This window comes from Undibacterium sp. GW821-FHT11H02 (assembly GCF_058808015.1).
Map to the genome: position 1 here is coordinate 80,652 of NZ_JBXARG010000012.1, position 57,243 is coordinate 137,894.

Annotated in this window: 56 protein-coding genes and 2 tRNA genes (1 of these 58 cut by a window edge); 35 read left to right on the top strand and 23 right to left on the bottom strand. The window is 45.3% G+C overall.

What is annotated here, in order from left to right; translation table 11 throughout:
- Positions 1-77: 77 nt before the first annotated feature.
- A complete protein-coding gene (locus tag AC1RR2_RS13235) occupies positions 78-974 on the bottom strand; it encodes a pseudouridine synthase (protein WP_493222729.1) in 897 nt (298 codons plus the stop codon).
- A 227-nt stretch (positions 975-1,201) separates the two neighbouring features.
- On the opposite strand from AC1RR2_RS13235, the gene gltX reads away from it, so the two are divergent.
- The 3 genes from gltX (at position 1,202) to AC1RR2_RS13250 (ending at position 3,045) form a co-directional block, all read left to right on the top strand.
- Positions 1,202-2,620: a glutamate--tRNA ligase gene (gltX, locus tag AC1RR2_RS13240; protein WP_493222730.1), complete on the top strand. Its 1,419-nt coding sequence runs from the start codon at positions 1,202-1,204 to the stop codon at positions 2,618-2,620.
- 94 nt (positions 2,621-2,714) lie between these two features.
- A tRNA-Ala gene (locus tag AC1RR2_RS13245) sits at positions 2,715-2,790 on the top strand.
- Positions 2,791-2,969: 179 nt separating this feature from the next.
- Positions 2,970-3,045, top strand: a tRNA-Glu gene (locus AC1RR2_RS13250).
- A gap of 136 nt (positions 3,046-3,181) precedes the next feature.
- Here the strand turns inward: AC1RR2_RS13250 and AC1RR2_RS13255 are convergent.
- Positions 3,182-4,072, bottom strand: coding sequence for a LysR family transcriptional regulator (locus tag AC1RR2_RS13255; protein WP_493222731.1), 891 nt, complete (start codon positions 4,070-4,072; stop codon positions 3,182-3,184).
- A gap of 251 nt (positions 4,073-4,323) precedes the next feature.
- On the opposite strand from AC1RR2_RS13255, the gene AC1RR2_RS13260 reads away from it, so the two are divergent.
- The 4 genes from AC1RR2_RS13260 (at position 4,324) to AC1RR2_RS13275 (ending at position 9,341) form a co-directional block, all read left to right on the top strand.
- Positions 4,324-5,352: an aldo/keto reductase gene (locus tag AC1RR2_RS13260; RefSeq protein WP_493222811.1), complete on the top strand. Its 1,029-nt coding sequence runs from the start codon at positions 4,324-4,326 to the stop codon at positions 5,350-5,352.
- A 401-nt stretch (positions 5,353-5,753) separates the two neighbouring features.
- Positions 5,754-7,148, top strand: a complete 1,395-nt coding sequence (locus AC1RR2_RS13265) for a serine hydrolase domain-containing protein (RefSeq protein WP_493222732.1) — start codon at positions 5,754-5,756, stop codon at positions 7,146-7,148.
- Between the two features lie 77 nt (positions 7,149-7,225).
- Positions 7,226-8,161, top strand: a complete 936-nt coding sequence (locus AC1RR2_RS13270) for an MBL fold metallo-hydrolase (protein ID WP_493222733.1) — start codon at positions 7,226-7,228, stop codon at positions 8,159-8,161.
- 292 nt (positions 8,162-8,453) lie between these two features.
- The gene (locus AC1RR2_RS13275) at positions 8,454-9,341 is read left to right on the top strand and encodes a CPBP family intramembrane glutamic endopeptidase (protein WP_493222734.1); all 888 of its coding nucleotides are present in this window, start codon (positions 8,454-8,456) and stop codon (positions 9,339-9,341) included.
- 141 nt (positions 9,342-9,482) lie between these two features.
- Here AC1RR2_RS13275 and AC1RR2_RS13280 read toward each other — a convergent pair whose 3' ends face one another.
- A complete protein-coding gene (locus tag AC1RR2_RS13280; RefSeq protein ID WP_493222735.1) occupies positions 9,483-10,004 on the bottom strand; it encodes an isochorismatase family protein in 522 nt (173 codons plus the stop codon).
- Positions 10,005-10,052: 48 nt separating this feature from the next.
- Positions 10,053-10,376 (bottom strand): hypothetical protein, encoded by a 324-nt coding sequence (locus AC1RR2_RS13285; protein WP_493222736.1) that lies wholly within the window; start codon positions 10,374-10,376, stop codon positions 10,053-10,055.
- Between the two features lie 940 nt (positions 10,377-11,316).
- On the opposite strand from AC1RR2_RS13285, the gene AC1RR2_RS13290 reads away from it, so the two are divergent.
- The 5 genes from AC1RR2_RS13290 (at position 11,317) to sucD (ending at position 19,574) form a co-directional block, all read left to right on the top strand.
- Positions 11,317-14,709, top strand: coding sequence for a fused MFS/spermidine synthase (locus tag AC1RR2_RS13290; RefSeq protein ID WP_493222737.1), 3,393 nt, complete (start codon positions 11,317-11,319; stop codon positions 14,707-14,709).
- 287 nt (positions 14,710-14,996) lie between these two features.
- Entirely contained in the window at positions 14,997-16,034 is a 1,038-nt protein-coding gene (gene recA, locus AC1RR2_RS13295; RefSeq protein WP_493222738.1) for a recombinase RecA, read from the top strand.
- 375 nt (positions 16,035-16,409) lie between these two features.
- A complete protein-coding gene (gene recX, locus AC1RR2_RS13300; RefSeq protein ID WP_493222739.1) occupies positions 16,410-16,868 on the top strand; it encodes a recombination regulator RecX in 459 nt (152 codons plus the stop codon).
- A 621-nt stretch (positions 16,869-17,489) separates the two neighbouring features.
- Entirely contained in the window at positions 17,490-18,674 is a 1,185-nt protein-coding gene (gene sucC, locus AC1RR2_RS13305; protein ID WP_422994862.1) for an ADP-forming succinate--CoA ligase subunit beta, read from the top strand.
- Positions 18,675-18,692: 18 nt separating this feature from the next.
- The gene (gene sucD, locus AC1RR2_RS13310) at positions 18,693-19,574 is read left to right on the top strand and encodes a succinate--CoA ligase subunit alpha (RefSeq protein ID WP_186890657.1); all 882 of its coding nucleotides are present in this window, start codon (positions 18,693-18,695) and stop codon (positions 19,572-19,574) included.
- 99 nt (positions 19,575-19,673) lie between these two features.
- Here sucD and AC1RR2_RS13315 read toward each other — a convergent pair whose 3' ends face one another.
- The gene (locus tag AC1RR2_RS13315; RefSeq protein ID WP_493222740.1) at positions 19,674-19,802 is read right to left on the bottom strand and encodes a hypothetical protein; all 129 of its coding nucleotides are present in this window, start codon (positions 19,800-19,802) and stop codon (positions 19,674-19,676) included.
- A gap of 141 nt (positions 19,803-19,943) precedes the next feature.
- On the opposite strand from AC1RR2_RS13315, the gene AC1RR2_RS13320 reads away from it, so the two are divergent.
- The 5 genes from AC1RR2_RS13320 (at position 19,944) to AC1RR2_RS13340 (ending at position 24,882) form a co-directional block, all read left to right on the top strand.
- Positions 19,944-20,750: a Stp1/IreP family PP2C-type Ser/Thr phosphatase gene (locus tag AC1RR2_RS13320; protein ID WP_493222741.1), complete on the top strand. Its 807-nt coding sequence runs from the start codon at positions 19,944-19,946 to the stop codon at positions 20,748-20,750.
- A 135-nt stretch (positions 20,751-20,885) separates the two neighbouring features.
- Positions 20,886-21,467 (top strand): FHA domain-containing protein, encoded by a 582-nt coding sequence (locus AC1RR2_RS13325; protein ID WP_493222742.1) that lies wholly within the window; start codon positions 20,886-20,888, stop codon positions 21,465-21,467.
- Between the two features lie 311 nt (positions 21,468-21,778).
- Positions 21,779-22,231 (top strand): pilin, encoded by a 453-nt coding sequence (locus AC1RR2_RS13330; protein WP_493222743.1) that lies wholly within the window; start codon positions 21,779-21,781, stop codon positions 22,229-22,231.
- Positions 22,232-22,457: 226 nt separating this feature from the next.
- Positions 22,458-22,916 (top strand): pilin, encoded by a 459-nt coding sequence (locus tag AC1RR2_RS13335; protein ID WP_493222744.1) that lies wholly within the window; start codon positions 22,458-22,460, stop codon positions 22,914-22,916.
- 244 nt (positions 22,917-23,160) lie between these two features.
- Positions 23,161-24,882, top strand: a complete 1,722-nt coding sequence (locus AC1RR2_RS13340) for a PglL family O-oligosaccharyltransferase (RefSeq protein ID WP_493222745.1) — start codon at positions 23,161-23,163, stop codon at positions 24,880-24,882.
- A gap of 60 nt (positions 24,883-24,942) precedes the next feature.
- Here AC1RR2_RS13340 and moaC read toward each other — a convergent pair whose 3' ends face one another.
- Positions 24,943-25,467: a cyclic pyranopterin monophosphate synthase MoaC gene (moaC, locus tag AC1RR2_RS13345; protein ID WP_493222746.1), complete on the bottom strand. Its 525-nt coding sequence runs from the start codon at positions 25,465-25,467 to the stop codon at positions 24,943-24,945.
- A gap of 139 nt (positions 25,468-25,606) precedes the next feature.
- Here moaC and AC1RR2_RS13350 point away from each other — a divergent pair, with 139 nt between their 5' ends.
- Positions 25,607-27,163, top strand: a complete 1,557-nt coding sequence (locus tag AC1RR2_RS13350; RefSeq protein WP_493222747.1) for a M48 family metalloprotease — start codon at positions 25,607-25,609, stop codon at positions 27,161-27,163.
- Positions 27,164-27,177: 14 nt separating this feature from the next.
- On the opposite strand, the gene AC1RR2_RS13355 is transcribed toward AC1RR2_RS13350, so the two are convergent.
- The 4 genes from AC1RR2_RS13355 to AC1RR2_RS13370 are packed head-to-tail and all read right to left on the bottom strand — an operon-like array spanning position 27,178 to position 29,436.
- Complete coding sequence (locus AC1RR2_RS13355) at positions 27,178-27,786, bottom strand: DUF2946 family protein (protein WP_493222748.1); 609 nt, start codon at positions 27,784-27,786, stop codon at positions 27,178-27,180.
- Positions 27,787-27,803: 17 nt separating this feature from the next.
- Positions 27,804-28,757: a YheT family hydrolase gene (locus tag AC1RR2_RS13360; RefSeq protein ID WP_493222749.1), complete on the bottom strand. Its 954-nt coding sequence runs from the start codon at positions 28,755-28,757 to the stop codon at positions 27,804-27,806.
- A gap of 14 nt (positions 28,758-28,771) precedes the next feature.
- On the bottom strand, positions 28,772-29,203 hold the full coding sequence (locus AC1RR2_RS13365) for a YybH family protein (protein WP_493222750.1): 432 nt from the start codon (positions 29,201-29,203) through the stop codon (positions 28,772-28,774).
- Between the two features lie 35 nt (positions 29,204-29,238).
- Complete coding sequence (locus AC1RR2_RS13370; protein ID WP_493222751.1) at positions 29,239-29,436, bottom strand: zinc-finger domain-containing protein; 198 nt, start codon at positions 29,434-29,436, stop codon at positions 29,239-29,241.
- Positions 29,437-29,923: 487 nt separating this feature from the next.
- On the opposite strand from AC1RR2_RS13370, the gene AC1RR2_RS13375 reads away from it, so the two are divergent.
- The 3 genes from AC1RR2_RS13375 to AC1RR2_RS13385 all read left to right on the top strand — a co-directional run bounded on the left by AC1RR2_RS13375 (position 29,924) and on the right by AC1RR2_RS13385 (position 31,790).
- Positions 29,924-30,667: an AzlC family ABC transporter permease gene (locus AC1RR2_RS13375; protein ID WP_493222752.1), complete on the top strand. Its 744-nt coding sequence runs from the start codon at positions 29,924-29,926 to the stop codon at positions 30,665-30,667.
- Positions 30,660-30,983, top strand: coding sequence for an AzlD domain-containing protein (locus AC1RR2_RS13380; RefSeq protein WP_493222753.1), 324 nt, complete (start codon positions 30,660-30,662; stop codon positions 30,981-30,983). Before AC1RR2_RS13375 ends, AC1RR2_RS13380 begins: the two co-directional genes overlap by 8 nt.
- A 213-nt stretch (positions 30,984-31,196) precedes the next feature.
- Positions 31,197-31,790 (top strand): DUF805 domain-containing protein, encoded by a 594-nt coding sequence (locus AC1RR2_RS13385; RefSeq protein ID WP_493222754.1) that lies wholly within the window; start codon positions 31,197-31,199, stop codon positions 31,788-31,790.
- Positions 31,791-32,044: 254 nt separating this feature from the next.
- Here AC1RR2_RS13385 and AC1RR2_RS13390 read toward each other — a convergent pair whose 3' ends face one another.
- From AC1RR2_RS13390 to AC1RR2_RS13415, 6 genes are read right to left on the bottom strand one after another with little or no spacing between them, the layout of a single operon-like run.
- Positions 32,045-33,349, bottom strand: a complete 1,305-nt coding sequence (locus AC1RR2_RS13390; RefSeq protein WP_493222755.1) for a DUF58 domain-containing protein — start codon at positions 33,347-33,349, stop codon at positions 32,045-32,047.
- 35 nt (positions 33,350-33,384) lie between these two features.
- Positions 33,385-34,425: an AAA family ATPase gene (locus AC1RR2_RS13395; RefSeq protein WP_493222756.1), complete on the bottom strand. Its 1,041-nt coding sequence runs from the start codon at positions 34,423-34,425 to the stop codon at positions 33,385-33,387.
- Positions 34,415-35,779, bottom strand: a complete 1,365-nt coding sequence (locus tag AC1RR2_RS13400) for a DUF4350 domain-containing protein (protein WP_493222757.1) — start codon at positions 35,777-35,779, stop codon at positions 34,415-34,417. Before AC1RR2_RS13400 ends, AC1RR2_RS13395 begins: the two co-directional genes overlap by 11 nt.
- Entirely contained in the window at positions 35,776-37,404 is a 1,629-nt protein-coding gene (locus tag AC1RR2_RS13405; protein ID WP_493222758.1) for a hypothetical protein, read from the bottom strand. The genes AC1RR2_RS13400 and AC1RR2_RS13405 overlap by 4 nt, the downstream gene beginning before the upstream one ends.
- A 4-nt stretch (positions 37,405-37,408) precedes the next feature.
- Complete coding sequence (locus tag AC1RR2_RS13410) at positions 37,409-38,377, bottom strand: stage II sporulation protein M (protein ID WP_493222759.1); 969 nt, start codon at positions 38,375-38,377, stop codon at positions 37,409-37,411.
- Positions 38,374-39,060, bottom strand: a complete 687-nt coding sequence (locus tag AC1RR2_RS13415) for an RDD family protein (protein WP_493222760.1) — start codon at positions 39,058-39,060, stop codon at positions 38,374-38,376. The genes AC1RR2_RS13410 and AC1RR2_RS13415 overlap by 4 nt, the downstream gene beginning before the upstream one ends.
- A 507-nt stretch (positions 39,061-39,567) precedes the next feature.
- Here AC1RR2_RS13415 and AC1RR2_RS13420 point away from each other — a divergent pair.
- From AC1RR2_RS13420 to AC1RR2_RS13450, 7 genes are all read left to right on the top strand, one after another.
- Entirely contained in the window at positions 39,568-40,761 is a 1,194-nt protein-coding gene (locus tag AC1RR2_RS13420) for a phosphoglycerate kinase (protein ID WP_493222761.1), read from the top strand.
- 199 nt (positions 40,762-40,960) lie between these two features.
- A complete protein-coding gene (gene pyk / locus AC1RR2_RS13425; RefSeq protein ID WP_493222762.1) occupies positions 40,961-42,391 on the top strand; it encodes a pyruvate kinase in 1,431 nt (476 codons plus the stop codon).
- Between the two features lie 338 nt (positions 42,392-42,729).
- Positions 42,730-43,794, top strand: a complete 1,065-nt coding sequence (gene fba / locus AC1RR2_RS13430) for a class II fructose-bisphosphate aldolase (RefSeq protein ID WP_315482245.1) — start codon at positions 42,730-42,732, stop codon at positions 43,792-43,794.
- Between the two features lie 144 nt (positions 43,795-43,938).
- Positions 43,939-44,835, top strand: a complete 897-nt coding sequence (locus AC1RR2_RS13435) for a phosphoribosylaminoimidazolesuccinocarboxamide synthase (RefSeq protein WP_493222763.1) — start codon at positions 43,939-43,941, stop codon at positions 44,833-44,835.
- 1 nt (position 44,836) lies between these two features.
- On the top strand, positions 44,837-45,343 hold the full coding sequence (gene purE / locus AC1RR2_RS13440; RefSeq protein WP_493222764.1) for a 5-(carboxyamino)imidazole ribonucleotide mutase: 507 nt from the start codon (positions 44,837-44,839) through the stop codon (positions 45,341-45,343).
- Positions 45,344-45,609: 266 nt separating this feature from the next.
- Positions 45,610-46,803 carry a 5-(carboxyamino)imidazole ribonucleotide synthase gene (locus AC1RR2_RS13445; protein WP_493222765.1) on the top strand — a complete coding sequence of 398 codons (1,194 nt, stop codon included), beginning with the start codon at positions 45,610-45,612 and terminating at the stop codon, positions 46,801-46,803.
- A 12-nt stretch (positions 46,804-46,815) separates the two neighbouring features.
- Positions 46,816-47,847: an L-threonylcarbamoyladenylate synthase gene (locus AC1RR2_RS13450; protein WP_493222766.1), complete on the top strand. Its 1,032-nt coding sequence runs from the start codon at positions 46,816-46,818 to the stop codon at positions 47,845-47,847.
- A gap of 21 nt (positions 47,848-47,868) precedes the next feature.
- Here AC1RR2_RS13450 and AC1RR2_RS13455 read toward each other — a convergent pair whose 3' ends face one another.
- The 3 genes from AC1RR2_RS13455 to AC1RR2_RS13465 are packed head-to-tail and all read right to left on the bottom strand — an operon-like array spanning position 47,869 to position 49,313.
- Positions 47,869-48,531 carry an HAD family hydrolase gene (locus tag AC1RR2_RS13455; protein ID WP_493222767.1) on the bottom strand — a complete coding sequence of 221 codons (663 nt, stop codon included), beginning with the start codon at positions 48,529-48,531 and terminating at the stop codon, positions 47,869-47,871.
- Between the two features lie 9 nt (positions 48,532-48,540).
- Positions 48,541-48,795 (bottom strand): SemiSWEET family sugar transporter, encoded by a 255-nt coding sequence (locus AC1RR2_RS13460; protein ID WP_493222768.1) that lies wholly within the window; start codon positions 48,793-48,795, stop codon positions 48,541-48,543.
- Between the two features lie 8 nt (positions 48,796-48,803).
- Positions 48,804-49,313 (bottom strand): flavin reductase family protein, encoded by a 510-nt coding sequence (locus AC1RR2_RS13465; protein ID WP_493222769.1) that lies wholly within the window; start codon positions 49,311-49,313, stop codon positions 48,804-48,806.
- Positions 49,314-49,504: 191 nt separating this feature from the next.
- Here AC1RR2_RS13465 and AC1RR2_RS13470 point away from each other — a divergent pair, with 191 nt between their 5' ends.
- The 4 genes from AC1RR2_RS13470 to ybeY all read left to right on the top strand — a co-directional run bounded on the left by AC1RR2_RS13470 (position 49,505) and on the right by ybeY (position 53,107).
- Complete coding sequence (locus tag AC1RR2_RS13470) at positions 49,505-49,852, top strand: hypothetical protein (protein ID WP_493222770.1); 348 nt, start codon at positions 49,505-49,507, stop codon at positions 49,850-49,852.
- Positions 49,853-49,944: 92 nt separating this feature from the next.
- A complete protein-coding gene (miaB, locus tag AC1RR2_RS13475) occupies positions 49,945-51,270 on the top strand; it encodes a tRNA (N6-isopentenyl adenosine(37)-C2)-methylthiotransferase MiaB (protein WP_493222771.1) in 1,326 nt (441 codons plus the stop codon).
- Positions 51,271-51,464: 194 nt separating this feature from the next.
- Positions 51,465-52,631 carry a PhoH family protein gene (locus tag AC1RR2_RS13480; protein ID WP_493222772.1) on the top strand — a complete coding sequence of 389 codons (1,167 nt, stop codon included), beginning with the start codon at positions 51,465-51,467 and terminating at the stop codon, positions 52,629-52,631.
- An 11-nt stretch (positions 52,632-52,642) separates the two neighbouring features.
- The gene (gene ybeY / locus AC1RR2_RS13485; protein ID WP_493222773.1) at positions 52,643-53,107 is read left to right on the top strand and encodes an rRNA maturation RNase YbeY; all 465 of its coding nucleotides are present in this window, start codon (positions 52,643-52,645) and stop codon (positions 53,105-53,107) included.
- A gap of 34 nt (positions 53,108-53,141) precedes the next feature.
- On the opposite strand, the gene AC1RR2_RS13490 is transcribed toward ybeY, so the two are convergent.
- Genes AC1RR2_RS13490 through AC1RR2_RS13500 form a run of 3 tightly spaced genes read right to left on the bottom strand, consistent with a single transcriptional unit; the run spans position 53,142 to position 54,682 of the window.
- Positions 53,142-53,783, bottom strand: coding sequence for a hypothetical protein (locus AC1RR2_RS13490; protein ID WP_493222774.1), 642 nt, complete (start codon positions 53,781-53,783; stop codon positions 53,142-53,144).
- A 50-nt stretch (positions 53,784-53,833) separates the two neighbouring features.
- Positions 53,834-54,085 (bottom strand): helix-turn-helix domain-containing protein, encoded by a 252-nt coding sequence (locus AC1RR2_RS13495; RefSeq protein WP_493222775.1) that lies wholly within the window; start codon positions 54,083-54,085, stop codon positions 53,834-53,836.
- A gap of 9 nt (positions 54,086-54,094) precedes the next feature.
- Positions 54,095-54,682, bottom strand: a complete 588-nt coding sequence (locus AC1RR2_RS13500; protein WP_493222776.1) for a hypothetical protein — start codon at positions 54,680-54,682, stop codon at positions 54,095-54,097.
- A 197-nt stretch (positions 54,683-54,879) separates the two neighbouring features.
- Between AC1RR2_RS13500 and AC1RR2_RS13505 the strand changes: the two genes are divergently transcribed.
- Positions 54,880-55,362: a histidine phosphatase family protein gene (locus AC1RR2_RS13505; RefSeq protein ID WP_493222777.1), complete on the top strand. Its 483-nt coding sequence runs from the start codon at positions 54,880-54,882 to the stop codon at positions 55,360-55,362.
- A 271-nt stretch (positions 55,363-55,633) separates the two neighbouring features.
- Here AC1RR2_RS13505 and AC1RR2_RS13510 read toward each other — a convergent pair whose 3' ends face one another.
- Entirely contained in the window at positions 55,634-55,963 is a 330-nt protein-coding gene (locus tag AC1RR2_RS13510; protein WP_493222778.1) for a DUF1294 domain-containing protein, read from the bottom strand.
- A 241-nt stretch (positions 55,964-56,204) separates the two neighbouring features.
- Between AC1RR2_RS13510 and AC1RR2_RS13515 the strand changes: the two genes are divergently transcribed.
- Both AC1RR2_RS13515 and lnt read left to right on the top strand, forming a co-directional pair.
- Complete coding sequence (locus AC1RR2_RS13515; protein ID WP_493222779.1) at positions 56,205-57,086, top strand: CorC family transporter; 882 nt, start codon at positions 56,205-56,207, stop codon at positions 57,084-57,086.
- A gap of 6 nt (positions 57,087-57,092) precedes the next feature.
- Positions 57,093-57,243, top strand: partial view of an apolipoprotein N-acyltransferase gene (lnt, locus tag AC1RR2_RS13520; RefSeq protein ID WP_493222780.1) — the beginning only. It continues 1,424 nt past the right edge of the window; only the first 151 of its 1,575 coding nucleotides appear in the window; its start codon is at positions 57,093-57,095; its stop codon lies beyond the right edge, outside the window.

Sequence of the window (57,243 nt, forward strand, 5' to 3'; positions counted from 1 at the left end):
CGAGAAGCGAGATAATACGACCTGTGGCCAAACTTGTCAACCGCCTTGGTTTGACTTTAGTCGAGATACCTAATGATTTACAAATGTTGTTCGCTATGAAAGGCTCGCATTTCGCCGGTAATTGGATCGATGAACTCAATAGATTTTGCAAGTAATTGCAGTGGCTTATTAAAATCGTCGGATCCACTGGGCATGTTGTTGGGATAAAAGTTATCGTTGATAATTGCGGCACCGAGGCTGGCCATATGGACACGTAACTGGTGTTTTTTTCCTGTGACTGGGCGCAATTGATAGAGGTTGAGTTTATCCCGTCTCTCCAAAATCTCGATTTCCGTTTCTGCATTGATGGTGCCAGCTACTTCTTGCATTAGAAAAAAACGATCACTCTCCACCATGCGGCTGGCTTTATGTAGGGGAAACTTCAACTGCGGTAAATGTGCTGCGATAGCGTGATAAATTTTATTGATTTGGCGGTGTTGAAATAGTTGCTGATAGGCGGCGCGACTTTGGGGGCGTTGCGAAAATAAAATGACGCCTGCAGTTTCACGATCGAGTCTGTGCAAAGGACTTAGAGCTTCATTCCCAGTTTTTTGCTTGAGTCGCACTAATAAGGTTTCACGCAAATAGTCGCCTCCCGGTGTGACGGCTAAGAAATGCGGTTTGTCGGCGACTAGTAAATTTTCGTCTTGATATAGAATTTTTTCCTGGAAGGGAAGCGCTTTTTCATTGTCGATTTCACGATAGTAATAGATGCACATGCCGCGCTTTACTGAGCTATCCGGGCGCAATATAAATCCTTCCGCGGTGCGTATCTCTTGCTTTGCAAAACGTTGCAGCCAGCGTGCCTCATTAATATCTGGGAAGTGTTGACATAAAAAAGCCAAGGCGTTGTCCCAATTACCTTCGGGTAGCCAAATGTAGCTTGCGCTAATGCCGTGACGCGTTGGAAGTGGTGATTTATTTGGAACTTGCACGATGACATCTATGGATAATAGGAAGGCCGCCATACTAGCATTACGCAGACTTTTTTTATAAAGACGCTAAAATCTTTGAGTAGGTAAGATCGCCTATCAATGGGTATTGCCGCTATTGGAATTGGCTTAAGTATCATCAAACACGCTTAGGCGTTAAAATAGCATCTTTGACTTTTTGCGTTCATTTCCTGTGTTGATTTTAAATATATGGAAATTCGCCAGCATTGATGACAGCTTCTCACTTACCTACTCCAACAACAACTGTGCGTACCCGTTTTGCGCCTAGCCCTACTGGTTATTTGCACGTCGGCGGCGCACGTACGGCCTTATTTAGCTGGGCGTTCGCCCGTCATTTTGGTGGCACCTTTGTGTTGCGCATTGAAGATACCGATCTTGAACGCTCAACACCAGAAGCGGTGCAGGCGATTTTGGATGGCATGAATTGGTTGGGTTTGCAGCACGATGAAGGCCCGTTCTACCAAATGAAACGCATGGATAGGTATCGCGAAGTATTAACCAAGATGTTAGCTGAGGGTACCGCCTATCACTGCTACTGTTCGACGGATGAAGTTGAAGCCATGCGTGAACGCCAACGTGCTGCGGGTGAGAAGCCACGTTATGACGGTACCTGGCGTCCAGAGAGTGGCAAAACTTTGCCAGCGATTCCATCTGATCGTAAGCCAGTCATTCGCTTTAAGAATCCTTTGGATGGTGTGGTAAGTTGGAATGATGTGGTTAAGGGTCAAATTACAATTGCTAATCGCGAACTTGACGATTTAGTGATCGCACGACCTGATGGCACGCCGACATATAATTTTTGCGTCGCAGTCGATGATAGTGATATGCAGATCACTCACGTGATTCGCGGTGATGATCACGTCAATAATACACCGCGCCAAATTAATATTTTGAATGCACTCGGCGCGCCTTTGCCGTTTTATGGACATGTTCCTATGATTCTCGGAACTGACGGTCAAAAATTATCGAAGCGTCGCGATGCAGTTAGCGTGATGGATTATTTGGATAAAGGATTTTTGCCAGAAGCTTTATTGAATTATTTGGCGCGTCTTGGCTGGAGTCATGGCGACGACGAAGTATTTAGTATGGAACAAATGATCAACTGGTTTGATCTGACGCATTTGTCTAGCTCTGCGGCGCAATTTAACCCAGAGAAATTGGCGTGGTTAAACAACCATTATATTAAAGCTGCGGACAATCAACGATTAGCTGATTTGATTCGTGTTGATTTGGAAAAATTAGGCGCGCAATTTGAAGGGGCTCCCGAATTGCACGCAGTTATTGCTCTCTTGAAGGAACGTGCCAATACCACCGTAGAATTGGCACAGGCCGCGATGCTGTTTTATCGCCAGCCGCAAGCAGATCCAGCTTTGGTCGCTCAACATATTACGGATGCGATTCAACCCGCTTTGAAAGAATTTACGCAAGCCTGTGCAGAGCTTGAGTGGAATAAAGCCGCTATTTCAGCGATGATGAAAGACACTTTAGCTAAGCATGGTTTGAAAATGCCACAATTGGCGATGCCTTTACGTTTGCTATTAACGGGACAGTTACAAACACCTTCCATTGATGCTGTGATTGAATTGTTTGGTCGCGAAGTAGTGATGGCGCGCTTGGCGAAAATTTAATCGGGACAAAGTCTAAGTTGAACAAACATACTGCCCAGCATTAAGCTTTACAAGCAAACACTAAACTTGCTATACTCCCGTTTCTATTTTGTGCGGGGGTATAGCTCAGTTGGTAGAGCGCTTGCATGGCATGCAAGAGGTCAGCGGTTCGATTCCGCTTACCTCCACCACGATCAGTTTATAGATTCAAATCAGTAAAGTATTTTTTTAGATGTCTCAGAAAAATGCTTGCCAGAATGAAGAAGTTGAGTATATAATCTTGGTCTTACTTGATCGCAAACGTGAATAACGAAGCGAATAAATCAAGTAAAAAGCAGTAAAAAAGGTCAGTAACAAGGACAGATTTTATGTCCCCATCGTCTAGAGGCCTAGGACATCACCCTTTCACGGTGAGTACAGGGGTTCGAATCCCCTTGGGGACGCCAAGTTAAAGCCGCTAAGTTTAAATACTTAGCGGCTTTTTTTGTTTTTATTGAAAAACCAGCATGCTTTGTCTTTCGTTAGGGTCATCAACTTGGCATGTTGATTTGATTTTAAGTTTGCATGAATTGACTATCGGAATCAACTATCCACCATGTAATCAATAAAAGCTCTGATCTTTAATGCTAAATGTTTTCCTGGTTGATAAACGGCATAGACGGCGCCGGAATAGGGGTCACTCAATTCCCAATCCGGCAGTATCTGCAATGCGGAACCTGTTTTGATGGCCTCGGCCGCAGTGAACTCAGGCACTAATCCTATACCTGCATCTGCCAGTACGGTGGCTAAAATTGCGCTGCTGTTATTAATTCTTATACGGCTGCTGACATTCACTTTTTCGATTCGCCCATGCTCTTTATGTTGGAGCGTCCATTTCTCACGGAACTTGGCATAGCCGAGATAGATACATTGATGCCTGGTGAGCTCATCTGGATTTTTTGGGGTGCCATGTTGTTGAAGATAATCGGGCGATGCAACTAAGATGTAACGCATCGGGCATAGCGGACGAGCAGCTAGGCCGGGTGGCAATTCACCTGCGATACGTATGGCCAGATCAATCCCTTCATTGATGAGATCGACGTTTCTATCGACCAGCGTGAGTTCTATGTTTACCTCCGGATACTGTCTGAGAAAACCGGGAAGCTTTGGAGCGAGCCAAACCTGTCCAAACACAACAGGCGCGGTGATTCGAATGACACCATTAGGTCTGTTGCTATAGCTGCCAGCAAGGGCATGGATCTCGCGGGCAGTACTGAGCATGCGAACGCAGGCTTCATGGACTTGATGTCCTAACTCTGTTAGCGCAATGGATCGCGTAGTGCGTTGCAATAGCCTGCCACCCATGTGTTTTTCCAGGCGAGAGACGTGGCGACTAACGGCCGATGTCGTTAAGTCCAAATGTCGTGCCGCAGCAGAAAAGCCTCCGCTATCAACCACTTGCGCGAAGATCGCCATTTCTTTCAGCATTTCCATAAATGTCTTTCGATTTGATTATTATTGAACTCACGGCAATAATCTTTTGTCGATTTCACTAATTGTGTTTATTTTAGTCTTAATTGATACTTCGTTCTAGGTAAGTTAAGCCAGAATTTCGCTTAAGACTTGCAACAATAGTGGCAGTCCTTTGTGAAGGCGCCGTGACGCGAATACGTGCTGCCGAATGTATTTTTTTGACTTGGTACTTTAGAAAAAATTTTAGGATGTAGAAAATGAATGTAGAAAAAATGCAGCAAGCGTTTGAATCGCAGGCAACAGTAGTTAGACAAATCCAGGTACCGCAACGCCAACTTGGCACACAGGGGCTCAGTGTTTCAGCCTTGGGCTTGGGCTGTATGGGAATGAGTGATGATGCCTATGGCCATGCCGATGAAGGTGAAGCAATTGCAACCATACATAGAGCGATCGAGTTAGGCGTCAATTTTTTTGACACGGCAGAGCAATATGGGCCTTATGAAAATGAACGCCTGTTGGCGCGCGCATTGAAAAGCAAGCGAGACGAAGTCGTACTTGCAACTAAATTTGGATTTCGAATTGAGGACGGTATAACGACTGGCGTGAATAGTCACCCTAAGCACATACGTAGCGCGGTGGAAGGTTCATTGCGTCGATTGGAAACTGATTATATTGATCTCTTATATCAGCACAGGGTTGATCCCCTAGTACCAATAGAAGACGTGGTCGGTGTGATGGCTGAATTGGTGCAGGAGGGTAAAGTGCGCTTCTTAGGTTTGTCTGAGGCGGGCGTGACGAATATTCGCAAAGCACACGCGGTTCATCCTATCAGTGCCTTACAGAGCGAATACTCCTTATGGGAGCGCAATCTGGAGCCGGATGTACTGCCCGTATTGCGTGAACTGGGAATAGGATTAGTACCGTTTGGCCCCTTAGGTCGTGGTTTTCTAACTGGTACGGCGAAACGTGCTGAGGCGTATCCTGAGTCAGATTTTCGTCACCTCGATCCGCGTTTGCAAGGGACAAATTTTGATTTGAATATGCAGGCGGCCAGCCTGGTGAAACAGCTAGCAAAAGAGCGCAATTTGACACCGGGGCAAATTGCGCTCGCCTGGGTTCTACATCAAGGTGACGACATTGTGCCCATCCCGGGTACTAAGCGCCGCACCTATCTTGAGCAAAATATGTTGGCCTTGAATGTATCTCTCGATGCGAATGAAATTCAACAGCTTAGCCTGGCTTTGTCGCAAGTGGCAGGTAAGCGATATAGCGATCAAAGAATGGCGATGGTGGATCGCTAGTCGGATATGACCCCGTGACTTCAAATTCATGCAGAGAATATGGGAGTAAGCTTTGCCGAATTTCCTCATTTGCAGACTTTGATTGATTCCCATTGAACGATGGCTTTTAAAACATACAGGCGCAAAAAAAACAGTCGATCTTATCCACTAATTGCTTGGAAAATGTCCGCTGTTAGTGTCCGATAATTAGTTTGCGTGTCCAGGCGGACAATTATTCGTGATTGAAATCATTGCGCCAAGGGTAGATAGCATTTGAAAATAGGAAATTTGCTCATGGCATCAATGTTGCATAGCTTTCATGTGATCACCGAATAATATTTTTTATCAGGATTTTTATGAGAGCTCTATTAGTACTAACGCTGCTTTGCGCCTTATCTTTTCATGCCGAAAATTTGTCAGCCATGAGCCCACAGACAAATAAGAAAGCTGGCCTGTCGGTTAAGCAAAAGAACTACCATAGTGACCGGCAGCGCGACCATAAAGACATTGAAAATTTAATTCATCGGGAATTGCAGCAAGCTTTTTCATCCAACATGCCAGGTGCGTCGGTACTTGTGATGAAAGAGGGCAAAATTCTGTTTCAGCGAGCTTATGGTCTGGCTAATGTCGAACTCAAGCACGCGCTTACGACACAACATCGATTTCACACAGCATCAATAGGAAAGCAATTTACCGCTGCAGCCATATTGCGTTTATCCGAACAAGGACAATTAAAACTGGATGAGCCTGTCAAATCCTTTCTCGACTCTATTCCAGCCAGCTGGAGCAATATTACGATCAAGCACTGTCTGACACATACCTCGGGCATCTACAATTTATTTGAGGATGAGAAATTTCGAGCTAATGCATTTAACTTAAAAACACCCTCGCAGTTGCTCGAGTATGCCATTGCCAATCCATTGGGCGCAGTGCCTGGTGAACGCTTTTCCTATGCGACGGTCAATTACAGCTTGCTCGCGATGATCATAGAAAAGCTTAGCGGACGAAGTTTCGAGACATATATTCAACAAGAGTTCCTGCAAAAGCTTGGCATGAAAAATACTATCTATGATCAGCAAGCTGGTGTCATTGAGGGCGCTGTAACACCGTATGAGGCGGGGCCTAAATTGGCAGCGCGTTTTCATCCTAGTGTCGGTTTCGGTGGAGGCAACTTTTACTCGACTACGGAAGATCTGGCTAAGTGGACCACGGCGATGCAAAGTGGGCGTGTACTTAATGCAGAAAATACTCAAGCTATGCACAACCAATTTAAACTAAATAATGGTACCAGTGTCGCATATGGTTATGGCACACGACCACATAGATTAGGCGACGAAACCTATTTGCAAAGTAACGGCGATATTCCCGGCTATCATGGTGAGACCGTATATTTACCAAAGTCTAAAATTTATGTTGCGATCCTTAGCAATGGAGAACAGCTTCCTTATGGTTTGGCGCCAATCGCCAAACGCTTGGCCGTGATTGCGAGCGGAAAATCAATTGAAGCGGTAAAGCCGGTCAAATTAGCTAGTCCAGATTTAGAAAAGTTTGCGGGCATCTATCAACAAGGACAAGATCAATACGCCTTCCATGTTAAGGGGAATAAACTATATTTCGAAGCGCCATTGGGCGCACAGTGGAAAGCCCTTTCTGCAAAATCAGCCACAGAATTTTTCTATGATAGTAACACTGACTTCCGTATACGTTTTATAGAAAAAGACGGAGGCAAACACTTGGCACAGTGGTTTGAGGTATATCCCTTAGATGGCGAGTTTGATCCGGTCTTCGAACGGGTAGTTCTGAAGAGTCTGTTTTAGTACTAGTCTATCTTCTAACATAAGTCTCCTCATTTTTTGTCGCTAACTGGCCTGCCCAAATCAACCTCAAACTTTTCATGTTGAAACTCAAAATGCCAATTTTAAAGAAGTCCATAGTCGCTTTATTGTCGGTGGTTTTGTTAATGCCAGTCGTCGGTGTCGTCGCAAGTGATGAGGTCCCGATGCCGCGCGCTGCAGCGCGGACTACGCCAGTACAAAGCTGCAAATCCAATGATGAGTGGTCGGAACCTACTGTGGCTCGACATATATACGGTAATGCTTGGTATGTAGGGACTTGCGCCATTAGCGTTATCTTGATCGCCACCCCTAAGGGACATTTTCTGATTGATGGTGCAACTGAGAAGGCGGTACCGGCTATTGAATCTAATATCACGTCTTTAGGAGTCGATCTCCGCGATATTAAATACATACTCGTTTCTCATGAGCACATCGATCATGTCGGTGGTGTTTCGAAACTTCAGCGAGATACAGGCGCCCAAGTTATTGCTCGGAACAGTGCTCTGGATGCATTGAGGAATGGTAAGAATGAGCGCAGTGATCCGCAATTTCTAAATTTGACGCCGTTCACGCCTATCTCCAATGTGCAAGTAATTGCTGACGAAGGAAGCTTGGCTATTGCCGAAACCAAAGTTAACAATATTCCCATGAGCGGCCATGCGCCAGGAGGTTCCGGTTGGACGTGGCGTGAATGTGAAAGTAATGTATGCGTGAACATGGTTTTTTCCGATAGCGTCGGTTCAATTTCGGACAAAATTTATCGCTTCTCTGAGCCAGGTTCAATCTCAGGGCAACTATTGGCAAGCACAATCAGATTAGAAAATACCGCCTGCGATATCCTTTTAACAGGTCATGTAAAGCAAAGTAATTTGCTCCATCGTCTCGATGGAAAAGCCCCTTTAATTGATACCTCCGCTTGTAAGGCCATGGCAAAGTCAGGTCAAGAGGCCCTAAAAAAACGACTGGAAGATGAGAAAACGGGCAGCTCAAATTAGGCTGATTTTAGATCAAGAGCTATCAAGCTGCCTCGATCAAAGGCAGCTAAAGTTCATCCACGATGTGCAGCTAAATCTTAAACTGAGACAAGAAAACAATTAATGCGACAACTTGGTGTAAATAATACAAGTGATCGCTGAATCACTGGCTCAAAGTCGTTTTCCGTTTATCCGCACTAAATACCATTTAAGCCAATCGATACACTGTTAATCACAAAGCACTCGTGCAATTTAGGCTAAAACGCTAAGCTGACTTCTTTTCAGCATCTTATCTAATGATTTTTGAGTTCTCATGTCTAAAAAAAACTTTGAAGATTTCACTATGTTTGCGCGTGTACAACCAAGAAAAGTGTTGAGTACAAACATTTTCATCGACTCTAACCGTCAATTACGAAACGGATGGTGGATTGCCATTTTCTTTTTAATTATGGCGACCATGTTGTTACCGCTTACGTTTTGGATGCGTCAGCAGGGAAGCGAAATAGCAATGTGGCATCAAGCGGTTTTGAGCCTTATTGCGGCCTATGTTTTTCAGCGACTCCGTCGTCAACCATTTGCTGAAATGATGGGAGCGTTCAATTTTATTTGGCTAAAACAATTACTCATCGGTGGTTTGATTGGCAGCGTATTGATGCTACTGCCAGCTTTGGTTCTCCTGCTCGGCGGCTGGGTTTCGTGGCAGATTGATACTTTGACGATGTCAGTTATTGGGAACGGATTACTCGGATGTGCAGCGGTCGCCATCGCAGAGGAAATTGTTTTTCGTGGCGTGTTCTTACAGCGACTCCATGCTGGTTTAGGTGTGATCGCGGCTCAGTTCTTAGTCGCTGCCTATTTTTGGTTAACTCATTCCAGTAATCCAGGAATGGAAGGAAACGTGAAACTGCTGGCCAGCGTCAATATTTTCGTCGCCTCTCTCTTGTTCGGTTTGTCCTATTTGCGCACTAAGAGCTTGGCCATGCCATTGGGCATACACCTGATGGCCAACTTTGTTCAGGGAAATATACTAGGCTTTGGTGTGAGCGGGCATAACGAAGCAGGGCTCCTGCGCCCGGTATTTGGCGATAGCCCAGTCTGGCTTACTGGTGGACAGTTTGGTTTAGAAGCCAGTTTGCCCGGCCTTATTGCGGTGTTGTTATGCTTTACTTTTCTTCACCGAAGCAAGTCATTTAGATCATGATAATTTGGTGCGACCTGACTTGATAAGGCATGATTGAAGTCAGTTTGCTGACCACTTCAAGCCTTATAGCACACCAGTCTCACACTTAATTTGAACACTGTGTTGGAGCTAGAACGTAATTATCGGAATTTGATTTCGAACTTACAAGATAGTATCGGTCGGTTTGACTTCTATGCTGCGACCGGCGGGCGCTGCAAGATTTGCCCAAATCCAATTATGATGATCTATGATGGCTTTTGCTGACAGATGATCCCGGTTCGCTGTTGTATGAGCGTCGGATAAAACCAATACATCAAATCCATAGGAAAGTGTTGCCCTGACTGCGGAATCTACACAGAATTCGGTGGCTAAGCCGCAGATGGTGACTTGAGATGTGTCCAGTTTTTTTAATTGATCCATTAAATCGGTTTGTGAAAAAGGATCGCAAGCGATTTTGTCAACAAAGAGGTCCTTAGGCTTAATTTCTAATTGTTCGTGTATCTGCCAAGCGGATGAGCCTATCTCTGCATCGCCGTTGCTATGTCGAACAAAAATGACATGCTTACCTTGAGTGCGATAGCTGTCACTCACTAGATTGATACGGCGGATGACACCGTCAAAATCGTAACGAGGGTTTTCATCTATCCATGCATTTTGCATGTCAATAATTAGTAGAGTGTGCATATATTCTGTGTGTTTGAAAAAATAATTGACCTAGCCCAAGTAACACTATCAGGATTTAGTGGCTAAGCTCATCGTTATCGCCATGATTTCGCCATTGGAGCGTTTGATTTTCAATTTTAGAGTCCGGCCTGCATCTCTTTGATTCAAAGCCATCAATTCTTTGCCTTTGCTTCCAATGACAGGCATCCCTTCCACTTCGGTGAGCTCATCGCCAACTACAATACCTGACAATTCTGGCGGAGACTTGGGAAGAACTTTTGCAAGCTTAATTGAGTTCACAGTCGGATTCCAAAACATGCCTTCGGCGTCCAGTGTAAAAGTTATACCGCTTGCGCCACGTACTGCACTAGCAGCGATTGGCGATATTGCCATGAGAAGTGCAAATAAGGCAAATGTAATCTAAATCGCCTGGAGATGTCCCTAATAAAAAAGTACGGATTACTGACTCACGATTTGTGCACGTACGACTAACATTTTGTTAAAACACGACAATTAGCAAGCTTTCATGTGCGCTAAATTACTGGAAATATGGCTTGATATATAGATACGGAAGTGTTGTTCTGAGAATTGTTTCGGTCAATAGTCAAACCGTGGCGTTTGGCAAGAGATACCTTGTGCAAAGGCAAGCTTAACTAATGCAGAGCAAGTAAACAAAAGCTGTCTTGCTCGCTTGGTGAGCTTGCAGCTATTTGCCTTGACCAAGTCTTTAGGCAACAGAAAGCAGGCTCAAAATGCCAAGGTTTAGGTGATCGACTCGGCTTCTTTGGGCTGAATAAACATGAGTGAGATCCGTTGACTTACGATTACAGAAAATTTCTTTGAAGCACTTCCAAATGTAAATAATACGTCAAGTATGCTGTTATCATGCAATAAGCTTATTGACTGCTGAAGAGTCGGCGCATTCTGAATTTGTCTTAAATATGATGAAGGTATGGAAACTATGTATGTAGATAGCGTTAATTACGATAATAAATTAGCTCGAAATGTGCTCTTCGGGGTCATTGCTTTTCTTATGCTAACGGCTGGCTTTGGCCTCAGTGTATGGCCGTTCCAGCCCTTTGTTTCTGCTTTTACGGCAAATGATATCCATACTACTTATGAGTTTATGACTGGATATGCTTTGAGTTTTGCCGTCATGTTTTGGGCTTCCAGGTTTAGTGTCAGGTCGCAAAGCGCACTGCTGTTGCTTTGTCCTGTGGTAGCGGCGATTACTTTGTTTTTGTTGCCAAAGACCTGGGAGTTTAGCTTCAGTCAACCGAATCCTACTGCTGTTACTTTTATAATTTTTTGTCTGGGTTTACCGGCAATTTTCATGTTGTTGATCCGTATTTGTAGCAATAAATTGCGTAGTGATGATCCTAGCTTTGAATCTCGTTTGCGCAGCATGGTGATTCTTTTTCTATTGATCGCAATGGTTCCAGACGCTGCTTTGCACCTTAGTTCGACATTGCATCCGAGTACATTCGATTTGTATGCCATGCAATGGGATGCAATAGCTCACTGGAGTCTTACTCCTCAATTGACGCAGTTTATCGATTCGATTTTTTTGTTCCGGGGACTAGTTGAGCTTTCATATAATTTGACTCCTATAGCGTTTCTTGCAATTGCATTGCTCCATCTTCGAAAAAAGCCTGAACACGTAGCGTCTGCAACCTTGGTTTGGGTCATTCTGACTTCATGTGCGTTCTTTGCTTATAACTTATTTCCGATCACAGGACCCAAGTACTTATTTGGAAGTAAAGATTTCCTATTCGCATTGCAACAGCCGTTTGAATACGTACTCGATATGGTTCAAGTTAGTCCAGCGCCAAGAAATGGGATGCCATCTATGCATTTTGGCTGGATGCTGGCGTCTTCGATTATTTGGTGGCAAAGTGGAACACGCTGGTGGTCGCGCGCAATTATCATCGCTATGACGATGCTTACTGCCTGTGGAACCTTATTATTAGGGGAGCATTATTTAGTTGACTTAGTGGTCGCAGTACCCTTTGTGTTGGCTGCAATAGCGCTTTGTACTACTTCAATACCTTGGTCGGCTAGCGAACGAAAATACACTGTATTAGTTGGCTTTGGCACTTGGCTTATTTGGATACTTGTGTTGCGTAACTTAGTGCCTTGGGCCAAATTAAATACGTGGTTCCCATGGTTAATGTTAGGTTTGACAATCGCACTTGTCGTCGCTCAATGTCGTTGGATGACGCGTTTTCCTTCATTGGCTAAACCAAGAGATGTGGTAGCGAGCTTACAAAGCGAGGATTCGCTACAGCATAGTTTTCTCGAACGTCGGATCGGCTGGCTATTTTTTGCATCTGGTGCCGCAGCGTTAATTTATCAGGTCTTGTTTGCGAAAAAACTCGCCTTAGTTTTTGGTAGTACCTCAACCGCGACACTTACGGTATTAGCTACCTTTTTAGGAGGGATGGCGATTGGTTCACTGATAGGTGGAAAATATGCACAAAAAGTGAAATTGCCACTTAAGACCTATGCCCTGATTGAGGGCGGAATCGCTATTTATTGTGTTTTGACACCTTTCTTTTTTGACGCGGTGCAAACATTCTATGTTTCTATTGGAACCGGACACAATCCTGAGTCTACAGTGTTACTTTCTTTAAGGGTTGTATTAGGTGCTGGTGTACTCCTGATACCAACGATTTTGATGGGGGTTACTTTGCCATTGCTGGCTGAGGTAATTAATGTCCAAGGCCAAAAACTCGGTTCCAAAGTCGCTTTACTTTACTTTGCGAATACGGCCGGCGCAACCCTGGGTGCAGTGCTAACCAGCTATGTGATTATCCCTATGGTCGGCGTTAACTCAACCACTCGTATCGCTGCCTTAGTCAATTTAATGGTCGCTTTGGCGGCTATAGAATTAGCAAAGAAATTTCCATGGCATGAGCGTCAGCTTAATTCCCTGAACGTGAACAATACTTCCAAACTGAGTAAGTCAGCAGTAGTCTGTGCAATTTTTGCATTGGGCATAGGTGGCATAGTGTCATTAGGCTTAGAGGTCGTCTATGTACACATGCTTTCTATCGTCGCAGGAAATAGTGTCTACGCTTTTGGTTTGATGCTAGCCACATTCTTGCTTGGATTGGCTGTAGGGGGGGAATTGGCTAGACGTATTTTGAAAAATGAACAAATTGATAGGTTACAGACTTTGTTCCTATCTTTGTTAGGTTTGGCTACCACTCTCGGTTTAGGGATGTGGATTTGGAATATGATTCCTGACTATTTTGCAAGTTTTGCAGACCAACAGGCGACAAAAAATTTCGTCACTAGAGAGGCCATTAGGGCAATGGTGTGCGGTATTGCCATGTTCCCTCCAACCATATTCATTGGCGCTTCTTACGTGTTTGCAATGGATGTTGTAACTCAGAATAGTGGCCACAGCGGGATCAAGATGCTAGGGATAGGTGCAGCATTTAATACACTGGGGAATATTGTTGGCGTTTTGTTGTTCGGATTCTTTTTGCTTCCAATGTTAGGTGGATTAGGCGCCGCACAAGTATTGACGGCGACTACCTTACTACTCGCGTTGATGGTCGTCGTCGTTGGTGGATATCGCCCAGCAAAAATAGACTTTGTGGTGTTTGGGTTTGCTGGCCTATGTGCCGTGCTATCTTTTCAAATTAGATTGGATTACAACACTTTAAGTTCTGGCGCAAACGTCTACTTCGTAGCCCAAAAATGGGGAAATGTCATTGACCATGCAGAGAGTATCGATGGTGGACTCACCACTGTCGCGGTGGTACCAAAGTCCGACAGTGAAAAGCGTACCAGCGCGCAAAAAGGCGAATTTAAGACGCTCTTAACGAATGGTAAATTTCAAGGGAATAATGTGTGGGAGGGCGAAATGCAAGCGCAGTTTGGATTTGCATTCGCGCCATTAATGCATCAAGAACGTAGAGATCGAGCGTTGGTAATTGGATACGGCACCGGTGTCACTAGTAAAGTTTTCCATGACGCAGGATTCCGGCACTTAGATATTGCGGAACTGAGTAGTGACGTTGTGAATATGGCAGATAAGCACTTTTCGGATGTGAATGGACGAGTCAGTAAGCAGGCAGGCGTCCAAATGCATCTCACTGATGGTCGGAATTTGTTGCTGTTGACGCCCCCTAATTATTTGTATGATGTGGTTAGTATTGAAATTACGTCTATTTGGTTTGCTGGAGCCGCATCTTTATACAACCGAGAGTTTTATAGCTTGATAAAGTCAAAATTGGCGAACGATGGGATTTTGCAGCAATGGGTTCAGCTACATCATATGCACCCCTCTGATTTATTAGCTGTCATTGCAACTCTGCGCTCAGAATTTACATTCGTGTCTATGTACATCATTGGTGGGCAGGGCATCTTGATAGCAACGAACAATGAAGCTCGTAAAGCACCGGTAGCGAAGGCCATTGATTTTCTAAAAGCCGTGCCGACGCTAGAATCAACGCGGCTAAAATTTAATACTAGGATAGAAGATTTGGAAAAATCACGTGTGTTGACTAATGAGAATGTCGATAGGATGATGCAACAATTTGGAGCAGGGATTAATACACTGATTTCCACGGATGATAATTTAAAGCTTGAATACAATACTCCGAAAGGAAATGTTTTGGATTCAAATGCTTCAGCACAAGCGATATTTAAGTTGATTTCTCGTTATAGCGAAAGTCCGCTTTTTAAGCAGGAAGCTAAAGCTGATAGTAAATAGGTCTTAATTTGATTGATGTAGATTTAAATTGTTCAATTTCGTAGCTGTCGGATATGGGCTGATTTCTAAAATTTTAGGGAATCAGCCTTTTTTATTTGACGATTGGTGCAATGATTATTGCATTAAAAGTAATTAAATAGGGCTGTAAAAATATTTTAAAAATAAGCTTGCATAAACCACTGATTTTTTATACAGTATCGGCATGTTTTTGATTTAAGCGACTTTTTTAGTCGACAGGTATAACTCAAACAATTCACTGACTCTTTAGTATTTACCAGGAAGAAATTATGGACGATAGAAAAACTGATAATAGCGCCGATAAAAGCAAAGCATTAGCTGCGGCTTTAGCGCAGATTGAGAAGCAATTTGGTAAAGGTTCTATCATGCGTCTAGCTGATGGCGCCGCGATTGAAGAGATACAAGTCGTTTCCACTGGCTCCCTTGGTTTGGATATCGCCTTAGGTGTGGGTGGCTTGCCACGTGGTCGTGTGGTCGAAATCTACGGCCCAGAATCTTCTGGTAAGACAACACTGACCTTGCAAGTGATCGCAGAAATGCAAAAATTGGGTGGTACTTGCGCCTTTATCGATGCGGAACATGCGCTTGATGTAGGGTATGCCCAAAAATTGGGCGTTAATCTGAATGATCTTCTGATTTCTCAGCCAGATACTGGTGAGCAGGCTCTAGAAATTACGGATGCTTTGGTGCGTTCAGGTAGCGTTGATTTGGTCGTTGTCGATTCAGTCGCTGCACTAACTCCGAAAGCGGAAATTGAAGGCGATATGGGCGACTCTTTACCAGGCTTGCAAGCTCGTTTAATGTCTCAGGCTTTGCGTAAATTGACAGGTAGTATCAATCGTACTAACACCTTAGTGATTTTTATTAACCAGATTCGTATGAAGATTGGTGTGATGTTTGGAAGTCCAGAGACCACAACCGGTGGTAATGCCTTAAAGTTTTATGCTTCAGTACGTTTAGATATACGTCGAACAGGCTCGATCAAAGCTGGTGATGAAGTCGTTGGTAATGAAACTAAAGTTAAAGTGGTGAAAAATAAAGTTGCACCTCCATTTAAAGAAGCGCATTTTGACATTTTGTATGGCGCAGGAACATCGCGCGAAGGTGAAATTCTGGACTTGGGGGCTGACTGTAAAATTGTCGAAAAATCAGGATCTTGGTATAGCTATAACGGTGAGAAAATCGGGCAAGGCAAAGACAATGCACGCAATTTCTTGATCGAGCGTCCAGCTTTGGCCTATGAAATTGAAAATAAAGTGCGCGAACAGCTAGGCGTGCCTTTACTGCCTCCGTTGGCGGCAGAATAGAAAACAGATTTGCTTGGGCTTCTTTGAATTTGTTAAAAAATTTTGAAATTGGTACAGAGTTACAGATACTCACAGAAATTTTCTTAGATTTTCATAGCGAAGCATGAATTATCAGTTCACGTTAGTCTTGAGTCGATCTACTCATGCAAATGAGTGATCGACTTTTTTTATGTTCTTGGCTTACATAAGATAGGCTTCTCTTTGCATTTCTTGTTTTTCAATAGAAGTTGGCAAGAGTCTTAAACTAGTCCATAGAATTAGCACTCAACTTGACTACTTTTTTCAATCTTATTGGGGTAATTTTAAGCAAAACATGTTTTCGGTAATCTATGCGGCGGAAAATTATGTTAACAATCCCTGGTTAATTCGCAAATCATGATTAAGCCAAAATTAAGTTTAAAAGCCCGAGCCTTGCGTTATTTATCGTTGCGTGAACATAGCCGATTTGAATTGGCACGCAAGTTGAGATCGCATGTTGAAGAAGAGGGGGAACTTGAAGCGTTGCTGGACTGGTTGGAAGTCTCTAAATTTCTCTCAGATCAACGTTTTTCAGAAGCACTGGTTAATCGTCGACAATCTAGATTCGGCAATCAAAAGATAATGGCTGAGCTACAGAGTCACAATTTAAATAAAGAAGATTTGGAAGATTTAAAGCAGGACTTGCAAGAAACAGAATGTCAGCGTGCCCTTGAAGTCTTGTACAGAAAATTCCCCGATGCACCAGTTAATCATCGTGAGAAAGTAAAACAGATGCAATTCTTGGCGCAGCGCGGATTTTCCAGCAGTGCAATCAATACTGCTTTACGAACTACACGAGATACATGTGAAGAGTGATTTCCTTGGTTTGGTTTTGTTTGTTATGTAAATATCAATCACTCCCAAATAGGCTCATCATCAAAATCAGGAAAATTTCACCCTACGTAGGGATAAATACATTTTCAGTTACTGGTACGCATAAATTGGTCTAGCCAAAAAATGGAATTAGTCTTTCAGCTGTGTTAGAATCGTCAGGTTTTTTGCAACGCCGCAGGAGCGGCTGTTATTGTAGAAGCTACGATAACGCACGCAATTGTGGCTTTTTATATTCGAAATTGCCGCCAGCAGGCATGATGTCCTTAATCAAATTGATTACTTTTCCTATCCGATTATTCGGATGCTATTTCACTTTTAAAGCGCCTGAGCGAACTTTGATTGATGGAATGTGTGATTCTAAGGATCATGTTTTTGCTCGTGCTAAGTTGGTACAAACAAATTTTCCCAATTTTATCCTCAGTGTTTGCTAATCAGACGTAACGCCAATTTTGGTCGTTGCGTTTTTTTGTTTGGGCAGTTTATTTTTGTTTGCTTGTACCAGTTTGACTACTTACATGTTAAGAATTTGTAGTATTTCTTTATAGATGTTTATAAAGTTTCGTTTCGTTTTTTTGTTTTACTTTTTAACTAATACCTCAGTGTCTGAAGGGAAGTCGTATGAAAATCCATGAGTATCAGGGTAAAGAAATCCTCCGTAAATACGGAGTGACCGTACCGCGCGGTATCCCATGCATGTCCGTTGAAGAAGCAGTCAAAGCTGCTGAAACTTTAGGCGGTCCAGTATGGGTAGTCAAAGCACAAATTCACGCCGGTGGCCGTGGTAAAGGTGGTGGCGTTAAAGTTGCTAAATCCATCGAGCAAGTACGCGAATACGCAGACGCGATCATGGGTATGCAATTGATCACGCATCAAACTAGCCCAGAAGGTCAAAAAGTACGCCGTCTGTTGATTGAAGAAGGCGCGGACATCAAGAAGGAACTGTACGTGAGTATGGTAACTGACCGTATCAGCCAACGTGTGGTATTGATGGCGTCTTCTGAAGGCGGTATGGATATTGAAGAAGTGGCTGAATCTCATCCAGAGCTGATTCATTCCATCGCGATAGATCCGACTGCTGGTTTGCAAGATGCAGAAGCGGATGATATTTCCCGCAAAATCGGTGTGCCAGAAGGCTCTATCGAAGACGCACGTGTACAGTTAAAAGGCTTGTACAAAGCATTCATGGAAACAGATTGCTCATTAGCTGAAATCAATCCTTTGATCTTGACTGGTTCTGGCAAAGTAATCGCACTCGACGCGAAATTTAACTTCGATGCGAACTCTTTGTTCCGTCAACCAGAGATCGTTGCTTACCGCGATCTGGACGAAGAAGATCCAGCTGAAATCGAAGCATCTAAATTTGATTTGGCTTACATCTCCCTCGACGGTAATATCGGTTGCCTGGTGAATGGCGCTGGTTTGGCGATGGCAACGATGGATACCATCAAATTGTTCGGCGGCGAGCCAGCTAACTTCCTCGACGTAGGTGGTGGCGCGACTGCAGAAAAAGTGACTGAAGCCTTCAAGATCATGTTGAAAAACCCAGGCTTGAAAGCGATCTTGGTCAACATCTTCGGCGGCATTATGCGTTGCGACGTGATCGCTGAAGGCGTGATCACAGCATCCAAAGCAGTGTCCCTGCAAGTACCTTTGGTGGTACGTATGAAAGGTACGAACGAAGAGATCGGTAAGCAAATGCTGGCTGACTCTGGTTTGCCTATCATCGCTGCAGACACGATGGAAGAAGCGGCACAGAAGGTTGTTGCCGCTGCTGCCGGTCAAGCTTAATTTTCGCAAGGAATCACTATGTCCATCCTGATTAATAAAGACACTAAAGTCATCACCCAAGGTATCACTGGCAAAACTGGCCAGTTCCATACACGTATGTGCCGCGATTACGCAAACGGTCAAAACTGTTTCGTCGCTGGCGTTAATCCTAAGAAAGCTGGCGAAGATTTCGAAGGCATTCCAATTTACGCGAATGTCTCTGAAGCTAAAGCAGCGACTGGCGCAACGGTTTCTGTGATCTACGTTCCACCAGCAGGTGCTGCGGCAGCGATCTGGGAAGCAGTTGAAGCAGATCTCGATTTGGCGATTTGTATAACAGAAGGTATTCCTGTCCGTGACATGATGATGTTGAAAGACCGTATGGCAAAAGCTGGTAGCAAAACAAAATTGCTCGGCCCTAACTGCCCAGGTTTGATCACACCAGATGAAATCAAGATCGGCATTATGCCTGGTCATATTCACCGTAAAGGTCGTATCGGCGTGGTTTCACGTTCAGGTACATTGACATACGAAGCAGTGGGTCAATTGACTGCACTCGGTTTGGGTCAATCTTCTGCGGTTGGTATCGGTGGCGATCCTATCAACGGTTTGAAACATATCGACGTCATGAAAATGTTCAACGATGATCCAGACACAGACGCTGTGATCATGATCGGTGAAATCGGTGGTCCAGATGAAGCGAATGCATCTTACTGGGTACGCGACAACATGAAGAAACCAGTGGTTGGTTTCATTGCTGGTGTGACTGCGCCTCCAGGCAAACGTATGGGTCATGCAGGTGCTTTGATTTCCGGTGGTGCTGATACTGCGCAAGCAAAACTGGACATCATGGAAGAATGCGGTATTAAAGCAACGAAGAATCCATCGGAAATGGCGCGTTTGTTGAAAGCGATGCTGTAATTAGTATGTAAATTGCCTGTTCAATCATTGTCGATTTCAATCGATCAATGCTGATAAGCCTTGAAATAGGGGAGCTCAAAAAGCTTCCCTATTTTTTTCTTAAGCTCGGATATCAATTTGTATCGGCAAAGTTCCCTGTTTCGTGTGCAATTGCTTTAATTGATTAATGATTGCCTGAAATTGTTGCTGTTGCGCTATTGAAACATTAATTTCTGGTTGAAACGGCATAATTTCCTTCAATAATGTTAAGCTAAAGTACTTTCTGAAATTCTGCTTTTAGCATATTTGTGTTTCTGCGGAATGTCAGTTTTCGGTTTTTGCTGATTGATTGTTCGATTTTCTATCGACGCCACAAGAATTTCTTTATCCATGTTTGTACAAACAGTTTTGGAATTTGCCAGCCATACCGATATAGGATTGGTGCGTAGTCACAATGAAGATGCAATCGAGATCAATGCTGAGATCGGTTTGGCGATCTTGGCCGACGGTATGGGCGGCTATAATGCTGGAGAAGTTGCCAGTAAAATGAGCGTGGATCTAGTGTGTGAGCAGATACAGCAAAAACAGGCAGCAAGTTGGATGCCACGTTTGCCCTGGCAAATTTCGACACCCGCAAAATGGATTAGCGATGCGATTACTTTTGCAAACCAACAAGTCATAGAACAAGCCAATAAGAATCCCGATAATTTCGGCATGGGTACGACTATTGTTGTCGCCCTTAGCTATTTTGACCGTATGTTAATTGGACATGTTGGCGACTCTCGTGCCTACCGCTTCCGCGACAATTTCATAGAGCAAATCACAAAAGACCATTCTGTTTTACAGGCTCAGATCGACGCCGGTTTGATTTCGATTGCTGATGCGCATCTTTCACCTATTAAAAATTTGATCACGCGTGCTGTTGGTTCGCACGAAGAAATTGACGTCGAAGTCCACGAGCACCAGATGAAAGCCGGTGATATTTATTTGCTTTGTTCAGATGGCTTGTCTGACATGTTAGATCAAATTCATATGCAAAATGTATTGCGTGAACAGGCAAATGACTTAGAGACCTGTTGCAAGACTTTAGTTTATTTGGCAAACAGACAAGGTGGTTCAGATAATATTTCTGTTGTTTTAATACGAGTTAAAGAATTGCATGAAAGGCGCTTTATGGAGTATATTTTTGCTAGCTAAAAGGCAAGAAGAGTAGGCATATACTTCCATGTGTGTGGCGATTAGTGGTAATTTTGAAACGTATTTTAGACGCTCCAGTTTTTCATAATTCTGGATTCTCCTTGAAAAAAATGATTTGGGTTTGGTGGGATTGATATGACGAAAGTTGTAGTGGTGTTTAATGGACATGTCCAAAAAGAACAGAATATAGATCGCGCCAGATTGAATATTGGGCGTCGTCCGGGGAATGATCTTGTGTTGGATCATTTGGCAGTAAGTGGACGCCATGCGGCGATTGATACGACTTCTGAAGGCTCATTTGTTTTGGACTTGGGCAGCACTAATGGCACTTTGGTGAACGGTCATCCAATTAAGAAACATCTGCTGCAAAACGGTGATGTGATCGAAATGGGAAAATATCAGCTTAAATTTGTTGTCGAAGAGGATAATTATGTCGCTCCTCCTGACGAGCCATTGAAGACAGCTCGAATTAAGGTGTTGACCGGAAGTAACGCCGGTAAAGAGATGATACTTTCAAAGCCTATTACAAGTCTGGGAAGCCCAGGAATTCTGGTGGTGTCTATCACTCGTCAGGGCAATCGATTTAAGATTGTATTTGTCGAAGGCAAAATGTTCCCTAAAATAAATGATCAGAGCATAGATGCCAGACCTAGTGTGCTAAATCATGGTGATGTGATTGATTTGTCCGGTACTAAGATGGAATTCCAATTGAGCTAAGTCGGGAGTTTGACTGTATCCAGAAAGGCATTGCTAATAACAGCACTGCCTTTTTTTGTTGGTGTGCGATATAAAAAGTGGCGAATCTCATTCTCTTAAAATGAATTGACAAATAATGTCAGTTGCCATTTTTTCTTATGCTTTATTGGCGAAATTTGTCACTTAAGTCAAAAAAAGCCCGTTTTGAACGCCATTGTATTGTTTTAAAGTTATTATTTAACACGATTTGGCGCTGGCACGTTGTTTGCTCTTATACCTTCGTAGTACGGAATTTGGCTGGACTATCGTTTCTTAATTTAAGGAGTAATAAAATGAAATACACAAAGATGACTAAACGCGTACAGCAAGGTTTTACGCTGATTGAATTGATGATCGTTGTTGCAATTATCGGTATTTTGGCAGCTGTGGCGATTCCAGCTTACCAAGACTATGTTGCTAAATCTAAATTCGCAGCTGCTTTGGCAGAAATTGCTCCAGGTAAAACTGGCTTTGATGTTGCTTTGAATGATGGTTTAACTGCATCCACAGGCCCAAGTAGTTCAACTGATTGGTTTATTGGTGTACAGCCTTCAAACAACAATACGACGGTTGTCGTTACAAGTGGTAATAGTGGTACTATCGTTGGAACGATTGTGAAGGGTCCTTCGACAGTTTCTGGTGGTGTAATTACTTTAACGCGTAATGCAGCTACCGGTGCTTGGACTTGTTCTACTGGTGTGTCTCAGAAATTTGTTGGTCCAACGACTGTATGTACTGGATCTTAATAAATTGACTTAGAGTTTTCTGGTGTGATTTTTTTGCACTGTTAGGTCGGTCATACTTATGGCTTGTGTAAAGCACCCCAGCAATGGGGTGTTTTTATATCTGATGTCAGATGTCGTTGCTCTTGTTCTTATTGTGTTGACTTTTTAAGCAGCTCGAATCAATTACTTAAGTCGCTTCGTATTTTCGTTTCTCATCGTCGTTGTATTTATTTTGGAGGGTATATAAATGAAACGAAATAGAATCCCAGCTTCGCACCTAAGTGGTTTTACTTTGATTGAGCTAATGATTGTTGTTGCTATCATTGGTATATTGGCTGCAGTTGCAATTCCTGCGTATCAAGATTATGTAGCAAAGGCTAAGTTCGCTGCAGCACTCACTGAGGCAGCCGCAGGTAAAATTGGCTTTGATGCGGCTTTGAATGATGGATTGACGCCCAGTTTGGTAAATCCAAGCACCACCACCACCTGGTTTATTGGCGTGCAATCTTCGAACCCTAATAGCGAGATATCCATACCTAATGCCACAAATTCAGGCACTATATTGGCCACTATCGTTGGTGGGCCAGCTTCTGTTAAGGGGATGACGATTAGCTTTAATCGAAATTCTGCAACGGGCGCTTGGACCTGTTCATCCTCAGTGAGTCAGCGAATTATTGGCAGAGGCAATTATTGTGTCGGTAGCTAATGAGTTGCGCTAAGGACTATTGCTGGTTCAAAATAACCAGCAGGTGACTTTGTATTCTTTCGAAGCAGCGAAATGAGCTTACTCAATTAATTGTTCTGAATTTTCAGCATTTTTCTGTTGCAGTTAACGGAAACTTAATTGAAGGGACTCTTTGCAAACAGTGAAACAGCATTCAACGATGATTCCTGTTTTTTGACAGCGCTTCTTTTTATCCATACCTTCTTCACAATTCTTGAAAAATTTGATGTTTTTTCCTCGAGTGTCTTATTATCAGCTGTTAGTCTTTGGTGTTTTCTATCTCGTCGCAAATCTACTTTTTGTTCACATCCACCCGTTTCGAACTTATTATCAAGAAGCACTAGTGGTTTTGGCGGTGCTTGCCTGCTATCTTGGATTTTGTTTTTCGAAAAGAATCGAATTTCACATTCCAACGATAGTCGTAATTCCATTCATCCTTATCCTGATTGCGCTCCTGCAAACCGTACTAGGTATAGGTTCGCATCAACATCTGTTTTATCCTTTGTTTTACTTTGTACTGACGGCATTATCGATGATCGTGGGCGCGAATTGGACAGCACAATTGCAAGGCGTAGAGAGAATTTGTTTTATGTTTGCGTTGGTGCAATTAATCGCTGCTGTTTTATCGGTGCTAATCCAGTGTGTACAGATTACTGGTGTCGATTGGACTCCTTATGTGATGTATATCGCGCATAGTCCGGATACGCCTATGCGACCTTTTGCCAATGTGGCGCAGCCAAATCAATTGGCATTGTTACTGTGTTTTGGTCTTGCTTCGATTTGGTGGTTACTTCAAACAAAACGTCTCAGCGGATTTTTTGCGCTGGCTTTTTCACTCTTTTTATTGTGGGGGGTGGCGCTAACACAATCTCGTATTGCCTGGATTATTTTGCCTGTTTTCGCCCTGTTAGCTTGGTTTAAAGTAATCGGCCAGCACTCGATACGTCGATCTGTGTTGCTGTTACTCCTAATCGTTTACATTGGCTTTGTGTGGTTCCTACCTTCTATCGCCGAAGCACTGGGTTTTTCCAGTGCTTCGATAGCTGAGCGAGTAGGGGGGCGATCTGAGCGTAGTGGCCTGTTGCAACAAGCTTGGTTCATGATCAAGCAACATCCTTGGTTAGGTGTGGGGTGGTTTGGTTTTGGTGCTGAACAAGTTAAGATTGCCGCTGATTTTCCGTCTACCATTTATGCTGAGCATTCGCATAACTTGATATTAAATTTGATGGTGGAATTGGGTGTACCAGTGGCATTACTGATTTTCTCAATTCTGCTGTACTGGTTCTATCAGACTTGCATCGTGCGTAGTGCGGCGAAAAATAATCAAGTCGCTTTTGGCATGTTGAGTTTAATCGCCGTTGGCGTTCATAGTATGGTGGAATTCCCGCTTTGGTATGCTTTTGTTCTACTGCCCATTGCGGTATTGATGGGAATGTTGCATCAGCTGCGTTGGCCAGCTCAGACCACGGTGGTGACAATACCTCGAGCGGTTCCGGTGGCAATTTCAGTCGTGGGCATTGTAGTGCTGGTATTGGTCACTTTGGACTATCAACGCGTGGTGAATGGTTTTAAAGCTTTCCGTCAGGCAGACACGATAGCGGTAGTGCCGCAGGAAGCAATTGCCCGTCCGACTGTAACCTTATTGCCCGATTATTTTGATTATTTTCAATTAATGAAAATAACACCAAAGGAAAAAATGGCTGCGCAAGAGATCGCTTTTGTTGAGCGTATGAGTTTGCGTTTTGGGTATGTACACGTACTCAATAAATTAGCTGAAGTCTATGTGTTGAATGGCCAAATGGCGCAGGCGCAGCGCACTTTATTGACTTTGCAGCGCCTGCACCCGGTTGCTTATCCCGGTTATTATGATTATTGGCAAAGCCTGGCGCAGCAAGATGAGCGATTTGCTGCGGCGTTCCTTACTATGCCGAAGCGAGATGCCCAGTGATTTAAAGTGGATTGCTTTTCAGGTAAATAGGTCCGGATTTTGTGTGCGTGTTTTGATCGACTATTGATCGATGATTGAAACCCAATCCCCTGATTTACCACCGTGTTTTTCTAACACGCGAATATCGCTCATCACCATGCCTCGGTCGACTGCTTTACACATATCGTAGATGGTAAGTAAGCCGATTTGTACCGAGGTCAAGGCTTCCATTTCCACACCTGTTTTACCAACGGTTTCAACTTGCGCCGTGCAGCTGATGCTGTGACTCGCTTCATGCAATTCAAAATCGACCGTGACACGCGTAATGGCGAGCGGGTGGCAGAGTGGAATTAAGTCGCTGGTGCGCTTGCTTGCCATGATGGCCGCAATCTTCGCGATGCCTAATACATCGCCTTTTTTTGCATTGCCTTCTTGAATAAGCTTGAAGGTCGCCGCTTGCATACTTATCTTACCTTTGGCACGAGCAATTCTATGACTGTCAGATTTTGTTGAAACATCCACCATGTGAGCTTGTCCGCTTTGGTCGAAATGGGTCAGTCCGCCATTGGCGAGATCTTTGGTGTCGTTTGAAGTAGGGCTTGGCATAAAATGAACGCAGTAATAGATTGTCAGTAGAGCCCAGATTTATCACCTCGAAAAGTGCTTCTGCCATCATCTCAAATCCTAATGGGAAATCTGGGTTAAACTAGTTTTGTTAAGAAAATTGAATAGTGATGATATCACCGTGAAAAAAGAATTCCCGCGATTTCGTAAAAACTTGATGCAACTCACGCTGGTGACCATATTGAGCACTAGTCTGGCTTTGCCGCATTCAGTGTTGGCGCAAGGTGGAAAAAATAACCAAAGCTTACCGACCTTAGGCGATACAGCACGTGGTGATTTGTCACCTGTGATGGAGCGTAAGATCGGCGAGCAAATCATGAGTAGTGTGCGGCAAGATCCAGATTACCTAGAAGATGGTCCGGTGATTGAATACCTGACCAAGCTTGGTAATAGCTTGCTCGATAAGCGTCCTGATGCACGAGGTGAAACTGCCTATGAGTTTGAGTTTTTTGCAGTGCGTGATCCGGTGTTAAATGCGTTTGCTTTTCCCGGTGGTTTTATCGGATTTCATTCGGGATTGATTTTAGCTGCGCAGTCAGAGTCTGAACTCGCTTCGGTAATGGGACATGAAATTGGTCACGTCTCGCAACGGCATATCGCACGTATGCTGGGTAATCAAAAACAAGATTTTTTAATTCCGATTGCGGCCTTAATATTGGCGGCATTGGCTGCGCGTTCTAGTCCTGATGCGGCGATGGCTATGGTGATGGGTGGGCAGGGCTTGGCGATACAAAGACAGTTAAGTTTTAATCGCGACGCAGAGCGTGAGGCGGATAGGATAGGTTTTCAAATTCTGCGCGAGGGCGGTTTTGATACTGCAGGGATGCTGGCATTTTTTGGACGTATGCAAAATGCCTCACGAAATTACAGTGATAATGGTTTGTCATATTTGCGCAGTCATCCTTTGACCAGTGAACGTATGGCGGATATTCAGGGGCGCTTGTTTGGAGCGCGCTATCGCCAACGCGCTGATGGACTTGATTTTTATGTGACGCAGGCAAGGGTAAGGGTGCTGCAAGATAGCAAAGCGCAGGGCTTGATTGATGCCACGACCTACTTTGAAAATCAGGCCAAGAATGGAAATGAAGAAGCGCGTTTAAGTGCCCAATATGGATTGGCTTTTGTTGCCTTCAAGCGTAATGATTTCGTAGGATCTGAAAAACTCTTGAATGAAGTGAGTCGCCAGATCGCACAATTACCCAATCAGAAAAAATGGTTGAAAGAGACTAGTGCGTTTGCTAGTTTGGCGATTGATATAGAAATGGGCAAGAAGCGTCCCGATTTGGCGATGGCCAAAGCAAAAACGGCAATAAGAGAATTACCTTTGGCGCGCGGTTTGGCACATCAATATGCCGAAGTAATGATAGAGGCAAAAAATTACGCTGACGCTGAACAATTCTTGCGCGAACAAATCAGTCTGTACCGCCGTGAAGCAAAGTTGCAGCATTTATTGGCTAAGACCTACGCTGCTTCAGGTAAATCGGCTTTGCAGCATATCGCTTTAGCGGAAGCTTACGCCATAGAAGGTGCTTTACCAGCCGCTTTGCAGCAATTGGAAATTGCCCGACTTGACCCTGATGTGAAGTACTACGATCTATCGGTGATCGACGCCCGCGAGCGTGAATGGAAAGAAAAACATAGGGAAGAACTACAGGATGAAAAGAAGGGTAATAAGTAAACGCAGTCTTCAATTCATATCGTTGAGCGTGGGCGCGAACAGTAGTTTTGTTCGCGCATGAGCGCCACTAAGCTGCTTTTTTCCAAATTCAGAAGTCGACCCTGAATGCCGATTTGAATTGTGCTAGCAGCAGTCTCATGCGCTGGCGTGTCCATGAATTCTAGTAAGCGTGTTTCTGATAGTGGTTTTTGATTTTCTCGACTATCTTCTATCAAAAGACTTAAATCCCTGTCGTCTAATTGGCATAAATGTTGTGCTGTTTTGCACACGATATTGCCGTCATCCAACATCCAAACACGTTCTGCATGCGGCATAATTTCGCCCGTGTGCAGGCGCCAGCTTTTATCGGGTAATAGTTGCGCAATGTAGGGCGTTGTTTGTAAATCGACATAGACTTTCTGAGGCCCATTTTGGAAGTGCCAATTGCCAACCGAGTCACACAGATAATTACGGTTGATAAAGCTAAGTAAAGTGGTATTGCGAATTGGGTCGCCAGGCAAATTGAGTGCTTGCGCTCGTTCATCGCGCATGCGCCAAATGCCGCGCGCATCAAGTGCTAGCCAACCGTAACAATGCGGTACATTCGGCCATTTCGCCATGGCTGCTTTGACGATCTCATCCATGAATATTTAATCGCTTCTTAGTAGTTACTTAAGTGACCAATAATCTTATTCGGTAGCCAATCGAGTGTGCCTGGAAAATTTCCGTTCGCAAAACCGACGTGCCCACCGTGTCTAGGAAAATCTAGTGTGACATAGGATGACGCTGACTTAGGTAAAAAACGCGCAGGCATGAAAGGGTCATTTTGTGCATTCAGAACTAAGCTGGGTACGCGGATATCATTCAATATTAAGCAGGCGCTGGCACGGTGCCAGTAATCATCGACATCGCGGTAGCCATGTAAAGGTGCGGTCACCACATTGTCAAACTCATACAGGTCTTTCGCCCTTAGCATACGCTCTCTATCGAATAGTTTGGGAAATTGCTCAAGTTTGTGCAAGCATTTTGGTTTGAGCGTTTGTAGGAAATTTTTTGTATAGATTCGGTTAAATCCACGCGACAAAGTGGCACCGCTATTCGTCAGATCAAGTGGCGCAGAAACCGCGCAAGCCGCGTCAACCAAGTGCGCTTCATGTTGAGATTCGCCCAGCCAACGAAGTAGGGCATTGCCACCTAATGAAACACCACTCGCATAAAACTTGGCGTCTGGATTTTTTGCCTTGAACTCACGGTGTAAGCGGCGAATGATCCAATCTATTTCTTGTGAATCGCCGGAATGATAGAAACGTGGCGCCTGATTCGGTTCGCCTGAGCAGCCACGAAAGTGCGGTATCGCGCCTGACCAGCCTAGTTGTTTTAGTTTTGCCATTAGCGCACGTGCATAATGGCTATGGCTGGAGCCTTCTAAACCATGAAACAAAACCAGAAAAGGTTTACCTGCCTCGCCCGCAAGAAAATCAACATCAACAAAGTCTTGATCTGGCGTAATCCAACGCTCACGCCGTAATTCGACCTCTGGTTTTGTCATTAAGGTAGCTGGATAAATCGTTTGAGCATGACCACCAGCCAGCCACCAGGGAGATGAGAAATGCATAGGTATAAAACGCATTAGTGTAAAACGCTGGCTTTGAATAAATCGAGTGGCGCCTGACCAGCTGCAACCGAAGCATGGTGTGCCGCGATGCGCCAGCCACGTGGTGTTTTGACATAAATATTCGTCGCGATAATGTGTACGTCTTGAGCGATAGCATCTTTTTGATGAAACTCTTCAATGACGCTATGGACTGCGGTCAACAAATTGTGCAAAGCATGTAATTGCTGGATGTGAATGTGAACGCTACCATTTTCAAAAATGGTTTCCCAAGACGCACGGATGTCGGCATGTCCGATCAGACGTGTCGAATTGGGATGAACGCAGACAATCTCTTCATCTTCTGCCCACAAGGCCATCAATCCCTCCAGATCGCCGCGAGATATGGCGTCATAGAAGGCGGCTTCCACCTCATCGGCACTACCGTTGTGCTGTTTCTTCGCGGGCATTTGAGTGTCTTTGATAAAGAGTGACTGGCGCAGTTTTAATGTGCTTTTAATACGGTTCCAGGAGCTAAAGTGTAGACGGTGCCGCAATAGGAACAGGTCGCTGATCCACCATGTGATAAATCTAAATAAACACGCGGATGCGAGGACCACAATGGCATCGCAGGATTTGGGCAATGAGCCGGTAAGTCTTTCGCCTGTAATTCAACCGCGGGTATTGTGGGTTTGTTTGACATGTTGCGCTCCTGAATGGAAGAATTTTTCATAGAGCGTGATTTTAACGGATTCCTTTCGATTTGCGTGGGCTCTTCGAGAGACATTGATATCTATCGTCCGCCAATGGGCTAATGCTACATCTGCGTTACTCCCGCTCATACTTTTGCATGCATTCTGAGCACTGCAATTATGGTGATCGCGTAAATGTATTATGAATTAAATGAAAAAAAGAGCTAACCGCAGAGGCGCAGAGTGCGCAGAGAAAGGCAAAAAAACAAGTTTTTCTCCGCGCTCTCTGCGCCTCTGCGGCGAGGTTTTGTTGTGCCTTTTACTTTTTTCAACGATTTTTCTTATGATTTTCTTCATGCTTTTGCCTCCCGTTCTCCAACTTGGTCATAAGCAAGTATTTGCTGCGGGCAGTACAATATCGTCTTTATGTAGCAGTGCAAGTGTGGCACGCAAGTAAAAATGTCTTTTCTTCCCCCAGATGTTCACTAAACGTTCACTATGTTAAAAGATTGGAATTCTCCCCTGTATCGTGAAGGCTTCAAGGCCTCCGCCCCTTCCTTATTCGGGATGGCTGCATGGGGTATGGTGGTCGGTATCGCGATGATTAAAGCGGGCTTGAGTTTGCCGCAAGCTTTGGGTATGACACTCCTAGTGTTCGCGGGTTCTGCGCAATTGGCGGCTTTGCCTTTGATCGTGGCTAATGCGCCGATCTGGGTGATTTTTGCCACGGCATTGATCGTCAATTTGCGTTTTCTGATTATGTCCGCTTTGGTCGCGCCACGATTTGCGCATTTGCCATGGATGCATCGTACATTCCTAGGTTTTTTGACGGGCGATATTTCGGCGCCTTTGTTTATGCAACGATTCCCTACAATGTGGCAAAGCGCTGCGGAAGAACGGGATCAGGTTTTGTATTTAAAAGGATTAATTGTACCGAACTGGTTTGTCTGGCAAGCAGGGTCAATTTTAGGGATTTTGGCTGGAAGCCAGGTGCCTATGCATTGGGGATTGGGGTTTGCCGGTACCTTAGCCATTTTGTGTATTTTGTTGCCTTTAATGCGAAATCGCCCTGGTTTTATTGGTGTGCTCGTCGCCGGTGTTATCTCGGTAGTGGCGCACGGCATGCCGTATAAATTAGGTTTGTTACTTGCGGTATTGGTAGGTATGACCGTCGCGATGTGGGTAGAAGAGCATTTTGACCCTGAAGCTGCCGTGGTTCCGCCGGAGAGTCAAGATGAGTGATATTGAAATCTGGATAGTCATTATTTTACTAACTGTCGCAACGATCATAGATAGAAGTGCTTTTTGGTTAGTCGGTCATCATATTAATTTGCCAAAACGGGTACAAGAAGCTTTGCGTTATGCGCCGAGTTGTGCCTTGGCAGCGATTGTCGTTCCAGATTTTTTTATCAACGACGATCAACTTATCACTACCTTGCATAATCCTAAATTAATAGCAGGAATAGCAGCAGCTATCTTCTATTTGTGGAGGAAAGACATGCTACAGACCATCTTTTTTGGTATGGGAATATTCACCTTGGTGCGTCTTTATTTTTGATAAGGACTTACGCAAAACAGACGCTAGCGTCGTTGGTTCGCCTCGCCGTACAACCGTACTGTCTTCGGCTTCCCGCCTAGCTAGCGCAATTTTGCGTAAGTCTTATTGATGCCACTGCTGTAGTAAGAATCTAGTTTTTTTGATCATAATGATCCATACTTATGTCGTGAAAAATCAATAATGATTTTCGCATAACATAGAAATGGAGCCAACTTGGAAAATGTCTACTCAGCACCAAATGCAGATTTATCAAACGCGCCGGAAGACGATGATACTTATCAGCCCAAAATGTGGGCCTTATCAGGTCGTTTAGGACGAATTCGCTATCTCGCTTATTTAAACATCACGATGATAATGTTGATGTTGCCAATTGGTATTTTGGCGGCAATTTTGATTCCATCTTTGGCAAAAAATAGTGACGGTCCTGGGACTGCAATTATTTTTGCCTTATATATTCCGATGTTTGTGGTTTCTATCATTTATGCAAAACGTCGATTGAATGATCTCGATCATTCGGGGTGGTGGAGCATTTTGATATTTGTCCCTTTTGTTAATTTTCTTATCGGTTTGTATTTGGTTTTCGGGCCAGGTAGCGAGGGCAGTAATCGATTTGGGAAACGACCAAACAAGAATCCAGGCTGGTTGTTTTTGGTAATCATCCTTCCTTTCATGCTGATTGGTATTCTTGCCGCAATCGCAATACCTGCTTATCAGCAGTACACGGCGAGAGCAAAGGCCGCAGCTGCTAAGATAGAAGCATCCATCCCATCAAATCAGGGAGCACCGGAAGTACCCGGGAATCGCTAATTTACGACGTGAAAAAAAAGCGCTGATTTCAGTAAATGCTGTTCAGTTAAGCGAACAAGGTGGGTAATTCTGCGTCAAAACCCCTCTGCGTCTCGGCGTTGAGGGGTTTTTATTTTTTTTGTCCAAAGCCACAAAGTCAATTCAGATAAAATCTCGTATTTTCTCACTGAGATGTTCGCATATTTGCCTTAACTGAACGGCATGAGCCGATTTCAGCGCCCCTTTTGTGACGGTGAATTGCTTGCAAGCTTACTTTATAAAGCGCCACTTTCTTTGATCTCCAAATACCGATTGACCAGACTGAAACTGAGTCGCTCGGGAAGGATATCTATTAAGTGCGTTGCGCGTATGCCCAAACGTTTGATAGCTTGTTCGCGTTGTTGTAAGTAATGCGTGCTCGCCGCATAGCGCAATGCATCGGGAAACTGTTGTACCGGTGTACTTAATGCGGTGTCCAATGATTTTTCTCTCAAACTCGCGCACAACACTAAATGCTTAGTGGAAAGTAGCTCGCAAGCGGTACGCATGGCTTGATCATCTTCGTCACGCAGATTGGTAATCAGTACAACGAAGGCGCGCTTATTCAGTTTATTTAGTAATGTACTTGCCGCTAAGGTGTAATCGGGCGCGACTTCGCTTGCTTGCAGATCGTAAACGCCGGCTAAAATTCTATCTAAGCCCACACGTCCTTTGTGCGGTGCTAGCCATCGATTATCGCCACCAAATGTCATTAAGCCAATCGCATCACCTTGTTTTTGTGCGATAAAACTGAGTGTTAATATCGCGTTAAGTGCGTGGTCAAAATGATTGGTAAGGCCATCTTGTGCCAGCATACGCCGCCCAGTATCGAGCAAGAAAATAATTTGTTGATCGCGTTCTTCCTGGTACTCACGACTGATTGGTTTTTGATAGCGTGCGCTTGCTTTCCAATCGATGGATCTCTGGCTATCGCCTTGGCGGTAATCGCGCAATTGCCGAAAATCGGTGCCTTCGCCACGACGGCGTTTACGAATCGCGCCCAGGCTTGGAGAACGTCTATCGGTTGCGTTTAAGCTATTACCCAATAATTTAGAAAAATCGGGAAAGACTTTGACCGCATGTGTTTCGCCAATACGAAATTGACGCTCCCATAATTGATAAAAAGCACGCACACGGACGAAGGCTGGGCCGAATTCGGCATCGCCCCGACTATTTGGACGCAGCCTATAGGTGACCGCAGTAAAACCCTTGGCGGCGACCACGGTCGTATGCGGCAAACCTTCTAGCTGCCAAGCTGTCGGGTAATCATCGACGAGATCCAGGTGTACTTGGTATGGACTATGGTTATGTATCGTTAAAGTGACGTTGCTCCACACATCGACAGGCCATACACCTTGTAAAGTACGGGTAATGTTAAGATCGGGCGCACGTCTTAGCTCCCACAAATCTGCCAGTGTGCATAAAGCTAAAAGGCCAAGGGAGGCCCAGACATAAGTCGCGATTTGCGGTAACACTAGCTGTAAAAAGCTTAGTGCAACTAAGGCAAAAAAGATCATTAATAAGCGACGTGAAGGCGTCATGCGATCTGTCTTTCTCGTTTTTTAGTATTTTATTTTTAGGCGCGTGGCGCAGGAATCTGTTCTATCAGCTTGCTTAAAATATGGTCGCTGCTCAAACCGTCAAGTTCACTCTCAGGTGACAAGGTAACGCGGTGACGCAATACGGGTAAGCAAGCGATTTTAATATCATCGGGTGTCACGAAATCACGCTGATTGAGCAGCGCAAAAGCACGGGCGATTCGGATCAAGGCGATACTGCCGCGTGGTCCCGCACCGATAGAAATTCCCGGACAATCGCGGGTCGCCCGGACGATACGCACAGCATAGTTCGCCACCGCTTCGTCGACACTGATTTGTGCCACGATATGCTGTAGAGCGATGATGGTTTCTGGTTTGATGATAGTGTTGACTGGTTTCACGTCTAAACTATCGCCAACGCGTTTATGCGTGACGATATGTAACATCGCTAATTCTTCTTTTTCGCTAGGGTAGCCGATGTGGCATTTCACCAAGAAGCGATCTAACTGCGCTTCCGGTAAGGGATAGGTACCTTCGCTCTCCAGCGGATTTTGCGTTGCCAGCACCATGAATGGCGCGTCTAAACCATGCGACTCATTTTCTATGGTCACTTGGCGCTCTTGCATAACTTCTAATAAGGCTGATTGCGTTTTAGCCGGTGCCCGGTTAATTTCATCGGCGAGTAAGAGGTTGGTAAAAACAGGCCCTTTACGCACGCTAAAAGTCTGGTTCTTCATATCGTAAATAGCATGTCCCATGACGTCCGCAGGCATTAAGTCGGGAGTAAATTGAACTCGCGAAAATTGGCCTGAAAAAGTTTTAGCCAAGGCTTTTACTAATAGAGTTTTACCTAAACCGGGTACGCCTTCTAACAAAATATGACCACCCGCCAAACAGCATGCTAATACCTGATCGAGTACCTCGTGTTGACCCACCACGGCGCGTTGTATTTCTTCACGCATACGGGCGACAATGTCGCAGGCTTGTTGGTATTTTTCTGGTGCGATGCCAGAAGTAGTTGTGGCAGCAGGGTTATTGTTAGCGGTAAGGTTTTCAACAGAACTAGGATTAGTGCTCATAGTGCGCTCTCAATTGTTGGAGGTATTGAATTTGGCGGGTAAATAAATGCGGATTACTAGAGGCTGCGTCGTGCCAGGCATGCGCAAGATGCTCATGATTGAGTTGGCAAACTTGTGCTAAACGTAATAACTGATCGTTGACGGATAGTTTTTGTAATTCGGGTGCGCGTTTTTGCAATACCTGTTTGGTCGATATGCGAACCGCTGTCAGCAGTAAATCGCGACCAACAGCGCTACTCCAGGCCCAGCGGCCACTCGCTTCTATGTGTTCCATTAAGGAGCGACGTTCCCAATTTGTCTCCGGCAAGATTGCACCGAAACGGGTGACGGTGCGCCAGAATAAAAGCGTAATGGCTACCGCGAGTAAGCACAGTGCGACAGGGAAAGCATTCCACAGCAATTCATACCAAGTAGGAATTTTGAGTCTCTGCACTATCGTCACGCCCTGATTTTTGGGATTGAGTTTAATCAAAGCCAACAGTAATTCGGCATGATCGTAATATCGCAAGCCTTGCAGCTCAAAAATATTTTCCGAGAGTACGGCAATATGGCCTTTGCCAAAGGCATAAACCTGCAACACATCAGCGTGTTCATCGGTAAATAAGGGGGTGCGACTATTTGGACTCGATTTCAGTTTTACATGGGGTTTGCGTAGTGTTAATGGATACGCGATACCAGGCATGTTGATTGAGACACTGTGAAAGTACTTAACACCTGTGCGCTCGTCATAGAACGTGGATACGCCTAGGTAGTCGCCTATAGGATCACGAATTAAAGGCGTCGCAACGCGCTTGGGTTTTTGACCCGGGACATGCTCCGCGTCATCGTCTTGCTCATTGTCCTCAGGCACTGTGTTAGGCTCATCGCCCTCATAGTTCTCATCATCAGCATCGGCCTGTGCGCTTGCTTCGGTCTTTTCGCTTGCAGCTTCCTCTGAGGCGCTCGCAGCAGCACCCGCAGCCTTAGGCACTTTTTGGGTCGACAGTTTAGGAAAGGTAATTAGGGTGTTTCCCTCTGCTATCCATGCGAACAGGACAGTGGTTTGATCTTTGTTCATATAGCCGTCGTTATCAGCAATAATGAGCGTTCCTTTGGGTGCGCTTTTGATCAACTGTTCGGTCAAGACGGGTGCTAGCTGCACCTGATACTGGCGCTTTTCTAATAAACGCGTCGCAGCAACCATAGGATTTTTATTAAAAGCGCTTGAAGGATTTTCTCGAGCAAGCCAGCTTTTTTCTAGTGTCGATACCCACCAGACTATGCCAGCGATGAGTAGGGCAATTAACAGGATCCACACAAAACCCACGGCGCTAAGCCCGCCAGACTGCCGGAATGATTTGAGTTGCTTACTCATGTCAACTCTCCATTTGCTGTCGCTTCATGGTGTTGGCTTGGTTTAGTCGCTGTCGTTTTGTCGGTGGCAAATTCCTGATCCCAATCCTGACAAAGCAGCTTGATGTCCGTTGGAAAACGGTGCGCGTACGCTGCACTCAACCAAATTGTCGTGCACGTTTCAACTATGCGCAGGCATTGTGCATCGAGTTCATGCAATCGATGCGCGATATGTGCTAAACGTAGACAATCATTCTCTGTAGCGCCCTGACCAATTTGCATGCCATGTACATTCACTAAGCGTGACAGTGTGGCACGGTACATAAGTGCAATAGCGGCGCGCTGTTGCCCATTATTCCAAAGCTCGAGCGCACTGGCACTTACATTATCGGGCAGTGATTCGGGGCGAATATCCAAACCACCGACTTCGGTCGCGAAGTGGTTTTTCTCAGGTAAAGTGAAATTCCAAACTTGCTTGCGATAACGTAATAGGAGCCAGCCGACAAAAAACAAGCCAGCGATAATCGCGATGTATTTAAGCACTAAGGCAAGCAGACTAAGATCAAGTTTACTTTTCTTGGGCGCTGTTTGGTCAGCTCTTTTCCAGGTTTCTTGACAAATGTAAGGCCGCAATTCTTCTGCTTGATAAATCGTATCGATATCATTTCTGATCTCTTGTTGCTGTTGGCTGTTAGCCTGAGCGCGATCACGTGGTTCATCTTTTAACCATTTTGGTTTTTCGCATTTTTCTTCTGGATTCTGCTTAATCGCCGTAGTTTGGTCTGCAGCATAAGCATCGTTTTGTGAAATTAAGAAACTAGAAAAACACAGAACCAAAATTCCCACGATTGCTTTGCCATTAGCTGCCTTCTTAGCCTGGGCTGGCTTTAATTGGCGCAGCATAATTTCTATATCCCAAGCCTCCAAACTTGCGCGGCGATTCAGATATAAAGTAAAACTACAGGCCACAAACACAGGCCCTATAATGCCGGCCGAAATGCCGTAGGCAGCAAAACTTAAAAATAGCCACAACGAGGATTCGCTGCTGCTCAAATCTGCAGTAAAGAGCGCGAAGGGGTTAATAGCGAGATCGTCGCTAATAAAAATGCCAATAAAAGCGAACATGCCGAGTTGCAACAAGCCTTCAAAATGCGCGCAAGCGATGCCAAACCAGCTTGCCGAACCTATCGTCCTATTTCCAATTACACGGATGCGTTTCGCCGCCATTTTTCCGCGTGCACCTTCTAGTTGCCAGATTGCTTGATACAGTCCACGACCAGCCGAAAACAGTCGCCACCAAACCAATAAACGAAACCAGCCGCCACCGCATTGACTTGGCCAAGCGCGAATAGCTTGCTGCCAGCTCACGCTTTCACCAAATACACGGCGCGATAAAATATACAGTGGTGCTCGTTCCAGCAAAGGCCGTATCCACCACGCGATGGCCAGCCACCAGGCACCGCCAAAGAAACCAAAATGGGGTACAAAGAAAGCTGCTAAACCACACAGAAAAATGGTCGGTAACCATAGCATCAACCACGTGATATACACCACAGCAGCGTTGCTACGCAATAGCGCGAAACCCAAATCCAATGCCTGGGCATTGGGGCGCGGACGTAAATCGATTTGTAATTGATCGAGTTGCACTGACCTAGCTCCTGACCCGACCAGCGACAATAAAAAAGCCGATTACCAGCAACCAGCATAGCGCACCAACCGCATATTTAACCGAATGCGGTATGACAGGGCTAGCGCTCCAAAAAGCCTCGAAGAATGCGGCGATGAAAGTCAAAATCGACGCGCCGACCAAGACCGGAAACATGCGCTGGCTGGCGGCATATAAGGCGCGTCTGCGACTCAAACGTCCTGGGTGAATTAAGGATAGGCCTAAACGCATACCTGCCACACCCGAGAGCAGCATGCCGACAATCTCAAAGCTGCCGTGAGTAATTACAAACGACCAAAAATTATGACGGGTGGCAGGATCGGCAGTTAACCAGCTTGCTACCACACCCATACCCAAACCATTGACACCCATGATGTACAGGGCGGGGATACCACCGAATATGCCTGCACCGAAGGTACGGAAGTCGATAGAGATATTGTTCCAGATATACATGCCGAACATCGCAAAATCGCCTTCCGCGCCGCGACCGACGCCAATTTTGCCTGACATGTACATCTGACGCATTTTTTCTAGTCTCTCGGCTGACGAAAAGCTATAGGCCATCTCAGGATTAAACCAGACCAATACGCCCACCAGCAATCCAACACCCCAAAAAGCCAGGCATACAAACAGTAGCAAACGCCATTCTTCGCGCACCCTTTGTGGGAATTCATTCAATAACCAACGATGTAGAGTCATGGGGCGTTCCACCGCAGTTCCATACAAAAGTTGGTGGCAATCGCTTACCATTTTCTGTAAATAGTCGGTGAGCGCAGGTGAGTAACCACGTTGCAGCGCTAAAGCAAGGTTTTGACACAGACGTCGATACAAGGCCGGAAATTCATGCAATCCGACGGGTGCCGCCGTATTTTTCTTTTTGTTGTTTTGGTCAAGTATGGTTCTAATCTGATCCCACAGTGCTTCATTTTGTACTTCAAATTGTTTCTGCTTCATAAACTTATTCCTGCGACATAGGCACGTAAACGCGCTAATGATGCTTCCCCCGTTTGACCTGTGATCGCTTGCGCCAAGCTCGCAAGTTCTAACATACGAGCTTGCGGTATGCTTTTTTCACGCTCAAACATCGCGATTAATGTTCTTTGCTGTTCAGGTGTCAGTGGGTATGCTAAGGCCCATGCCTCGCTGTCTTCTGTGGGGGACATATGCAGGGTAGGGCGAAGCAAGTTAGGGTCGCGGTAGACCACTTGAGTGCCGGCAACGATATCGCCTAAGCGACGAAACTGGGTATCAAAGAGCATGCATAGCAAGCCAGTGAAATAGAAAAAAGGCAGAAAATCGCCGACTAGCACTAAGTTACGTAACACCGATTCGCGCCAACCGACCGGAAGACCATCGGCACGCAGTACTTGCAAGCCCAGCGCGCGTTTTCCTAAAGTCCGCCCATCCCAATACACTTCACAAATAATCGCATAGCCCCAGTACAAGACAAATCCACTGATTAGTATTAAACCCGTACCTAGCTTAAATTGTCCCAGCACAGCTGAGAGCGAAGACATCGCGACAAAATAGATAAAAAAATCAATCGCCCAAGCCCAGGCACGTGGAGCTGGTCCGGCTGGTGTGAGTAGTAGACGTACGCCCTCAGGAGTGATCAGAGACAAGCGTCCATTTAGCATATGTTTTTTTTCATATCGATGGCTATTGTGTAGTTTACTTAAAATGGCTACAAAATGAGTAATTTATTAATGTTTTCTGATTGCCAATTAAAGTGGGTGCTGTAGGAAAGTTTGACTAATTGGCAAGTCGTGGATTGTAGCAAGAAAAATGTCGTGCATGTCTGAAATGCCGTTCAGGAATGATCAAAACTAAAATTCTTCAAGCCTGAGTCGCCAAGCGGCGCTGCTAGAAGCCTGGCATTGATTGGATCTCTTCATGTGTTTTTTGAGCCTCTGTCTCACCGTGTTGAAGTTTTTTCAGTACCTATTTTTATTTTCTTCATCCAATTGACCTGATATTCACGAGAAAAATCGCGAATCGGCCTCGTGATTTGGTAAAATGCTCGATTAATTTAGAAACCTCACAGGATAGTTGGTTTTATTGCTTTTAAAGTAATTTTGTTGCCCTGTGGCGTTGTGAAAATACCTACCTCGATTTAATTCCTTCTCATCTTAACTGGTCCTGCTATGCAATTTAATCGTCTGAGCGATCTCATCGCTGCTAATAAACTCCAAGGTCAACGTGTCTTTATTCGTGCAGATTTGAACGTACCGCAAGATGATGCTGGCAATATCACAGAAGACACACGTATTCGTGCTTCGGTTCCAGCAATTCAACAAGCTTTGCAAGCAGGCGCTGCCGTGATGGTGACATCGCACTTGGGTCGTCCGACGGAAGGTGAATTTAAGCCAGAAGATTCTTTGGCTCCGGTTGCTAAGCGCTTATCGGAGTTGTTAGGCGTGACGGTTGAACTCAAACAAGATTGGATTGATGGCGTCGATGTTGCCGCTGGTCAGGTTGTCTTGTTAGAAAACTGCCGTGTGAATAAGGGCGAGAAAAAGAATGATGACGCGCTCGCGCAAAAAATGGCGAAGTTATGCGACATCTACGTGAATGATGCTTTCGGTACTGCACATCGTGCGGAAGCGACGACGCATGGCATTGCTAAATATGCGCCTATCGTTTGCGCTGGTCCTTTGCTGTCTGCAGAACTGGACGCTTTAGGTAAAGCACTCGGCCATCCAGCACGCCCATTGTCAGCGATTGTGGCTGGCTCTAAAGTTTCCAGTAAGTTGACGATCTTAAAATCCCTCGCCGAAAAAGTCGATCAATTGATCGTTGGTGGTGGCATCGCAAATACCTTCATGCTGGCAGCGGGTTTGAAAATTGGTAAGTCGTTAGCAGAAGCGGATTTGGTTGGCGAAGCGAAAGCGATCATGGACATGATGGCAGCACGCGGCGCGATCGTACCTATCCCAACAGATGTCGTTTGTGCGAAAGAGTTTTCTCCAACAACTGTCGCGACAGTTAAAGCGGTTGCCGATGTACAAGACGACGACATGATTTTGGATATCGGCCCTGAAACAGCAAAGGTTTTAGCTGCACAAATCCGCCAAGCTGGCACTATCGTTTGGAACGGCCCAGTCGGTGTATTTGAATTCGATCAATTCGGTAATGGCACCAAAGTATTGGCTGAAGCCATTGCTGATTCCAAAGGTTTTTCAATTGCTGGCGGTGGCGATACCTTAGCGGCGATTGCGAAGTACAACATAACAGAAAAAATTGGTTATATCTCGACAGGCGGCGGCGCTTTCTTGGAGTTTTTGGAAGGTAAGACTTTGCCAGCGGTAGAGATTTTGTTGCAAAGAGCAGCAGATTGAAAAAGTAAACCTCTCAACACAGAGACACCGAGACACGGAGGGGGAACGGAGAAGTGCTAAAAAAACAGTAGAAAATATTCGAGACTTTTCTTGAATTCTCTTGATTTTCTCTGTGTCTCCGTGTCTCTGTGTTGAGAGGTTTTAAAAAAGATTTTAAGTTTAAGCCCGACCTTGTAAAAATTATCCATCAGGAGATTCAATGTTACGCGGAACCAAAATTGTAGCGACAGTAGGCCCGGCATCCAATGATTTGGATACCTTAGTGAGTATGTTAAAAGCTGGTGTGAATGTGGTTCGATTGAATTTCTCACATGGCAAAGCACAGGACCATATTGATCGCGCTGCTCTGGTGCGTAAAGCGGCGGAAGTCTGCGGTATAGAAATCGCGATCATGGCGGATATGCAAGGTCCGAAAATCCGTATTGGCAAGTTTGAAAACAGCAAAATTCAAATTGAAAACGGCGATAAATTTATTCTGGATGCGGATTGCACCTTGGGTAATCAAGAGCGCGTTGGCCTCGATTACAAAGCCTTGCCACGTGATGTGAAGCCAAACGACGTATTGCTGCTGAACGATGGCTTGATCGTCTTGATCGTTGATAAAGTCATTGGAAATGAAATTCATACCACAGTGAAGATCGGTGGTGAGTTATCGAATAACAAGGGTATCAATCGTCAAGGTGGCGGCTTAACCGCACCAGCGTTGACAGCGAAAGATATGGAAGACATCAAAACAGCGATGTCTTTCCAAGCCGATTATCTGGCGATTTCTTTCCCAAAAAATGCCACTGATATGGAAATGGCGCGTCAACTGGCGAACATCGCTGGTGAGCCGTATAACCATAAACCGATGATGATTGCGAAGATAGAACGTGCTGAAGCGATCCCTGCGTTGCAAGAAATTCTCGATGCTTCTGATGGCATTATGGTGGCGCGTGGCGATTTGGCGGTAGAAGTCGGCAATGCCGCGGTTCCTGCTTTGCAAAAACGCATGATCAAAATGGCGCGTGCATCGAATAAATTGGCAATCACAGCAACGCAAATGATGGAGTCCATGATTGTGAACGCCGTGCCAACCCGTGCGGAAGTCTCCGACGTGGCGAATGCGGTATTGGATGGTACAGATGCAGTGATGTTGTCAGCAGAAACAGCGTCCGGCAAATATCCGATTGAAACGGTAGAAACCATGGCAGCGATTTGTCTGGAAGCTGAGAAGTTCCAAGAGTGCAAATTGGATGCCGACTTCTTGAATTTGCAGTTCACACGTATCGATCAATCGATTGCTTATGGTGCTTTATTCACTGCCCATCATTTGCGCGTTCAAGCGATTGCGGCTTTGACGGAATCTGGATCGACAGCTTTATGGATGAGTCGCCAAAGTATTGACGTGCCCTTGTTTGCGCTGACACCAAGTGTCGCAACGATGCGTAAAGCCGCTTTGTACCGTAATGTGCAGACTTTCAAATTGCCGTACAACCCAGACCGCGATTTAGTGTTAAAAGAAGCGGAAAATGTCTTGCTTGATAAAGGCGCCGTGAAAAAAGGTGATTTGATCGTGGCGACTTGGGGTGAACAAATGGGTAAAGTGGGTGGTACAAATGCAATGCGGATAGTAAAAATCGGCGAATAAATTTCGGCACCTCTATAAATCCAATTGTAGGGCGCATTGTTTCGTTGCAAAGCCTCGCAATACCGACGTATTGCTGCGTTTTGCGCCTCGCACTGCATCCCTAAAATTGAATTTTTAGAGGTGCCGAATCAGAAAAGTAATGAACAAAATTCAAAACTGGCAAAGTCACAAAGCCATAAGCTACTGGAAGTGCTGAGTAAGCGTAGCGAGCGGTCACAGTTTGGATTGAGAAGCGCAGCTGTACTTGAGTACAGCGAGCATCGCCAATTCAAAATGTGGTCGCGCAGTAGCTTAATCAGCATTTCCAAAGGAAGATTTTTTTATTTGGAGTAAAAACTATGTCTCTCGTATCTATGCGTCAATTGCTGGACCATGCAGCTGAAAACGGCTATGGTATTCCAGCGTTTAATGTCAATAATTTGGAACAAGTTACTGCGATCATGGAAGCGGCGAATGAAGTCGGCGCGCCGGTGATTATGCAAGCCTCTGCTGGTGCGCGTAAGTACGCTGGTGAAGCTTTCTTGCGTCATTTGATTTCTGCTGCGGTCGAAGCTTATCCGCATATCCCAGTGGTCATGCATCAAGATCACGGCCAATCGCCAGCAGTTTGTATGGCAGCGATTAAGTCTGGTTTCACCTCCGTGATGATGGACGGTTCCTTGATGGAAGACGGTAAGTCTGTCGCTAGCTACGAATATAACGTTGCGGTATCCAAAGAAGTCGTGAAATTCTCTCACTCTATTGGTGTGACAGTGGAAGCAGAATTGGGCGTATTGGGTTCTTTGGAAACCATGATGGGCGACAAAGAAGATGGTCACGGTGCCGATGGCAAGATGACGCGTGAACAGTTGTTGACTGATGTTGCGCAGGCTGCTGATTTCGTCAAACAAACGCAGTGTGACGCTTTAGCGATTGCAATCGGTACTTCCCACGGTGCATACAAATTCTCTCGCAAGCCTACCGGTGATATTTTGGCGATTGATCGTATTAAAGAAATCCACACACGCATTCCGAATACGCATTTGGTGATGCACGGTTCTTCATCCGTCCCGCAAGAATTACTCGAAGAAATTCGTCAGTTCGGTGGCGACATGAAAGAAACTTATGGCGTGCCAGTCGAAGAGATCGTCATCGGTATTCAAAACGGTGTACGTAAAATCAATATCGATACGGACATTCGTTTGGCAATGACCGCAGCGATTCGTCGTTACATGTTTGAAAATCCAAGCAAGTTTGATCCACGTGATTATTTGAAACCAGCGCGCGAAGCAGCGAAGTTGGTTTGTAAAGCACGTTTCTTGGCATTCGGTTGCGAAGGTCAAGCGGCAAAGATCAAGCCTCTGACTTTGGAAAAAGTTGCAGAACAATATAAATCAGGTGCATTAGCTCAGGTTGTTAACTAATCTGAGCCGATCACTTTTTAGATCGAAGTAAATCGGGCGCGTGGTGCGCCCCGCAGGGAGATTCAAAGCTTGTTTATTGATGCGTTTAACGTATTGATAAAGAACTGATGAATCTCCCTTCAGCATTTTTTTTGAGACCACATTATGACTACGCAAATAAACTCCACTTTACATTCGCTACCACTGTTAGGTCGTGGCAAAGTCCGTGATAACTATGCCGTTGGCGAAGATAAACTGTTGATCGTGACGAGTGATCGCTTGTCTGCGTTTGACGTGATCATGAATGAAGCGATTCCTGATAAAGGACGCGTGCTCAATCAAATGGCGAATTTCTGGTTTGAAAAACTCGGTCATGTGGTGCCAAATCATTTGACTGGTATCGATCCAGTTTCTGTCGTCGCAGCTGATGAAGCTGAACAGGTCCGCGGTCGTGCCGTGGTTGCGAAACGCTTGAAACCTATCATGGTGGAAGCGGTAGTGCGTGGCTACATCATTGGTTCTGGTTGGAAAGATTATCAAGACACAGGCGCGATTTGCGGCATACAATTGCCAGCCGGTTTGCCACAAGCGGCTAAATTAGATGCGCCGATTTTTACCCCAGCGGCAAAAGCTGAAATGGGTGAGCACGATGAGAACATCAGCTTTGCTGAAATGGAAAAACGCATAGGCGCAGAACTCGCCGCCAAGATGCGCGACATCAGTATCCAGCTTTACACCGAAGCAGCAAACTACGCAGCAACACGCGGCATCATCATCGCTGATACGAAGTTTGAATTTGGTCTCGATGACAATGGCGTATTGCATTTGATGGATGAAGTATTGACCGCGGACTCGTCACGTTTCTGGCCAGCAGATTCCTATGCAACGGGTATTTCTCCACCATCATTTGATAAACAATTTGTGCGTGATTACTTAGAGACGATCACGACATGGAATAAGACTGCACCAGCGCCAACTTTGCCAGACGAAGTCGTGCAAAAAACCGCAGCGAAATACCGTGAGGCCTTAGAGCGCTTAACGGGTGAAAGTTTGAAGGCCTAATATGAGCGATGCAACATTAAATGCCGCGCCGATCATCGGTGTCGTGATGGGCTCTTCATCCGATTGGGATGTGATGCAACATGCGGTAAGTATGTTAAAAGAATTCGGCATTCCTTTTGAAGCACAGGTTGTCTCAGCGCATCGTATGCCGGATGAAATGTTCGCTTACGCTGAGACTGCGCGCAGTCGTGGCATACGCGGCATTATCGCTGGCGCAGGTGGTGCGGCGCATTTGCCTGGCATGATCGCGGCGAAAACCATCGTGCCAGTATTTGGTGTGCCTGTGCCATCCAAGTATTTGCGTGGTGAAGACTCATTGCTGTCGATTGTGCAAATGCCTAAAGGCGTACCAGTGAATACCTTTGCGATTGGTGAAGCCGGTGCCGGTAATGCGGCCTTGGCAGCGATTGCAATGTTGGCGACCACCGATGATGCAATGGCAGCCAAATTGGAAGCCTTCCGCGTTAAGCAAACGCAAGCTGCGCGGGATATGCATTTGCCTTTGTAATGCGACAGCTTTGGCGAATCAGTAAATTTCTTTCGCCGTAGAAACACATAGATCGCAGTATTGTTATTTTTAAGTGCAGGCCATTCAGGCGTCATCCCTGCGCAGGCAGGGATCCAGTGTCTTTAGGCTTTTACGCCGCTGGATTCCCGCCTCCGCGGGAATGACATTGAGTAACAAGCGCTCTAGATTTTTTAGTTTTGTACTAGCATCAAACCACGTTTCAAATCGCATTTAATTTGTATCGCACCAGCATGGAAAAACCAACGATGTCCACTTCTATTACCAACACCAATCCACAATTCCCCAACAACAAAACCAGCATGTTAGGTATGGTTGGTGGTGGACAATTAGGACGTATGTTTGTGCATGAAGCACAAGCTTTAGGTTTTAAAGTGATGGTGCTGGAACCTGAAGCAGGCAGCCCAGCTGCACATGCAGCGGATGCACATATTCAAGCCGCTTACGATGATGCTGGCGGATTGCAGCAATTGGCAGCAGCCTGTACTTCGTTCACGACGGAGTTTGAAAACGTCCCCGCAGCAAGTTTGGCTAAGCTGGCGGAGACCGGCTTTGTCGCGCCAAGTGCGGCATGCGTATCGATCGCCCAAGACCGTATCGAAGAGAAAGCATTCTTTACGCGTTGCGCGCCACAAACCGGTATCTTGCCAGCACCGCATGCAGTCTTACGAACGCCAGAAGATCTGGAACAAGTTAGTGCCGATTTATTCCCAGGCATTTTGAAAACAGCACGCATGGGTTACGACGGTAAAGGTCAGGTGCGAGTCAAGTCAATGGAAGAACTTCGCACGGCATTTAACAATCTCAAAGGTGTCGTTTGCGTGTTGGAAAAAATGCTACCACTCGCCTATGAGATTTCTGTATTGGTAGCACGTGGTGCAGATGGTCAAGCAGTCGTCTATCCGATTGCAGAAAATGTGCATCGTGATGGTATCTTGTTTACGACTACCGTGCCTAGCCCGCACGTCTCTGAGCAAGCAGCAATGAAAACCCAAAATGCCGCATTGAAGCTAATTGCAGATATCAATTATGTCGGCGTGCTCTGTATCGAATTTTTCGTCTTGCAAGATGGCTCCGTGGTCGTCAATGAAATGGCACCGCGCCCACACAATAGTGGTCACTACACAATTGATGCTTGCGTGACTAGTCAGTTTGCTCAGCAAGTGCGAGCGATGGCGCGACTTCCTTTGGGCGATGTGCGTCAGCATTCACCTTGCGTCATGTTGAATATTCTTGGTGATATCTGGTTCGATGGCGAAACTGAACGTCAACCTGCTTGGGATAAAGTCTTAGGCTTACCATCAGCCCATGTGCATTTATACGGCAAGGCTGAAGCGCGTCGTGCGCGCAAGATGGGACACATCACTTTCATCGCACCGAGTTTGGAACAAGCACAAGACGAGATGCGTCAGGCCTGTGAAATTCTCGGCATCGCTGTTTGATTACGGCAGAGGTTGAGATTGGATTCTTCTGAACAAATTCTTGCCGCTGCGCGAGCCTTAGAGCAGGGCGCATTAGTCGGCTTTCCGACAGAAACCGTGTACGGCCTTGGTGCCGATGCGGAGAATGTCGATGCAGTCGCGAATATTTATCAAGCTAAAGGTCGCCCCTCAAATCATCCCGTCATTGTGCACATTGCACCAGAAGCCGATATTACCTATTGGGTGAAAGAGGTTCCAGCGCTAGCGCAAGCATTAATCAATGCATTTTGGCCTGGCCCACTTACCTTGATTTTGACGCGCGCCGATCATATTCCGGATGCGGTTTCTGGTGGTCAAGATTCAATAGGGATTCGTTGTCCCTCACATCCGGTAGCACAAGCATTATTGCGTGCGTTCAAGGGCGGCAAGGGCGGTGTGGCTGCGCCATCAGCGAATAAGTTTGGCCATGTTAGCCCAACCAAAGCCGAACATGTCCTAGAAGAGTTTCCCGCAGAAGTGGCGAGTGGCATGATTGCCGCCGTGCTCGATGGCGGACAAAGTGATGTAGGCATAGAATCGACGATTGTTGATATGAGTCGCTTACCAACACATGGCCCTGTCCTGTTACGCCCTGGTCATATCAGCGCACTGCAATTGGAGCAGGTGTTGGGCATGGCAGTGAAGGCGCCAGATCAAGCCGCACCACGCGCCTCCGGTACTTTGGAAGCACATTACGCACCGAGTACGCCAGTAGCGATGATCGCAGTAGAAGAGCTGGAGTTGATTATTTCTCGATTGCTCTGCGCTGGAAAACGTATTGCAGTGATGGCCTATCAGCCGCATACAGCCAACACGCAACTGCAAGGCTGGCGCCAACTCAATCCTGATCCAGTTTCCTACGCCCATGACCTGTATGCCGATCTGCGCGAGCTCGATCATGTCGGTGCCGATATTATTTTGGTAGAAGCTTTGCCGACAGGGCGCGAGTGGCAAGGCGTGGCAGATCGCTTGCGTCGTGCTGCGTTTGATTCTCAGGGAGTTCTTGAGCGCTTGTTGCTGGGTTGATGGGGGGAGGTATGGCAGTGTTTAAATCTTACTGCTACTGAGAAATTCTTCAATCACGTTTCCCAGATCGGTGTAGTTATCCACCACACGATAAGCACCATCAAATTCAAAATGGCGACTTAGCTGATTTCGTATCACCACGCATTTCAAGCCGGCCGAGATCGCGGAATGCAAGCCACGCGGCGAGTCTTCTATCACCAGGCAATGTTCGGTTGGAATTGCCAGTTTTTCCAGACCAAGCAAATAGGGATCGGGCGCTGGTTTGCTGTTGGCGTAATCCGCATCGGTTACCACAAATTCGAAATGGGAAAGTAAATCCAGTTTGTTGTGGATTAAGTGAAAATGATCGGGGCGCGAACTGGTAACGATGCCCATTTTCACTCTCTCCTGGAGATCACTAAGCAAAGTTTTGATACCTTTGATTTCCAGATCCGGGCTGGAAAGTAATAGTTCCGAATAGCGGCGATTTCTCTCGTCGCGTAGCATTCCTATTTCATCTGTGACCATGCCGCGGGCTTCAAGTAAATGCCACGCGCCCAGATTTTCCAGCAGAAACCAATCGAAGAATAATTCCGGCGTTAAATCAATATCATGTTCGGCAAACAAACTGCGATTGGCCTCATAAAACAGGCCTTCGGTGTCTACCAGCACACCATCGTTATCCCACAGTATTCCGTGCCTCATGCCAGAGAACTATTTATAGACTAGCTTCATCACTAAAATGAAGGCAGACAGTGACAAGGAAATCACGTTAGCGACAATAATTGGCCAAGCACCTAACATCAAACCATAGCTGAGCCAACCAACCGTACCTGTCACCATAATGCAATACATGCCCAGCGAAACGCCTTCTGCGCGTTTACGGCGCCAAGTGAGCCAAGCTTGCGGAATGAAGGCGCTAGTGGTCAGAAAGGCGGCGATGTAGCCGACGAGATCTAATTGAGTCATAAGTTAGCTTATAGCGCTTTACTGGTCAAAAATTGACCGTGATGAAATACTAAGGGGGCTTGATTTTTAGATGCACATTGCTCAACTTCACCGACGAAGATGACATGATCGCCTTCTGGATAGCGGCTGCGGTTAAAGCACTCAAACCAGGCGGATGCGCCTTTGAGTATCGGCAAGCCAGTGCGCGACAAACTATATTCCACACCTTCAAAACGATCGTCACTACGACTGGCGAATTGCTCGGCCAGATGACGTTGGTCGGCGGCCAAAACATTGATTACATAGTGCGAATTTTGAGCAAATATCGGCATGCTTTGCGCACGATCACCGAGACTCCAGATCACCAATGGTGGATCGAGCGAGACGGAATTAAATGAACTTGCGGTTAATCCTAAAAATTTGCCATTTTCCAGACGGGTGGTAATTACCGTAATGCCGGTAGCAAATTGCGACAGTGCATGGCGGAAGTGGCGACTATCAAAATCAGGTGGGAGCGCGGTGCTGGTTGGCGTTAGCATTGGTTTTCCAAAAACATTTTCCGCCATTATCCCAGATTTTCCCGAATGCATCATGTTGCATATGCAGGTATATCGGTGCAAGGCCCAAAGCGCGAAGAAAATACCTGTCTGTGTTAAACTATCGCCCTTATCGCTCGCAGATTGATTTTGTAACTAGTTGATTTTTAAGAATATTTAATCGAGAGTTTGCCATGTTTGATAGTAAAAAATTACGCTTTCTTGTTTTGGCCTGGCTTTTGGCCTCCGTCAGTATGATCTTTAGCGCGAATGCGATGCAAGTAGAGCGTATATTCCCGGAAGGAATTAAGCGCGGCAAATTGAGTACGACAGCTCTGGCTGAATTGGTGATTGACGGAAAGTTACGCCAAAGTGCGGTTGGTCTTCGCATCTATAGCGAAGACAATCTGACTGTTACACCAGCCAGTGTTGATGTCAATAATGTTATCATTTTCTATCTGGAAAATGAGTTTGGCGAGATTCAGAAAATTTGGATACTGACGGCCGAAGAAGCTAGCAAACCTATTCCTAAGCGATTGTAATTTTGTCTGAGCTTAAAAGCTTGATTAATAAATTTGTATTTTGAAGTGAAGAAGTAACGTTGTCACCCGATTCCACAGAAGAAAAGAACACCATGCAGAAGAAAGTATTTATCAAAACCTTTGGTTGCCAAATGAACGAGTATGACTCGGACAAAATGCAAGACGTGTTGGCGGTAACTGACGGCATGATTAAAACCGATAATCCGGAAGATGCGGATGTGATCTTGCTCAACACCTGTAGCGTGCGTGAGAAGGCATCGGAAAAAGTATTTTCGGATCTCGGTCGTCTGCGTGAATTAAAAAAATCTAAACCCGACTTGTTGATCGGGGTTGGCGGCTGTGTTGCCTCCCAAGAAGGTGAAGCGATTATCCGCCGTGCTCCTTACGTGGACGTGGTATTCGGCCCGCAAACCTTGCATCGTTTGCCGCAATTGATTAAAGATCGCCGTGATTCTGGTCGTTCGCAAGTTGATATTAGTTTTCCTGAAATTGAAAAATTCGATCATTTGCCACCAGCGAAAGTCGAAGGTTCAACCGCCTTTGTGTCTATCATGGAAGGCTGCTCTAAGTATTGCAGTTATTGCGTGGTGCCTTATACACGTGGCGAAGAAGTTTCGCGCCCATTTAACGATGTCTTGGTTGAAGTTGCCGGTTTGGCTGAGCAAGGTATTAAAGAAATTAGTTTGTTGGGACAAAACGTCAATGCCTATCGCGGCGTGATGGATGACGGCGAAATCGCTGATTTCGCTTTGCTACTGGAATACATCGCTGAATTTCCGCAAATCGAACGCATTCGTTTTGTGACGAGTCACCCTAAAGAATTTAATCAACGTTTAATTGATGCTTATGCCAAGATCCCGAAATTAGTTGATCATGTGTATTTGCCAGCGCAACATGGATCCGATCGAGTATTGTCCGCGATGAAGCGCGGTTACACTTCATTGGAATACAAATCGGTCGTGCGTAAATTACGTGCAGTGCGCCCGAATATGCATATTTCTTCTGACTTCATAGTCGGCTTTCCGGGTGAAACGGATGAAGATTTTGATGCCTTGATGAAGCTGATTAAAGACGTGGAATTTGATAATAGTTTTAGTTTTATTTTTAGCGCCCGTCCTGGTACGCCAGCGGCGAGTTTGGAAGATACGACACCAGCACCGTTGAAGCTCAAGCGCTTACAATTTTTGCAGGCGGTGATTGATGCCAATACCAAAAAATACAGTAATGCGATGATAGGAACTATTCAACGTATTTTGGTTGAAGGCCCATCGGTGAAAGACCCAAATGAGTTGCAAGGTCGTACCGAAAACAATCGCGTAGTGAATTTCCCCGGTGGTAAAGAATTGATAGGTACCTTGGTGAACACGCGCGTCACCGAGTCTTATAATTATTCATTGCGTGGTGAGTTGGTCGATTAATTTTGCTGTGATATCAAAGTAGGGCGGATGCAACCGCGCCGCAGATAGGTCTACCTCGCGTGTACGACGTTCAGGCGGCGCGGGTTGCACCCGCCCTACGATGTTATGGTTTTCTCTGCGTTCCTCTGTGCCTCGGCGTCTCTGCGTTGAGGGGTTTTAATTTCGACCTAGATTTATTTTAGAAAATAAAAATTTTGAAAACGAAAACGCCAGTTCCAGTTTTGTATTTTGTTCCTCAGCCCTTAGACAATTTGCGGCTTGCGCATTTGTGCGGCCCATTAGATGAAAATCTCCGGCAAATTTCTGCTGCACTAGATTTGAGTATTTTCCGTCGTGGCGAGAAATTTATTGTGAGTGGACACAATGCTGAAAAAGGCTTGGAATTACTCGAAAAATTTTATGCGCAGGCGAAGAAAATCATCACCATCGATGAAGTGCAATTAGCTTTAGTTGAACAACGCGCGGCAAGTAGTTTGCAAAAGACAGTAGAGACAGGCTTTGCCCCAGAAGATGAATCTGAAGAACCAGTCACGGTAAAACGTCGTGCTACAAAAAACGCTTCCAAGGCGAACGCTGCATCAAAAACACAAGTTAAAGAAGTCGCACCGGTAGAAGTAGAAGAGGCTTTAGAAAGCCCTATACTTAAAACCCGTCGCAGCGACTTGCGCGGCCGTACACCGCATCAAAATACTTACCTGAAAGCGATACTTGAACACGATATTACTTTTGGTATTGGACCGGCTGGTACCGGCAAAACTTATTTGGCGGTGGCGTGTGCCGTCGATGCTTTAGAGCGTGATGCCGTCAAACGTATTGTGCTGACGCGCCCAGCGGTAGAAGCGGGGGAGCGCTTGGGTTTTCTGCCTGGTGATTTGGCGCAAAAGGTCGATCCCTACTTACGCCCTTTGTATGACGCTCTATACGACTTGCTCGGTTTTGATCGCACCCAAAAAATGTTTGAAAAGCAGGTGATAGAAATCGCGCCATTGGCCTATATGCGTGGTCGCACTTTAAATCATTCCTTCATCATTTTGGATGAAGCGCAAAATACGACGCCGGAACAGATGAAAATGTTTTTGACGCGCATAGGTTTTGGGAGCAAAGCCGTGATCACGGGCGACGTTACGCAGATTGATTTGCAGCGTCATCAAAAGAGCGGTTTAGTCGATGCTTGCCAAGTCTTACGTCATGTGCGCGGTATCGCCTTCAATCAATTCACCAGCGTCGACGTAGTGCGTCATCCTTTGGTGGGTCGCATCGTGGATGCCTACGAAGAAGCGACTCAGCATCAAGATCAACAAGATGCAGAAATCGTTAGCTTGAAGCATGCAACTGCAATGAATAAACCCCGACGCAGATAATGTAGAGAATTATGGCAACCAGTTCCAAACCTAAATTAACACTGTCCGTGCAATACGCCGACGAGCGTTTGAAAGACGTATTAACGCGTCCTTTATTGCGCAAAACCATACAAGCTGCTTTGTTCTTCCCTGCAGAATTAACGCTACGTATCGTTGATGCTGAAGAAGGGCAAGAACTCAATCGCGACTATCGTGGCAAAGACTATGCGACCAATGTATTGACCTTCGCGTACACCGAAGACAGCGATGCAGAAGTGACGCAAGCTGATATTATTCTGTGTACTGATGTGCTGGAAAAAGAAGCCCAAGAGCAAAAGAAAACCGTACTCGAACACGCACAACATTTAGTCGTGCATGGCGTCTTACATGCACAAGGCTATGATCACGAAACGGATGAAGAAGCGGAAGAGATGGAAGCTTTGGAAATCGAGATTTTGGCCGGTTTGGGCTTGTCGAATCCTTACGCAGAATCTTGATTTCCGGCTTTGAAATTTAAATTTTTTTGAACGATCAAACTTGGCGTTGCCGCAGCAAAGCAATACCAAGAAATCCGAACCAGATGATTTGGCTAATGCCAAATATTTCTGTCAGGATCGCAGCGGGGTAGCAGCTTGCAATACCAAAGGCGCCGACAAAAATGCCAAGATAGTTGAGTGTTCTTGGTAAGGATTTAGTTCTGAGACCTGCCGCGCTAATCAATAATACCCACATACCCCCAACGATTTCATTTCCACCGCCCAAAGCTTCCGTCATCGTCGTGACACTAAGCCAGAGCGCTCGTGTTTGTTCTGGCTCTGTGAGGCTTAATTTGAGTACGGCGCCCAAACCTATGTTTGCCAACATACCGCTAGTGATCACCAAACCCACCCATAAAATGCCGAAGATGGAGGCGAGTTGCGTCAGAGTACCTGCATTTTTCAGACGATCGTGGAGTGCCAATACCAAGATCGCTAGCAAAACGCCAAAAATAACATAGCCGAGTAAATTGCTGAAGAAAAGCACGCCTTGCTTATCGGCCAAAAACGCCAATTTCTGTGACATATTCAGGCCTGCAGCCATCTCAAGTGCAGTGCCATAGAGTACAAAAGTTACGACGTAAATTAAGGCTTCACTTAAAGCGGCAAGACCAGCTGTTTTCTGTAGATTAGGCATCATGAGCTTCCTTTGTTCGATAGATTGAAGAGAGGTTGAGGTTTGAAAAACTACGCTATATTTCCTTTGATATTAGTCGCGTCCTGAGTGTCAGATAAATTTCCGTCAAAAGCTAAAATATCGCCCGGTTGACATTGCAGTACATGACAAATTTTCTCCAGTGTGTCAAAGCGGATCGCCTTCGCGCGTCCAGATTTGAGTACCGAGAGATTTTGTGGCGTGATGTCGACTAACTCCGCCAAAGTGTTGAGGCGCATTTTTCGCTGCGCTAGTACGACATCTAAGTTCACAATGATGGACATGCGGTTTCCTTAGATGGTGAGTTCTGCTTCTTCGTTGATGTCTGTTCCTATCTCTAGAGCCCAAAGAATCAGACTAAAAAAAGCCAAGCTAATCATAAATGACATGAAGTTAGCCATTAAGTAACCTAGGCGCTTTAAATTTTCAGCATCGGAATGAGACCAAACTAAGGCGATGCAAAGTACTTGCGTTCCTAACATCAGATAGTTGAGGTAAAGATTCATTTCAAAGGCTTTGCGTGCATTTGAAATTGCGTTTTTGTTGAATATTTCACCATCATAAAAACAGTCAATCAATTTCTGAAAATGCAGCAGTATGTAAAGAAGCATAGCTAAGAGCGTTGCACCTAATATGAAACATACGACACGGGTGAAGAATGTCATTTTTGCTTGAAATGCCCAATTGACGACATCGCTGTTGTTTGCGATCTCAACAGCCAAGGCATTTAATGTAATGTCCCCGGTGGGAAAAAACAGAAATACAAATAGTCCGATGACACCACCGACTCCAGACAAGATAAGTAAAGGCATTGAAAGCCAAATTAGATATCCACTGACCTTGCGAAATGCGGCAATACGTTGATTGCGTTCTGACTGCATAGTTTTCTCCGGTGATGTATGTGTATTGCCATATTAATTATAAATAAAATGAAAAGCAATTGAAATTTATCGTTTAGCGATACTTTTTTATTGAAATTTAGATATTCACTGTGACATATCGTGCTTTTGCTTATAATCCCTTACAGTTGATCGACGCGTTCTCTCATAAAACCACAACGAGCTTGAGAAAGAAAAACATGAAAAACACTTTGCGTGCATTGCTATTCATTCTGATCTGTCAATTGAGCGCGACCGCCTGGTCACAAACCATCTTCATCGTCCGCCACGGTGAAAAAGTCGATGAGAGTCGTGATCCACAATTGAGTTTAAAAGGTAAGCAACGCGCGTTGAATTTGGCGATGATGTTGCGCGATGCGGAGATCAAGAAGGTCTATGTGACCGAATTTCAACGTACGCAAATGACCGCTGCGCCTTCTGCTGAATCTCGTCAATTAGTGACTACCCAATATGCAGCGAAAGAGTCTTTGAATTTTGGAAAAAGCTTACTTACGGCTGAGGCCAATACCTTGGTGGTTGGGCATTCAAACACCTTGCTCGATATTTTGAAAGGCTTGGGGATTACTGATGTCAAACCCGTTGCGGATGATGAATATGATCGCTTGTTTGTTGTGACATTAAATAAAAATGCGAGTCCTAGTTATACTTTGCTGCGTTATTAGTGGGCAGAGTTGTAGGAGAATGAAAACTACCATCAACATTCCAGCCTTCCCTTAGAGACATTAGTATCGACACAAGTCAAACCAAGCGCAAAATCCATTTACCGTCGCTCCTGCGTAGGCAGGAGCCCAGCGTCTTTTGTTGATCAACGGATGCCGCTAGATTCCTGCCTACGCAGGAATGACAGGCCTTACTCTTTCTTATTTACTCTCCCCGTAAAAGAACTTGTGTAGATACCTATGCCTTGAAGGCGAACGAGTAGAACTGTGTGAACTACCTTGTCATGGAAGTAATTCTAGTAACACTGAAAATCTGCAAAAGTAGTCCGACATGTACAGCAAAACAAAACCAAGCAAACCATCTGAAAAAAACTTTTTGCGTTTTGTGTCTAAACCAAGCTTGCCCACATAAAGCACCGAGCGCACCGCCTGCAAGAGTCCAACCATGCAAAGTTCTCTCTGAGATTCTCGATGTTTGCGCACGTGCAGATCCTTTATCCCAGCCGTACAGCGAGAAACAGATAAGATTCACGCCGCTGTAATAGGCGATCAAGAACACCGTGAGCGGGTGATGTTCTAGAAACTGAGCGGCGGCGTTAGGCATTATTAAGTCGTCGGTTGTGAAAATTGAGATTCAGGTGAATTTGCTTATTTTAGGTGAGATAGCTGCGATAAGTATTTGAATTATCTTTAATTTTTAAAGTAAATTTCTTCGTTTGTTTGGTGCTAATGGCTTTGATAATCGATTGCGATACGTGGTTTTCCAGATAAATGCCGAGCAAAATTTGGGAAATAGCCTCAGATGTTGTATCCTGTAGGATTGAAACAACGGCGTTAAGCCCATTATGCAAGAGCACTCTAGTAAGGTCAGACCATCTGACCTTAAACCACACAGGTCATTGTTTGAACGATTGACCGCCTTAATTTCTCCTGAACCCGAAAACCGCGAAGAGCTGTTGGAAGTTTTGCACGACGCGCAAGAACGTAATTTGATCGATGCCGATGCTCTGGCAATGATAGAAGGGGTTTTTCAAGTCTCCGATTTATCCGCTCGTGACATCATGGTACCGCGTTCGCAAATGGACGTAGTCGATGTGTCCAAGCCGATTGCCGAATGGATGCCAGAAGTGCTGGAAACCGCCCACTCGCGTTTCCCGGCCGTCGATGGTGATCGCGATAAAGTGGTCGGTATTTTGCTCGCTAAGGATTTACTGCGTTACTACGCTGAAGATAGTTTTGATGTACACAAGATGTTGCGTCCTGTTGTGTATATCCCTGAGTCCAAACGTCTGAATATTTTGCTACGTGATTTCCGTGCCAATCGCAATCACATGGCAATGGTGGTCGATGAATATGGCGCGGTTGCGGGTCTAATCACGATTGAAGACGTGCTAGAACAAATCGTCGGCGATATCGAAGATGAATACGATTTCGATGAGGAAGAGGACAATATTATCGTTCTAGAAAATCAAGGCAATGGTAAGCGTTGGCGTATCAAAGGTTTGACCGAAATTGCGCAATTTAATGACGTGATAGGCACTGAATTCTCGGATGCGGACGCCGATACCGTCGGCGGCTACATCACCAATCATTTGGAACGTGTGCCACACAAGGGCGATGAGTTTGAAATTGGTCAATTGCATTTCGAAGTCTTGCGTGCCGATGCGCGTCAAGTACAGATGATTTTGGTTGAAAAGCGCAGCACCATGTATAGCTCGGAAGACTAATCGGGCATGCTGACTTTAAATTTGAATACCTGGTTAAAAAATAGTTCATTGCCGCGAGCCTGCCTCGTGGCATTCTTATTAGGGGCGTCGAATGTATTTTCATTCGCGCCTTTTTTTATATGGCCTCTGCAGTTTTTTAGCCTGGCTGTTTTGTTTT

Excerpts from the sequence above, each read along its gene's own strand:
- gltX (WP_493222730.1), top strand. The coding sequence starts at position 1,202 with ATGACAGCTTCTCACTTACCTACTCCAACAACAACTGTGCGTACCCGT.
- AC1RR2_RS13255 (WP_493222731.1), bottom strand. The coding sequence starts at position 4,072 with ATGGAAATGCTGAAAGAAATGGCGATCTTCGCGCAAGTGGTTGATAGC.
- AC1RR2_RS13260 (WP_493222811.1), top strand. The coding sequence starts at position 4,324 with ATGCAGCAAGCGTTTGAATCGCAGGCAACAGTAGTTAGACAAATCCAG.
- AC1RR2_RS13265 (WP_493222732.1), top strand. The coding sequence starts at position 5,754 with ATGAGCCCACAGACAAATAAGAAAGCTGGCCTGTCGGTTAAGCAAAAG.
- AC1RR2_RS13270 (WP_493222733.1), top strand. The coding sequence starts at position 7,226 with ATGTTGAAACTCAAAATGCCAATTTTAAAGAAGTCCATAGTCGCTTTA.
- AC1RR2_RS13275 (WP_493222734.1), top strand. The coding sequence starts at position 8,454 with ATGTCTAAAAAAAACTTTGAAGATTTCACTATGTTTGCGCGTGTACAA.
- AC1RR2_RS13280 (WP_493222735.1), bottom strand. The coding sequence starts at position 10,004 with ATGCACACTCTACTAATTATTGACATGCAAAATGCATGGATAGATGAA.
- AC1RR2_RS13285 (WP_493222736.1), bottom strand. The coding sequence starts at position 10,376 with ATGGCAATATCGCCAATCGCTGCTAGTGCAGTACGTGGCGCAAGCGGT.
- AC1RR2_RS13290 (WP_493222737.1), top strand. The coding sequence starts at position 11,317 with ATGTTGTTGATCCGTATTTGTAGCAATAAATTGCGTAGTGATGATCCT.
- recA (WP_493222738.1), top strand. The coding sequence starts at position 14,997 with ATGGACGATAGAAAAACTGATAATAGCGCCGATAAAAGCAAAGCATTA.
- recX (WP_493222739.1), top strand. The coding sequence starts at position 16,410 with ATGATTAAGCCAAAATTAAGTTTAAAAGCCCGAGCCTTGCGTTATTTA.
- sucD (WP_186890657.1), top strand. The coding sequence starts at position 18,693 with ATGTCCATCCTGATTAATAAAGACACTAAAGTCATCACCCAAGGTATC.
- AC1RR2_RS13315 (WP_493222740.1), bottom strand. The coding sequence starts at position 19,802 with ATGCCGTTTCAACCAGAAATTAATGTTTCAATAGCGCAACAGCAACAA.
- AC1RR2_RS13320 (WP_493222741.1), top strand. The coding sequence starts at position 19,944 with ATGTTTGTACAAACAGTTTTGGAATTTGCCAGCCATACCGATATAGGA.
- AC1RR2_RS13325 (WP_493222742.1), top strand. The coding sequence starts at position 20,886 with ATGACGAAAGTTGTAGTGGTGTTTAATGGACATGTCCAAAAAGAACAG.
- AC1RR2_RS13330 (WP_493222743.1), top strand. The coding sequence starts at position 21,779 with ATGAAATACACAAAGATGACTAAACGCGTACAGCAAGGTTTTACGCTG.
- AC1RR2_RS13335 (WP_493222744.1), top strand. The coding sequence starts at position 22,458 with ATGAAACGAAATAGAATCCCAGCTTCGCACCTAAGTGGTTTTACTTTG.
- AC1RR2_RS13340 (WP_493222745.1), top strand. The coding sequence starts at position 23,161 with ATGTTTTTTCCTCGAGTGTCTTATTATCAGCTGTTAGTCTTTGGTGTT.
- moaC (WP_493222746.1), bottom strand. The coding sequence starts at position 25,467 with ATGCCAAGCCCTACTTCAAACGACACCAAAGATCTCGCCAATGGCGGA.
- AC1RR2_RS13355 (WP_493222748.1), bottom strand. The coding sequence starts at position 27,786 with ATGGATGAGATCGTCAAAGCAGCCATGGCGAAATGGCCGAATGTACCG.
- AC1RR2_RS13360 (WP_493222749.1), bottom strand. The coding sequence starts at position 28,757 with ATGCATTTCTCATCTCCCTGGTGGCTGGCTGGTGGTCATGCTCAAACG.
- AC1RR2_RS13365 (WP_493222750.1), bottom strand. The coding sequence starts at position 29,203 with ATGCCCGCGAAGAAACAGCACAACGGTAGTGCCGATGAGGTGGAAGCC.
- AC1RR2_RS13370 (WP_493222751.1), bottom strand. The coding sequence starts at position 29,436 with ATGTCAAACAAACCCACAATACCCGCGGTTGAATTACAGGCGAAAGAC.
- AC1RR2_RS13375 (WP_493222752.1), top strand. The coding sequence starts at position 29,924 with ATGTTAAAAGATTGGAATTCTCCCCTGTATCGTGAAGGCTTCAAGGCC.
- AC1RR2_RS13380 (WP_493222753.1), top strand. The coding sequence starts at position 30,660 with ATGAGTGATATTGAAATCTGGATAGTCATTATTTTACTAACTGTCGCA.
- AC1RR2_RS13390 (WP_493222755.1), bottom strand. The coding sequence starts at position 33,349 with ATGACGCCTTCACGTCGCTTATTAATGATCTTTTTTGCCTTAGTTGCA.
- AC1RR2_RS13395 (WP_493222756.1), bottom strand. The coding sequence starts at position 34,425 with ATGAGCACTAATCCTAGTTCTGTTGAAAACCTTACCGCTAACAATAAC.
- AC1RR2_RS13400 (WP_493222757.1), bottom strand. The coding sequence starts at position 35,779 with ATGAGTAAGCAACTCAAATCATTCCGGCAGTCTGGCGGGCTTAGCGCC.
- AC1RR2_RS13410 (WP_493222759.1), bottom strand. The coding sequence starts at position 38,377 with ATGAAGCAGAAACAATTTGAAGTACAAAATGAAGCACTGTGGGATCAG.
- AC1RR2_RS13415 (WP_493222760.1), bottom strand. The coding sequence starts at position 39,060 with ATGCTAAATGGACGCTTGTCTCTGATCACTCCTGAGGGCGTACGTCTA.
- AC1RR2_RS13420 (WP_493222761.1), top strand. The coding sequence starts at position 39,568 with ATGCAATTTAATCGTCTGAGCGATCTCATCGCTGCTAATAAACTCCAA.
- pyk (WP_493222762.1), top strand. The coding sequence starts at position 40,961 with ATGTTACGCGGAACCAAAATTGTAGCGACAGTAGGCCCGGCATCCAAT.
- fba (WP_315482245.1), top strand. The coding sequence starts at position 42,730 with ATGTCTCTCGTATCTATGCGTCAATTGCTGGACCATGCAGCTGAAAAC.
- AC1RR2_RS13435 (WP_493222763.1), top strand. The coding sequence starts at position 43,939 with ATGACTACGCAAATAAACTCCACTTTACATTCGCTACCACTGTTAGGT.
- purE (WP_493222764.1), top strand. The coding sequence starts at position 44,837 with ATGAGCGATGCAACATTAAATGCCGCGCCGATCATCGGTGTCGTGATG.
- AC1RR2_RS13445 (WP_493222765.1), top strand. The coding sequence starts at position 45,610 with ATGTCCACTTCTATTACCAACACCAATCCACAATTCCCCAACAACAAA.
- AC1RR2_RS13455 (WP_493222767.1), bottom strand. The coding sequence starts at position 48,531 with ATGAGGCACGGAATACTGTGGGATAACGATGGTGTGCTGGTAGACACC.
- AC1RR2_RS13460 (WP_493222768.1), bottom strand. The coding sequence starts at position 48,795 with ATGACTCAATTAGATCTCGTCGGCTACATCGCCGCCTTTCTGACCACT.
- AC1RR2_RS13465 (WP_493222769.1), bottom strand. The coding sequence starts at position 49,313 with ATGCTAACGCCAACCAGCACCGCGCTCCCACCTGATTTTGATAGTCGC.
- AC1RR2_RS13470 (WP_493222770.1), top strand. The coding sequence starts at position 49,505 with ATGTTTGATAGTAAAAAATTACGCTTTCTTGTTTTGGCCTGGCTTTTG.
- miaB (WP_493222771.1), top strand. The coding sequence starts at position 49,945 with ATGCAGAAGAAAGTATTTATCAAAACCTTTGGTTGCCAAATGAACGAG.
- ybeY (WP_493222773.1), top strand. The coding sequence starts at position 52,643 with ATGGCAACCAGTTCCAAACCTAAATTAACACTGTCCGTGCAATACGCC.
- AC1RR2_RS13490 (WP_493222774.1), bottom strand. The coding sequence starts at position 53,783 with ATGCCTAATCTACAGAAAACAGCTGGTCTTGCCGCTTTAAGTGAAGCC.
- AC1RR2_RS13495 (WP_493222775.1), bottom strand. The coding sequence starts at position 54,085 with ATGTCCATCATTGTGAACTTAGATGTCGTACTAGCGCAGCGAAAAATG.
- AC1RR2_RS13500 (WP_493222776.1), bottom strand. The coding sequence starts at position 54,682 with ATGCAGTCAGAACGCAATCAACGTATTGCCGCATTTCGCAAGGTCAGT.
- AC1RR2_RS13505 (WP_493222777.1), top strand. The coding sequence starts at position 54,880 with ATGAAAAACACTTTGCGTGCATTGCTATTCATTCTGATCTGTCAATTG.
- AC1RR2_RS13510 (WP_493222778.1), bottom strand. The coding sequence starts at position 55,963 with ATGCCTAACGCCGCCGCTCAGTTTCTAGAACATCACCCGCTCACGGTG.
- AC1RR2_RS13515 (WP_493222779.1), top strand. The coding sequence starts at position 56,205 with ATGCAAGAGCACTCTAGTAAGGTCAGACCATCTGACCTTAAACCACAC.